Raw genomic sequence first — 57671 nt, 5'->3', positions numbered from 1 at the left:
ATCAGATCGAACGTATTGAGCTGGTCAATGAGGCTTTGGGGTGGGCTGTCCTGGGTTAAAAAGCGAGTCACGCTGTACCCGTGGGTGGTGAGGAGGCTGGTGTAGCCAACATCAGGCGCCTGCGTAAACCCCCGGGCAGCGGCGGCAGCAGACGGCTGATTATCCCCGGGGTGAAAGCTGATCCAAGCAATGTTGCCTTGAGCCCATGTGGTGACCGCTGCCATGGTCACCACCCCACAGAGCGCGCTGACAGTACGCATGGTTTTTGGATGACCGGAGGTTGTTCTAGGTTTGGTATACTGACAGGGCCGCTTGTAATCAAACCTCCACAATTTTGTCAACAACTTTTTTAATCATCGATCCGACACGCGCCTCGAAGCCGTTTGTCTGCAGGCTCCATGAGGCCTGCAGCCAACCGACCCAGCCCATCCAAGCAGCCGTACTGCCTCCTTCGGCCTCGAGGCGGAGCTCACGCCCTTGACGCAAGCAATCCGACACCGCCAATTTCCGCGACGCACACATGGCGTTGGACGCCAACGAGTTGAAACGCACGTCGGGATCCCGTTGTCCCTCGGGCCTCCGTGGCCGGCCGCAGTCCCATGGCGAACTTCAGCCGGGCAATGGAGCGGCGCCGGGCCCGGCCAGGTTCACCGGAACGGATCCCTTCCGCGTCAGGGTTGGTGGACACCAGGTGGTCTCGCTGCCTTCAAGCGGGTCGCCGGCGCCACCAATACATGCGTTCCAAGCCGACCCGATTCGGGTACGAACGGGGTACCCATTCTTCGAGCAGCTCGAAATGGGGCGAAAAGCGCTGTTCGACCTCCTCGGGTGTGGTCCCGAACGGTGGTTCAGGGCCCTGGTCGGGGATGAGGTAATGAATCGCCAAAAAATGTCCGCCCGGGCGGAGCCATCGGAGGACGGCCGCCAGGTAAGCGTCGCGGTCGCCGGGCAGGATGGCGCAGTAGAGCGTATGCTCAAAAAGCCAGTCGAAACGCTCCGGCGGTTCGGCACGCAGGAAATCCGCGCAGAACACCTCCCCGGGCAGACCCGCCGCGGCCAGACGTTCCCGGGCACGGGTCACCGCCGAGGGCGCAAAGTCCAGGCCGGTGACCGAGAAACCGGCGCGCGCCCAGGGCAACAGGTCATGGCCGGTCCCGCATCCGGGCACCAGAACGGTGCCACGCGGGAGGTCCGGGTGTGCGGCCAGAAAATCCACCAAGCCGGGCGCCGGCTCGCCCTTGTCCCAGCGGGTGTCTCCCGTTTGGTAACGCTGCTCCCAATACTCACGGTTTCGCGGGCTCATGCGATCTGGTCAGGCGGTAAGCAAGGCCATCGAGCATCAAGACAACGGATGGGCCGGGCCGGGGACGGCACCGGAACGGTCCCGGATTCGGCCGTCGGCCAGTTCCACCACCACGGGTGCATGCGCAGCCACGCGGTCGTCGTGCGTGGCCATGATCAGGGTCACCCCGCGCTCGGCCCGGATCTCCAGCAGCAACTGCAGGATTTCCTCGCCCGTGTGAGAATCGAGGTTCCCGGTGGGTTCGTCGGCCAGAACCAGGTCCGGTTCGTTGATCAGGGCCCGGGCGATGGCCACGCGTTGTTGTTCCCCACCGGACAGCTCGGTCGGTTTGTGGTCCATACGATCGGCCAATCCCACACGTGCCAGCAGGTCGCGGGCGCGCCGGACCGCCGTGGCCGCGTCCACCCGTGCCATCCGTGCCGGCAGACAGACATTCTCCAGGGCATCCAGTTCGGGGAGCAGGTGGTACGCCTGAAACACGAAACCCACATGCCGGTTCCGGAACTGCGACAGCGCCGCTTCCCCCAGCCCGGACAGCGGGCGGCCCTCGAAGCGAATCTCACCCTCGTCAGGCACGTCCAGTCCGCCCAAAAGATGCAGGAGCGTACTCTTGCCCGCGCCGGACGCGCCACGGACCGCCACAAAGGCACCCCGCGGAACGGTCAGATCCACGCCCCGCAGGACTTCCAGGCTCCGCTTGCCCATGCGGTAACGCTTGACCAGGCCGCGTGCCTCGAGAATGGGTGACCACGCAGGCTGCCCCGCCCGTGGGGAGGCAGACGCCGCCGTGAAAACCTGGGAAGCGGGATCGGGCTTATTCATGCCGCAGCGCCTCCACGGGGTTGAGCCGGCTGGCGTGGTGGGCGGGAAACGCCGCGGCCAACAGACAGATCAGGAGCGACCCTCCGCAGATGATCGCCACGTCCTGCGGCAGTACCAGGGCGGGCAGTTGATCGAAACCGTAGATGGAGGCGGGGAAAAGTTCGAACCCGGTGAGCCTGCGCAGGAAGGCCAGGAACTCGTTTCGATACGCGATGGCCGTGAGACCGAGCGTCATGCCGCCCATCACGCCGCCGAGACTGACGATGAGGCTCTGTCCCAAAAAGACCCACAAGACCTGCCGATTGGTGGCCCCCAGGGCCTTCAAAAGTCCGATTTCGCGCGTCTTCATGACCACGAAGGTGATCAACGTACAGGTGATGCCGAACGCGGCCACCACCACGATGAAAAACAGGATGTAAAGCATGACGTTCTTCTCCACCAGAACCGCCAGCATCAAAGGGCTGTCTTCCATCCATGTGGTCACCAACACCGCCGGTCCCAGCTCGCGTCGCAGGGCCCGGGCGGCGGCCTGGGGTTGCAACGGATCGCGCAGGGCCAGCAGCAGCCCGTGCACCGCATCTTCGCCGCCCAGATCGAACAGCTCCTGGGCATCCTCCAGACGGGTGATCACCACGTTGGCATTGAACTCGTAGTAACCGGCATCGAAGATCCCGCGCACGGTGAAATCCTCCGGCAGGATCGCTTCCGGCTGCTGCCTTTCATGGCTTTCCTTGAGCCGGCGGAGCTCCTGCCAGGAATAGACCGTGACCCGGTCGCCCACCCGAAGGCCCATGTTCTCGGCGAACACGGTACCCACCAACAGATCGCGCGGGCCCAGCTCGAACCGGCCTTCCACCATGTTGCGCGGCAGGGCGGTGACCTGTGCCTCCCGCTCCGGCAGACAACCGCGCACCACCGGCGCATACACCCGGGGTTGACCGTCCGGCGGCTGGGTCTCCACCAGGACCTGGCCCAACACGAACGGCGTCGCCCCGGCCACCGCGGAATTGGTCTCCACCCGCGCGAGCCAGGTCCGCCAATCCGTCATCACACCGTCGCGCAACAGTACGCGCGCGTGGGCATTGAAACCGAACACGCGGTCGCGCAGGTCCCGGTCGAACCCGCTCATCACGCTGATGACGATGATCAACACCGCCACGCCAAGCGTCACCCCCAGGACGGAGATCAACGTGATGACCGAGACGAACGACCGTTTGGGCCGCAGATAACGCAGCGCGAGCAACAGTTCAAACGGCAGTCGCGACATCCGCCGCAGGCTAGGCACCCTCACCCGGGCTGTCAATGAACGCACCGGCCAGACAGGCCCAGCGGCGTGTCCGTGACCGCTCTCTTCATCTCCCCTCCAACACGCCATCCGGGCACGCCACCGGCACAGCCCGGGTCGGAAACTCCGGCGCAGAAAAGCAAACGGACGCACCCCCCGAGGACCCACCCTGCACCGAGGTGCCTTCACGCCGCGAGGCTACGATTGCAACCGCCCCTCGCTTATGGTTACGTTAAAACTGTGGCGCATTTGCCCGGCCAGGGAGCGGTCCCCGCCTGCAGGGGCGCGGATAACCTTTGCAGGAGTGTCCTCGCACTTTTCTCACTCCTGATGCTGGCCATGTGCCCACTCGGATCGGCCCGTGCCGGCGTGTGGTTCAACGAAATCCACTACCACCCCGTCTCCGAGGACCTGCGCGAGGAATTCATCGAACTGTACAACGGCGGATCGAACGCAGTCTCGCTGGCGGGCTGGCGATTGACACGCGGCGTGGAGTTCACCTTCCCGGACGTGCCCCTGGCTGCCGGGGACTATCTGGTGGTCGCGGCGGATGTGGACCGGTTCCGCGAACTGCACCCGGATGTCACCAACGTGGTGGGGAACTGGTCGGGTCGCCTGAGCAACAGCCGGGACACCCTGGAGCTGGTGGATGCCGCCGGACAGGTGGTCAATCGCGTCACCTACGCCGACGAAGGCGACTGGGCCGTCCGGATGCGCAGTGCGCCGGACCGCGGCCAACGCGGCTGGATTTGGACCACACCGGCCGACGGCGGCGGTTCTTCCCTGGAGCTGGTCCAGTCCGGATTACCCAACATCCATGGCCAAAACTGGCTGCCCAGCCGGGTTCCCGGCGGTACGCCGGGCCGACCCAACTCGGTCGCTGCGTCGAATCTACCCCCGATGATCGTCGAAGTACGGCACTACCCCGTGGTGCCGCGGTCCACCGACCCGGTGTGGATCACGGCCCGGGTGGTGGACGAAAATCCGGGCCGGGTCGGTCTGGTTCTCCACTGGCGAGTGGACGGCGCACCGGAATTCCAGACCGTTCCCATGCAGGACGACGGCACCCACCAGGACGGCCTGGCAGCAGATGGGTTGTTCGGTGCCATGGTCCCGCCGCAACCCCATGACGCCATCGTGGAGTTTTACCTGGAAGCGCTGGACGAGACGGGACAAACCCGCCTCTGGCCGGCACCCGCGATGGAAACCAACGGCGTCGCGCTCGGCCCGGTGGCCAACGCCCTGTATCAGGTGGACGATGTCAGATACTCCGGGTCGTTCCCGCTCTACAAGCTCATCATGAAAGAGGCCGAGCGCGCGCAACTGGCCGCGATCGGTTCCGCCACCGACGGCACCCAGTACTCGGACGCCCAGATGAACGCCACGTTCATCAGCCATGACACCACCGGCTGGGAGGTTCGTTACCTGGTGGGCGTTCGGAACCGGGGTCACGGCAGCCGAAACCGCCAACCGAACAATTACCGGGTCAACCTTCGCTCGGACGAACCCTGGCACGGCGTCACGGCACTCAACCTCAACGGCCAATACAGTCACCTCCAAATCCTGGGGGCCACGCTCGCCCTCAAGGCCGGCCTGGCCGGGGCCTTCTCGCGGCCCGTCCAACTCCGCATCAACAACCGCAACCCCGGGAACAACGGACCCCAAACCTACGGCGGCTGTTACGCCGCCAATGAAGTCATCAATAGTGAATGGGCCGAACGCTGGTTCCCGGACGACCCGGCCGGCAATGTGTACCGGGCCCTGCGCGACATCGCACCATCCGTCTTTGCCTGGCGCGGCACCAACTACCGCTCCTACACCAACACCTGGTTCAAGTGGACCAACACCAGCGAAAACGACTGGTCCGACCTCCTCCAAATGCTGCGCGTGCTCGGGACCAACGACCTGTTCAGCCTGGAAACCGTCCGCTCCGTCATCCATCTCGATCAATGGATGACCTACTTCGCGGTCATGGCCCTCTTCGACAATCGCGAGACCTCCCTCTACAACGGCTACAACGACGACTACGTGATGTACGCCGGTGCGGTGGACCGCCGGTTCCGGCTCATGTACTACGACCTCGACAGCATCCTCGGCCAGGGCGGGCATTCGGGCAGCACCACCGGCGATTTCCTGCAATGGACACGTGACGCCGACCTGCCGGCACTCCAGCAGCTCTGGTCCCTGCCCGAAACCCGTGAGCTCTTTTATCAGACCCTCGACCGCCTCATGCGTACCACGTTCAGCGAGACCGAATTCGCACTGACCGTGGACCAGACCTTGCGGGATTTCGTCCCCGAATCCGCACGCACCGCGCTCAAACAGTGGATGACCGCGCGCCGGAACTTCCTTGCCACCGAGATCGCGCCCCACCTGCAAACCCATCCCACCCCGCCCCGCGCCCGTATCCGGGGCGAACCGCGCTCGCCCACTCCTCTGACAACCGCCCTCCTCACCGTGAGCGGCGACCGGGTCGTCACCTACCGTTACCGCCTGAACGGCGGTCCCTGGAGCGATCCGCGGCCCGTGACCGAACCCATCCTCCTCACCAACCTCGTCCATGGCTCCACCCAGCAAGTGGCCGTGCTGGGCGCAGACGCGGAAGGACTCTGGCAACCTGAATCGGCCCCCACCCTCTCCCGCCCATGGATCGTGAACACCAACTGGCCCGGTGTGCGCATCAACGAGGTGCTGGCCCGCAACGTGACAGCCGTTCCGCACGAGGGGACCTGGCCGGACCTCATCGAGCTCTACAACGAGACCGACAGGCCCGTGGATCTCTCGGGCATGCGACTTTCGGACAATCCGGCTCAACCTGCCAAGTTCACCTTCCCTGCCGGCACCGTCCTTCCCCCCCACGACTACCTGGTCCTCTGGGCCGGCAACCCCGACGGCACCTCCGGCCTGCACACGGGTTTCGCCCTCAACCAGGACGGCGAGGGTGTGTACTTGTTCGACGCCGTCCAGCGGGGAGGCAGGCTGTTGGACGCCGTCCAGTTCGGCCTTCAATTGCCGGATCTTTCCATCGGACGGATCGGACCGGCGGGCGCCTTCGAGCTGACCCGCCCCACACCCGGTCAGGACAATCAACCGCAGCCGCTCGGCGACCCGCGCGCGCTGCGCATCAACGAGTGGCTGGCGCGGGCGGAGCAAACCTTCTCCACCGACTTTGTCGAACTCTACAATCCCGGCTCCCTGCCGGTCGCTCTGGGCGGGCTCTATCTCACAGACAACCCCATCGGCCAGCCGCAACGCCATCGCATCGCCGATCTCTCCTTCATCGGACCCGGAGGCTTCCGCCTCTTCCGCGCCGATGGAGACCCGGAACAGGGCGCCGATCACTTGTCGTTCAAACTCGCCTCCGATCAGGGTCTCATCGCCCTTCTGGATCCCGACCGGCAACTGCTGGACATCGTCGTTTACGGCCCCCAGCAGACCGACGTGGCTCAAGGTCGCGTGCCCGACGGCGCCGACCTGGTCCGGAATCTGACGCTTCCCACGCCTGGCGCTTCCAACGGAACCCCCCCGCCCCCCTGCACCACCGAGGTTCAGTCCATCGTGTTGGTGGATTGGACCCAGACGTGGCGCTACCAGCAGACCATCAACCTCGACGGACAACCATGGTTCGAACCGGACTATGACCACGCCGCCTGGCCTTCCGGGCCCGGGCTCCTGGCCTTCGAAAGCAACAGTTCGCTGAGCGGCCTCATCCAAACCGCCCTGGATGATCCGCGTAGGCCGCCCGGCGGCACCGGCCTGCAACCCGGGCATGCATACTATTTCCGCACCACGTTTGAACCCCCTGCGCGGCCCGAAGACTTCACCTACCTGGCCGAGCTGCACGTGGACGACGGCGCCGTGGTCTACCTGAACGGACAGGAAGTCCTCCGGATCCGGATGCCCGCCGGCCCCGTCTCCCACAACACGCTCGCCACCGACGCTCCTCCGGGTGGCGACGCCACCGGCGTGGAAAGCTTCACCCTGCCCGGCGCCTGGTTCTTGAACGGCACCAACGTCCTCGCCGTCTCCGTCCATCAACAGGCCACCAACAGTTCGGACATCGTCTGGGGCTTGCGCCTGACCGCCACGCGCACCTTCACCAACTGCAGCCGCGGCGGCGTGGTCCTCAATGAAATCGTGGCCCGCGCCGCAACCGGAGCCGATGGACCCTCCGCCGATTGGATCGAGGTCTTCAACCCCGGTCCGGAACCCTTGGACCTCACCGGCATGACCCTTTCGGATGACCTCCTGCAACCACAGCGCTGGGTCTTTCCCGCCGGCACGTTCCTCCGCCCGGGTGAGCGCTTGGTGGTGGTGTGCAACCCCGACCTGCCACCGTCCACCACCAACACCGGTTTCGGGCTCGCCGCAGCAGGCGGGGCGGTCTATCTGTTCGACCGGCCCGATAACGGCGGTGCCGCGCTGGATGCGCTCTTCTACGGCGCACAGGCCGCCGGATTCAGCCTCGCGCGCATCCCGGATGGCACCGGTGATTGGGCCCTCGGCCTGCCCACCGCCGGCACGCCCAACGTGCCTGCCGCGCTCGGCTCCCCAACCCTCCTGCGCATCAACGAGTGGATGGCCGACCCCGCGGAAGGAGACGACTGGATCGAACTCTACAACCCGTCCGGTCAACCCGTCGAACTCAGCGGCCTGAGCCTCAGCGATGATCCGGCCGACCGGTTCAAGTCCCCCTTTCCCGCCCGCTCCTACATCGGCCCGGAAGATTACTGGCTCGTGCAGGCCGACGGCCGGGCCACCGCCACGGCCGATCACGTCCGATTCCGACTCGACGCCCGGGGCGGCTGGATCGGACTCTACCTCCCCACCGGTCAACAACTCGACGGTGTCTCCTACGGACCGCAAAACCGGGGAGTGTCCGAGGGCCGGCTTCCCGACGGCGCCGACACCGTCACAGCCTTCCCCTCCACGCCCAGCCCGGGCGCACCCAATTACATCCCGCTCCCCTCCATCGTCATCAACGAGGTCCTCACCCACACCGATCCGCCCTTGGAAGACGCCATCGAGCTGTACAACCCGTCCGCCGTGCCCGTGGACATCAGCGGCTGGTTCCTCAGCGACGATTCTCTGCAACCTTGGAAATACCGGATTCCCGCAGGCACGATCCTGCCCGCCGGCGGGTTCGCCGTCTTTTATGAGTATCAGTTCGGCAATCCGGAGGACCCCCACGCCCTGCAACCCTTCCGCCTCAACTCGGCCCACGGCGGGGAGGCCGTGTTGTCCGAAGTCGATCAAGCGGGCCAGTGGACCGGCCGCCGAATCCGCGTCCGCTTCGGCGCCGCAGCCAACGGGGTCTCCTTCGGCCGGTACCTGACCAGTTGGAGCGAAGAATTCGTGCCCATGGCCGCGCGATCCTTCGGCGTGGACGATCCACCCAACCTGGAGGCGTTCCGCACCGGCACCGGCGCGCCCAACCCGGGCCCGTTGATCGGCCCGATCATCTTCAGCGAGATCCATCCCGCACCGGCAGAACGGTTCGATCCGGACCGGCCCGACTCCGGCCAGTTCATCGAGCTCTTCAACATCAGCGACCGGCCCGTCCCGCTTTACGACCCGAACGCGCCCACCAACCACTGGCGACTCACAGGAGACATCGCATTCACGTTCCCACCCGAGTTCGTCCTGGGTGGCGGCAAGGCGGTTGTCCTGGTCGGTTTCGATCCCGTCAACCAACCCGAAGAGCAGGCATGGTTCCGCGCCACCTACCAGATGGATGAAACCGTGCCCGTACTCGGTCCGTGGTCGGGTCGGCTCGGTGTGCCGGGCGGGACCCTTGCCCTCTACAAACCCGATCCCCCGCAGTTGCCCCCGCAGCCCGACGCCGGTTTCGTGCCCTACGTGCTGGTCGAGCAGCTTCATTACACCGGCGCCGCCCCGTGGCCGCCCTTGACCGGACCGCCCGGACTCTCCCTCCATCGGGCCCGCATCCGCGGCTTCGCCAACGAACCTCTGCACTGGATCACCGACATCCCCACGCCGGGGACGCCGGCCACGGCCGATGCCGACGCAGACGGACTGCCCGACTGGTGGGAACGTCGCCGGGGTTTGGACCCCGCCTCGGCCGCAGGTGACCAGGGCGGGGAGGGCGACCCCGATGGCGATGGCCAGTCCAACCGAGCCGAGTACGTCGCCGGCACCGATCCCCTTGACGCGGCCGATCGCCTCCAGATCGCCCGGGTCCTACCCGCTCCCGGAGGCTGGGTTCTCGAGTTCCCGGCCGTCGCCGGCCGCAGCTACACACTCCTGTGCAGCGACCTCGCCCCCACCGGACCGTGGTACGTCTGGAAACAGTTGCCCACGGTCTTTCAGACCGGCACGGTTGTCATCCTGGACGACCGGCCCCGGTCCGTTCAGAGGTTTTATCGCCTGCAGGTCAGGCTCGAACCATGAAAACCACTCCTCACCCCCTGTTGCCGCGGAATCTCGTCGCTCTGCTCCCTCTGCTTCTGGGCCTCACCTCCCTGCGTGCCGAAACGCCCGTCGGCGGAATCATCACCAACTCCACGACCTGGACCTTCCCGGACGCCCCGTACATCGTCACGAACGACGTGACCGTGGCCCCGGGCGTGACCCTGACCATCGAACCGGGCGTGGAAGTCCGGTTCAACCAGGGCACACGCCTCACCATTCAGGGCCGCCTGTGGGCCGAAGGCACGCCGGATCGCAGAATCCGGTTCACCCGGAACACCGCCGCAGGCGCCACCGGGTGGAGCCGACTCGATTTCACCGCCAGCCCGTTCGAGTCCCGCATCGTCCATGCGGACATCGAGTACGCCACCGGCTCGGGCAATGTCCGCGGCAACCAAACCCGTCTCTACTTGGAGGACGTCATCTGGACAAACACCACCGTCCAGCTCCTCGACCTGACCCAGTGTTCCCTGGTGCTGCGCCATTCGTGGCTGCCCTCCATTCAAAACAACGAACTCGTCCACATCAGCGGCATGCCGGCCAACGGGCACATCATCCTCCAGGGAAACGTGTTCGGAACCACCACCGGCTACAACGACATCCTCGACATCACCGGAGGCAACCGCCCCGGGCCCATCCTGCAACTGCTCGACAATGTGTTCCTGGGTGCGGTGGACGACTGTTTCGACCTCGACGGCACCGACGCACACATCGAGGGCAACATCTTTCTCCACGTCCACCAGGACGCCGCCCGATCCAGCACCGCCAACGCCATCAGCACCGGCGCCGACGGCGGCAACACCTCCGAACTCATGATCGTCCGCAACATCTTTTACGATTGTGACCATGCCATCCTGCTCAAGGACGGCGGCAGCGCCGTGATCCAGAACAACACCTTCGTGCGCATCCGCACCAACGCTCCTGCGGCAGCCCCGGCCGCCGTGGTCAACTTTTACGAACCCCGCCCCGGCGTCACACCCGGCGCTGCCGCGCTACTTGAGGGCAACATCATCTGGGATGTCACCGAGAACCGCCTTTTCCTCAACTTCACGAACGCCTACACCGAATTGCTGGTACGCTCGAACCTCCTGCCCACGCTGGATTTTCCCGGGGGACCGGGTGTGGGCAACACCGTGGCCGATCCGCGCTTCGTCAACCTGGCCGGCCCCCTCACCTGGGACAACATCCGCAGCAACCTGGCACTCCTGCCGGATTCACCCGCCCGCGGCGCCGGACCCAACGGACTGGACCTCGGCGCCCTCGTCCCGCCCGGGGCCACCGTCTCGGGTGAACCGCCATCCACCACCACGCAGACCTGGGCCGTCCTGCGCGTGGCCGGCCCCGGTATTGTGGCCTACAAGTGGCGCCTCAACGACGGTCCCTGGAGCGACGTGGTGCCCCTCACCAACAGCCTTCGCTACGGTCCCACCCTGTTCGACGACGCCGTTCCCATCGTCCTCTCCAACCTTCCGCCCGGCACTTACGCGGTGGAGGTCCTCGGCCTCAACTCGGCCGGCGTGTGGCAGGACGAACAAGCCCCGACCATCTCCCGCACCTGGACCGTGCTGCCGCCTGCACAGGAGGTCGGCGGCACGCTGGCCGGATCCACCACCTGGTCCGGCACAGCCCTCGTCCACGTCACCAACAGCGTGACCGTGCCTGCCGGCGTCACACTCACCGTGGACCCCGGCACCGTGGTCCGCATCGCGGCCGGTGCAGGAATCCGCGCCCAGCCGGGAGGGCGCATCCTCATCCGCGGCACACCGGAAGCGCCGGTCCGGATCGAGCGGCTTTCCCCGGACGATTGGTCGGATCTCAGTGCCACCGGCACCAACGCCGAATTGGTCGTTCGGCATGCCGTCATCCAGGGCGGCCAGACCGCCGTCCGCAACGGAGCACACGGACGTTTCGACTTCGTCACCTTCCAGCACTTCCCCGGCGGCAGCGGCAACACGCCCATCCTGCTGAGCGAGCGGGCCGCATCCATCCACGTTCACGCCTGTCGCTTCACCAACTATTACGAAACGCTCTTCCGCTACGGCGTGATCGTGGTCGAGGATTCATTGTTCGAGTCGATCCGCGGAGACGGCATCGATTTCGATGGTGCCGCACCGGGCTCGGTCGTCCGGCGCTGCACCCTGCGACACGGCGCTGCCAGCAACGTGGACGGCATCGATCTGGGAAGTGACTCGGCCGGTGTCACCGTGGAAGATTGCTGGATCCACGACTTTCCGTTCGACAAGGGGGTCTCCATCGGCGAAGCCTCCACCAACATCGTCGTCCGCAACTGCGTCATCTACGACGTGGAGAGCGGCGTGGCGGTGAAGGACTCATCCGTGGCCGTGCTGGTGCAAAACACCGTCACCCGCGCCCGGCACGGGTTCAACCTGTACGAAAAAGTCGCCGGTCAGGGCGGTGGCCACGCCATCGCTTGGAACAACCTCCTCTGGAACAACCAGGAAGACGTCACCTTGGACGCCCTTTCCACACTCACCCTGCACCATTCGAACACCGGCGGCCCCGCACCGTGGCCCGGCGAAGGCAACATCAACGTGGACCCCCGCTTCCGCAACCCTGCCTTGAACGATTTCCGGCCCGACCCCGAATCGCCCGTCAACACCGCCGGAACCAACGGCACTCCACTCGGAGCCCTCGCCGCCGTGGGCTCGTTCCTGGTGGACAGCGACGCCGACGGCGTGCCCGACCCCCACGAATGGCTGTGGGGACTCGACATGCACGATCCGGCCGACGGCTCGTCCGACGCCGACGGCGACGGTCTCTCCGCCCGCGCCGAGTTCCTGGCCGGCTCGGACGCCCGTGACCCACGCAGCCGGTTGGAACTCACGATCCTGCACGACAGCCAGGGGCCATCTCTGATTGTCCCTGCCGTGGCCGATCGCCTCTACACCATCGAGACCCGCCCGCTCGCCACGGGGACCGAGCCATCCTCGTGGGCCCCTTACGCCCTGTTTACCGCCACCAACACGGGACCGGTCCGGGTCCCCATCTCCACCGAACCAGCCCCGGGACGGTGGTTCCGCCTCGGCGTGCAACCTGCCTGGTAACCGGCACGCGGCCGACGGGCCGGCATTCGACCGCGGCAGCGGCGTACGCCCGGGCCGCTCCCGTGCCTCCTGCCAGGCCGTCGTGGACCGCCCCGGCCTGTGCGTCTCTTCGCCGTCATCCGCCCCACACCCGGCATGGACGGGAACCCTTCTTCGGGGCACCATGGAAAGCCAGCGCATGCAGGGATGTGTAAACAACCGATGAAAAGCCAACCTGACGACAGCAGTAACACGGCCGCCCCGGCAGGTGCCGTGCCCGTCGCCTCCGCTTCGCACATTGCACCCCGCCGGTCGCCCTGGGTCCGCCTGAAATACCTCACCTACAGCACCCAGCTCTACCCTGCCATGATCGCCGAGGCATCGCCCGATGCGGTGCCCGGCAGCCTGGTCACGGTCTACGACCGCCACGGCCGCGTGTTCGGCACCGGGCTCTATCACCCGCGGGCGCGTGTCCCGCTCCGGATGCTCCGCCACGGCGAAGCCCCTTTCACCGAGGAGGACTTCTTCACCATCCTGGACCGTGCCGTGGAACTGCGACTGGACTGTCTGCACCTGCCGGAGATCTCGGACGCATTTCGCGTGGTTCACTCGGACGGCGACGGTCTCAGCGGACTGGTGGTGGACAAGTTCGCCGACGTCCTCAGCGTGGAGGTGCACAGTCTGGGCGTGTGGCAGCGTCTGCCCCGGTGGCTGCCCCACCTGCATGCCCGGCTCGGCACCCGGCGCGAAGTCGTCAGCGTCAGCGAGCTGGCTGCCCGCGTGGAGGACATCCCCCGACCAACGCCCGATCCGAACCTGCGGCCGGTCCGAATCCGGGAACACGGCGTCGTGTTCGAGGTGGACCTCCTCGAAGGACACAAAACCGGATTCTTCTGCGATCAACGGGAGAATCGTCTCCGCCTGGCCCGCCTGGTCCGGCCCGGCCAGACCGTCCTGGACCTTTGCTGCTACACCGGAGGATTCGCCCTGGCCGCCGCCGTCCTGGCACAGCCGGCGGAAGTCACCGGGGTGGATCTCGATGAAAAGGCCATTGCCCGCGCCCGCCGCAACGCCAATCTCAACCGCGTCCGCGTCCAATGGGTTCACTGCGACGCATTCAGCTACGCCCGGCAAATGCAGCGCAACGGCCGCCGGTGGGACGTGGTGGTGCTCGACCCGCCGAAGTTCGTCTCAAACCGCGGCGAAATGCAGGAGGGCTTGCGCCGGTACGAGGATCTGAACCGTCTGGCGGTGAGCCTGGTCAAGCCCGGCGGCTGGCTGGTCACCTGCTCCTGTTCGGGCCTCGTCACCGAGGAGACGTTCGAAAAGACCGTCGTCCGGGCGGTTCACAAGGAGAATCGCCGACTGCAGATCGTGGACCGGACCGGCGCGGGACCGGATCACCCCGTGCTCTCGAACTGTCCGGAGGGCAGGTACCTGAAGGTCTTGTGGGGCCGCGTCTGGTAGGCTGCATGGCCCTCCCCGACCCCGCACGGCACCTCACTCGTACCGGAGGGCTTGAATCGGATGCAGCCGCGCGGCTTTGAACGCTGGGAACAACCCGGCCAGAATCCCCACCGCGGCACTGAATGACACCGCCACGATGAGCGCCATGGGCGTGATGACCGGCTCGTTGGCAGTCGGCGTGATCCACGACAACACGTGCACGAATCCAAACGAGACCGCCACCCCCAGGGCCGCCCCCAGTAACGCCACGACCAGACTCTCGATCAGCACTTGCAAAAAGATGGCAAAACCGGTGGCACCCACCGCCTTGCAGATGCCGATCTCGCGGATCCGTTCGTTGATGCTGGCCAGCATGATGTTCATGATCCCGATGCCGCCCACCAGCAGGCTGATGGCCGCGATCAACCCGCCGCTCATCCGGGCGTTGCGAATCTGCTGATTGATGTCGTCCACGCGGCTCTCCTGCGTGCCGAACTCGAAATCCTCGATCCCCCGGTGGGTCAACATCAGCACGTTCCGAGCCTGTTGCAGGGCCGGGATGAGTTCCTCGAGATCGGCCACCTTGACGTCCAGCGCCGAGAGACGCGGATCGGGAATGCCGCCCGGGTCCGAGCTGGCCCGGAACCGGAGCCAGGCGGTCTTCAGCGGCATGTACACGGTCCGGTTCTTCCGTTCAAAGGCCCAGTTGCGACGGCCGAACCCCCGGGCACGCTGTGGCCCGGCCGGTTGCACCTGCCCGCGCTTCGCCTCCGCCAGCCGCCGCCGCCGATCCTGTTCGCTCTCGTAATGCTCGAACATCCCCACGATGGTGAACGGCTGGTCGTTGATGAAGATCACCTCGCCAATGGGAATGATCTCGCGCCCCACCTCTTCGGGCGAGCCGAACAGCTCATCCCGAATGGCCGTGCCGATCACGCACACCGGGTTGGCCAGTTCCTCGTCCAGATCGCTGAAGAACCGGCCGTAGGCCACCGTGTGCAGGTTCACCGCCAGCGCGTCCTCCGTGACACCGTAACAATCCCAGGCCCGGGCGGTCCTGCCTCCGCGGCTGATGATCGCGTTGTCCACCCGGATGGCCGGGGCCACGTACCGGATCAACGGCGCCGCTTCCTTCAGCGCGATCGCATCCATCAGCGTCCGACCCGGGGCCTGGTCGGCCAGATGCTCCTGGTGCGGCGGCACGTCCTCCTCCTCCACCTCGATCTTGTCCGCGCCGCCCATGGCAATCAGGGTCTCCTTCATCCCGTTTTCCATTCCCTTGATGATCGCCGCCATCCCCACCAGGCTCGCCACGCCCAGGATGATCCCCAGCATGGTCAGCAGGGACCGCATCTTGTGGGCCCAGACCTCTTTCAATCCCACCACAAAGGACGTCCAGATCGTCATGGCCGTCTGCCTCCGCCTCGCTGCCCGTGCCCGGGCGGGTGGTTCCACAGGCGCCTATTCATATCGCAGGGCCTCGATCGGATTGAGCCGGGCCGCTTTGACGGCCGGATAAATCCCGGCCACGATCCCCACCGCCACGCTGAACGCAAACGCCACGCCCAACGCCAGCGGCGTGATCACCGGTTCGTTGCCCGTCGGCGACAACTGCGCCACCAAATGCACCAGGCCCAGCGCCGCCACCATCCCCAACAGCCCGCCCAACACCGAGATCACCACCGATTCCACCAGGATCTGCACGAAAATGTCGCCGTCCGACGCGCCCACCGATTTCCGGATCCCGATCTCCCGGACCCGCTCCGAAATGCTGGCCAGCATGATGTTCATGATGCCGATACCCCCCACCAGCAGGCTGATCCCGGCAATCAAACCGCCGCTCAACCGGGCGTTCCGCACGAAGGTGTCAATCTGCTCGGCCCATTCCTCCTGGGTCCGGAATTGAAAATCCTCGATCCCCCGATGCGTCAACATCAGTACATTCCGAATCTGCTGAAGGGCCTCCGGCAGAAGATCCACCGACACCACCTTGACCTCCAGACCCGACAACACCGGGTCCGGACGCGTGTTCAACAGGCTTGGATCCCGAAACCATCGCGGACCGAACCCGGAAGTGACCACCATGGTGCGAAACCGCATCCAGACCGTGTTGAGCGGGATGAAAATGGTCGAGTTCTTCAGGCGAAAAGCAAATCCGCCGGGACGCCGGACCCGACCCCGGTCGCGCTGCGGGCCCACCTGCACCTGCGCCTGCCGGGCCTGTTGCTGGCGCTGCAGCTCGCGTTCGCGCCGTTCCTGTTCGCTCTCGTAGTGCTCGAACATCCCGATGATGACGAACGGCACCCCGTTGATGTAGAGCGTCTCACCGATGGGAATGATCTCCCGGCCGGTCTCCTCCGGTGAACCCCACAGTTCGTCCCGCGTGGCCGTGCCAATCACGCAGACGTTCCGGGCCAGCTCGTCGTCCAGCTCGTTGAACATCCGCCCGTGGGCGATGCGGTGTTCCATCATCTCCAGTGCGGCCGGCCGCACCCCCACACACATCCACGGACGGAACGTCTTGCCGTTGGCGGAGACCGTGGCCGGAATCCGCATCTCCGGCGACAACAGCCTCACCAGCGGCGCGCTGCGCTCGAGTGCCTCCACGTCATTCAGGGTGATCCCCACCGCCTGGTCGGCCAGGTGTTGTTGGTCCACCGGCAACTCGGCCGGCTCGATCCGGACCCGGGCCAATCCACCGATGGCAATCAGGGCCTCGCGCGCCCCCCGTTCCATGCCCGTGACCAGGGCGGACATGGCCACCAGGCTGGAGACCCCGAGCACGATCCCCAGCATGGTCAGGAGGGAACGAAACTTGTGCGCCCAGATCTCCCGCAGACCGGCATGCAACGTGGGGACCAACCGGCCCACCCACGACCGGTGCTCCAGCACGTGCGGGTCTGTCCGATCCACCGTCATGACTCGGTATGCAGTCCTGCCAGGCGCAGGTCCGGTTTGGGCGCGATCCTGCCGTCCCGGATCTCGATCCGGCGCGGGGTCACCGACGCAATTTCAGGATCGTGCGTCACCAGTACGATGGTGCGCCCCTCGGCGTTGAGGCTCCGGAACAACTGCAGGATGGTCTCGCCCGTGTGCGTGTCGAGGTTGCCGGTCGGCTCGTCCGCAAAGATGATCCGCGGATTGTTCACCAGCGCACGGGCGATCGCCGCCCGTTGCTGTTGGCCGCCCGACAACTGGCTCGGCCGGTGTTTGGCACGGTTGGCCATGCCCACCGCCTCCAGCGCAGCCATGGCGCGCCGGTGGCGTTCGCGCGCCGGCACGCCGCTGTAAATCATGGGCAGCTCCACATTCTGCAGCACGTTCAACTTGGGTAGCAGGTTGAAAAACTGGAAGACAAAACCGATCTTCTGGTTCCGAATCGCAGCCAGCTGGCGCGCGGAGGCGTTCTGAATCATGATCCCGTCCAGTTTCACCGTCCCGCTGGTCGGCGTGTCCAAGCAACCGAGAATGTGCATGAGCGTGGACTTGCCACTCCCGGACGGGCCAATGACGGAAATGAACTCCCCCTCCTCGATGTCCAGCGACACGTTGTCCAGGGCGCGAATCTCCTCACCACCCAGGTGATAGATCTTCGTCACGTTGCGGAGCTCGACCAACGCCATGGCTCGTCCTTTCTCTAGCCGCTCTGCCGCGCTGCCCCGCCGGCCGGCCGGCCCGCGCCTCCGCCGCCGCCGGCAGGCCGGGCACCACCCGCGGGTGGCCCGCCTCCGGGCGGCCGGCCTCCCCCGCCACGAACCCCGGGCGGCCCGCCCTGGCCCTGCGCACCCGGCCCGGCCAACAATCTCATCCGACGCTCCAATTCTTCCGCCGGCATCTCCAGCATCACCACCTCACCCGGGGAGAGCCCCTGCTGAATCTCCGCGTAAAAAAAATCCGACACCCCAACCTTGACCTCCCGCTTTTCGACCGAACCGTCGGGTAGCTTCACGAAGACGAACCGCTCGTAGCGTCCGGTCTCGGGATTCCGCTCCGTGAACACGGCCGGCAGCGGCACCGCGGTGACGTTTGAAGCGGAGGCCACCGGGATCCGGATGTTGGCGGGCATCCCGGGACGGATGCGCGGATCCACGTTCCGCAGCAGGATGCGCGTCGCAAATCCCTTGATGTTGTTGCGAATGGTGGCCTGCGGGGCGATCCGCTCCACGATGCCCGTCACCACCAGACCGGGCACGGCCTCCACCGTGACCTCCACCTTCTGCCCCACGTGCAGCCGCGGCACGTCCGCCTGGTTCACGTGCGCATTGATCACCAGCGAGCTGAGATCGGCGATGGTCAGCACCTCCGTCCCACCACTGACGCCACCGGAACCCGAAACGGCCTGACCCACCGAGACCGGCCGCGTCAGGACCGTGCAATCGAACGGCGCACGAACCTCGGTCTTGGTCAGGCGCTCCTGCACGACCGCCAGCTCGCTCTCGGCCCGTTCCAGCGAGTTTTTCGCCAGCTCGTACGCCGTGCGGGTGTCGTCGTACAGTTCCTGCGAAATCAACCGCTCCTTCAAAAGCTGCTCGGCCCGGCGCAGATCACGCTCGGCCTTCTCCAGCTCCACCCGCGCACGCTCCACCGCCGTGACCGCCGAAGCGCGCTGGCGTTGCAGCTCGCTGTCGTCCAGCTTGAACAACAGCTCGCCCTTCTTCACAAAGTCGCCAATGTCCACCGGCAGCAGCTCGATCCGCCCGTTGATCTCCGGGCGTACCGAGACCTGCTCGGCCGGCGTGATCTCCCCGGCGGCGTTGACGGCAAAGCTGATGTTGGTCTGGATGACCATCGCCGTCGTGGGCCGCCGGATTTGCCCGGCCGCCGATCCTACATTGCCCTGCTGCCGCCAGATGTAATACCCACCGGCGCCCAGACCAGCGATCAACAGAAGTGTCCAGATGTACTTCATCCCTTCATCTCCGTGCGTCAAAACCTATGCCCTTCCCGCCAGCCTCGCAAAGGGAAAGGGCTCTGCAGCCTCATGCTCCGACGCGGGTCCGCCGCGATCCTTTGGACGGATCCGGCCGTTCGTTTGTTCAAGCTCTTCAATCGCAACGGCCCGAACCGGCCCGCCACTGCCGGTGTTCCTTCATGAGGCAGCGGTTCATCACCACTTTCAACCCGGCGGCCCGGGCCTTTTCGGCGGCTTCGTTGTGTACGATCCCTTCCTGCATCCAGATGGCCCGGTCGCCCCGGGCAATGGCGGCGTCCACGATCGCCGGCACCGCGTCCGGCCGGCGGAAGATGTCCACGATGTCCACCGGCCCCGGCACGTCACGCAGATCGGCAAATGCCGGCCGCCCCAGCACCTCCCGTACGTTCGGATTCACCGGAATGACCTCGTAACCCTGCTGGAGGAGATACTCGGCCACCCGGTGGCTGTCGCGATCCGGCTTGTCCGACAACCCCACCACCGCGATCCGACGGCTGGCAGCCAACAGTTCGCGGATCTCCTCCGGGGGAAGCTGAAACCGCGGAAGTTCACAACCCTGGTCCATGGCACGGATCAGAAGAGGGTTCCGGTCACGGCCGGCCGCCGAAACTGACGTAATCGTCCAGATCGAGCAGATCGAACCAGGTGACGATGTCGGTGCGATGCGGCGCGAGTTTGCGATGGAGCTCGTTGAAAAACGCCCGGCTGTCGGGATTGTCGGGCACTCGTTGTTCCTGCCAGGCCGACCAGGCCAGGATCTCCGGCAGGGAGTGCGGCCGCGCATGGGCCTGGACCCAGGCCAGGATCTCGCCATCGCTCCTGCCGGCCGCCAGCTCCGCTTTCAACGCCTCGGCGTCGAGACCCGTGAAGCTGAGAAACTGCTGGTCCAGCGGGCAGTTGTAGTTGTACTCGCCATTGGTCCCTGCCAACAGGGCGCGTCCCTTGTCCAGCATGCGCGCCAGGATGACATAGCCGCCCAATCGCACGCGAGGACTGCGCGGCGGATGTACCCGCAAATCAGGAGCCTGCCAGTTCATGTCCGAGATGGTTTGCGGCGCGGCGCCCCCTCCCGCCCGCGCCTCTTGGTTTTGGACGTTGCCGGTTCGTTCGACCGCCGGCTCGTCGAGGGGAGACGGCCGCCCGCGGTCGCACCTCACGTTTAGCCCATCCCGGGCCGGCGGTCCAGCAGCCCGCCACTCAGGGTCGCATCAACCGGAAGAACGCGTTCGTCACCCGGGGATCGAACCGGAACAGCACGCGGTTGGTCCTTTCGGAATCCGGCACAGGATGCCAGGGCGTCCCCAACAACGGAGCGTTGGTCTTGGCCTCCAGGCGCCAGCCGAGGTGATCCTCCGGCCACGACAACAGCAGCGCCCCGCCCGACCACCCGAAATCCAGGCTGACCGGCTCCGCCGATGGTGCAGACTCCACCGTCAGCGTCCCTGTCACCTCGTCCAGCTTCCACTCCAGCCCATCAGGCAAGGTCGGAAGCCGAACCTCGTCCCATTGGGCCGTCACCGCCCCGGCCTCCCACAGGAGGAACCGGTCCCCGACCGTCAGATTGCCCGAACGGTTGGTCACGATCAGGATCCCACCTCTCCGGAGGGTCCCCGTCACTCGCAACTGGTCGTTGGTGCCCGCGGCCTTGTCCAGTTCCATCCACAACAAGCTGCCGGGCTGGAGGGTCAGGTCGTTGCTGATGGTCAGCCGCCCCACGCCGCCTCCCGGACCCAGCGCACCGCCCGCCAGCACCGTGACCGGCCCATGTACCGTCCCCAGCCCGCCCAGTGCAGCGCCCGAGGCCACCGTGACCGGTCCGGGTCCGATGGACCCGTGCACCAGCAGCGTCCCGTTGCTCAGGGCGGTGGGACCCGTGTAAGACTGGATGCCCGCCAGGATCAGCGTCCCGTTCCCTCCGCGCAGGATCAGCGAGCAGACACCCTCGTTCGCGGCGTCGCTCAGACTCCCGGTCACGGTGAGCGTCTTCCCCGCAGCCACGTCAATGTAGGCCCCGCTGTGAAACATCAGCCCCGTCGCCGTGACCAGCGAGTCCTCCGTCACGACCAGCCGGCCCCACCCCGGATTGGCCCGTGCCGCCCGGCCAAAGTTCCAAGAACCCCAGCCCGGACTTGGTCCGCCGGCCAGGGTACCCCCATTGAGCGTGACCGCGCCCACATTGACGTCGTGGCCCGGCGCGTCAATCGTCAGCACACCGCCGGCGTTCACCACGATCGGCCGCACCCGTGTGCCGTCCCAACCGAACAGCCCGTTGACACCCGCCCGTAGCGTGCCCCCGGAGTTGACCACGATGCGACTGACCGTGCCGAACGCCCCGCCGTTCGGACTGTTCCCGGGATCCGCGTACAAGACACCCTCGTTCACCGTGACCTGGCCGGTCAGGGTGTTGATCCCGGTCAGGCGCAAGGTGCCGCTGCCGGCCTTCAAGAGCGCCCCGGGACCGGAGATCACGCCGCTGATGGTCTGGTCGGACGAACTCTCGAACACCAAGACGCCGGAATTCTGGATCGGATGCGCCTGGTCCCCGTTGTTGAGTCGACCCGCGCCGCTCACGCGCAGGATCCCGGTTCGGACGATGATCTCGCCCACGTGGGCGTTGTTCGGATGCCTCAGGATCAACGTGCCTGAGTTTTCCTTGATCAGCATGCCGGAGCTCGGGTTGGGGTAGAGCGGCACCGTGACCCGGCTGTTGCCGGCCTGGGGACTGGAGATCGGCACGTCCACGGCCAGGGTGGTGCCCGGGGCCACGTTGAAAATCCCGCCGCTGGGTCCGATGCGGATTCCCCGCGTGGGATCGTCCAACACCAGGTCCACCACATTGTACAGCACGCCGCGATTCAACGTCAGTTGATCCGCTGTGAACACGGGCGGTTGCGCGCCCAGACGCGACTCGCTGTCGATGCGCAACCCGCCGAACCGGCCATCCCCCACGATCACCCGCCCGGCGAATTCGCTGTTGTTGCCCCCCAGCGTCACCGTCTGATCCACCAGCAGAAGGGTGCCGGCCCCTTTCAAATCGGCGTTCAATTGGATCGGCCCGTTGGCAGCCCGCACCATGGCTGCTGGCGACTCAACCGTGATCGCACCCGTCAGCGTCCAGGTGCCCGACCCGGCGTTCAGCAGCTCGCAATCGCCCGCCAGCACCAGATCCCGAATCTGAACGGTGCTGCTGGCCGTGCCCTTCCAGGTCAGACTGCCGCCGTCCAACCGCAGTCGTTGCCCGGCAAACGACCGCGAGATGGCATCAGCCGGCGTACGGAGCCGAAACCGGTGGGTGGAGTAGGTTCGGGTGAACGAAGGTGCCTGCCCGTCGCTCCAGCGCCCCGGAGAATCGAACGATGACATCCCCGCCGGATCATCCGCCGTCAGATAAACCATGGAGGGCTCGAACCCCGGCCCCAACGCATGATGCGCCAGCACCTGGTCCCGGTTCAGAGCCACCCGGCTGATGCGCACCTCCACGTACTCGCACTGGGCCAGCGCGTCGGCGGCATAGGCGGACCGGCCCAGCCACAGATACACCGGTTGCAACGCGCTCAAGGGATAATTCACCGTCAACGAGCCCACCTCGTCGCCGTTGCGGTACCATGTCCAGCGACCCGAGCCCGGTCCGGTGCTGGCGTAAGTGACCGTGTAATGAAACAGCGTGCCCGGCTCCGTGGGCAGATCGCTGTCGCGGGTGACCCGGACGCCCCCGACCACTGACTCGAACCGTTGCACGTTCAGGTCCGTCCCCCGGGCAAACGACAACATCACGTAATGGGCCGTGCCGTTGTGGAAATCGAAGACCCGCGACCAGTTCTGTGCGGAAAGCGGCCGTGCCCAGATCTCGAGCGTCAGGTTGCTCAACCCGGCCAACGCCCCGGCCGGCAGTTGCAAGTAGGCTCCGCCGCTGGTGGGCGACCCACCCGGCAGGCGCAGCCCCGAGCCGGTGAACACCGCCCCGTTCCCCATGACCGTGACCTCGCCGCCGCCCGGCACCTGATTGGTGATTCGAGTGCCGCCCGGGGCTGGACCGGTCCGGCCGTCGAACCGCCACCACTGCACCACCTGGCCCAACTGCGGGGCCGTGACGACGCGGGCGTTCCGATCGGCCACCGCCTGTGCGGAGGAACTGATCAGGTACGCATTGTCCCCGTTGTCCACGGCGGCCCCCAAACAGCTTCCCTCCCCCTGCAACCGCACCCCGTCCAACCACGTGTTCGGATTCGAATAGTACGGCTGCGCGCCGCCCCCGCAGTAGTTGTGGAGCATGACCGTCTTGGGGCTCTCCCGGCCGCCACGATGATCGCATCCGTAGTTGTGACCGCCGGTTTCGTGCGCCACCACCACCGCCCAAAAGTAGGCCGGTGCATAGGCCGCGTAGCGGCCCGGCTGCTGCGCCACGGCAGCGGAGGTTTCGCCCGCCGACGGCGCGCAAATGAATGCCACCAGGTCCGCACCACGCGCGTTCGCCACCGCCGTCACGTCGTCCAGGTTCCCGTCCCCCGGATTCGAAAGCCACCCAACGTACCCGCCGAGGGTCGAGCGCCCGGCCTGACCGATCGTTTTGTGATAGCCGGTGATCCGCAACCGCGCACCCGTGCCGCTCCGGTCGTTGATCGCGTTGGAGGCGGCAACCGCGTTGGCAATCAGCACCCGTGCATTCTCATCCCCACCCACGCTGTCCGCATAACTCTGATCGTAGGCCACCAGCAGGTCCGCCTCGGCCGCACCCCGACCGCACACCATCCCGCCAGCCCACGCCAGCAGCGCCAGCGTCATCACCCGGCCGGACCAGCCACGTCTGCAAAGCCCTTTCATGGGTTCGTACGGATCGGCTCGCCGCACGGCAGCGGTAGATAGGTCTCCGGATCGAAACTCGTCACCCACACCTGGCCCGGTTCACGAGGATGCCCCTGGAGACAGATGCCCGTGTCCGGACTCAACACCGTGAAAGCCTCGCGGCCCCGATAAAACGCCACCGTCACCAACGACCCCGGTTGCCCGGCCACATGCCCGATGACCGCACCGCCTTCACCAGCCGGGTCCCACTCCAACCGATCCACCTCGACCGGCACTTCAGTGCCGTCCAAGCCCGGCAACGTGAGACTCCGCAAAGGTTCACCCCGGGCAAGCGCCCGCTGCGCCAGAACGGCCGTGGTGGGCTCCAGGTACACCAGCTGCCGGCGCAGGATCCTCCCGTTCTCCTCCAGCAGCCGCTCGTACTCGGCCGGATGGCGCGCCAGACGCGCCAGCACGTTCGTGTCGCGTCCATCCACCCCCGCCCAGGCAAACCGGCCGCGCCCCAACGCGGCCGGAAAGGGTCGAGCGCCCGGATTCGTGGAGGCCGGGGAAGGACCGCCGGCAGATCCGGGCGGGGCCGCCTGAGGATCCGGCTGCCCCGCCGCCAGCGTCAGGAGCCGCTCGTTGCCGGGAGGGACGCTCCCCGGATTCGGGCCCGAAGTTCCGTCCAACCACAAAACGCCCCCTGCCAGAACGGCCACCAACGCCAGGAAACCCGTCGTCCACCTCCTTGTCCTCACGCCGCCACCCTTACCTCATCAGGGGGACGCCGGCAAGGCGGCTTCGACCCGGTGTGGTCTGGACAAACGGACCGGTTTCCGGGAGGGCAGGGGCGGGCCGGCACGACACCTTGTGAAGTCCGCAGCCCATGGCGGCTGACCGATTCCCTCCGGGTCTCCGCCCCACCGCCCGTGACACCACGCCCGGCACCGGCCGGATCCGGTCGGTCGAACAGTCAAAAAGGAGGCTTGCCAGCGCCACGGTCCCGGGGTAAGGTGCGCGGCCCTTGAGTTGCGGAAAGGCCTTGAAGTCCTGGGAGTGCCAGGTCGCACGCAACGACCTTGAGAGTTTGCAAATATGGTAAGGATCCGGTTAAAGCGCGTGGGGGCGAAAAACAAGCCCTTTTACCGCATCGTGGTGGCTGACAGCCGCAGCCGGCGCGATGGCAAGTGCCTCGACGAGATCGGCACGTACAACCCCTTGCAGAAAGGGGAGAACGTGACCCTGGATCTCCAGAAGGTGGACCTTTGGCTGAGCCGCGGGGCACAGCCGACCGAGACGGTGGCCAGTTTCATCCGTCGTTTGCGCCGGACGGCCGCCGCGGGCACACAGGCCGCCGCCCAAGCCTGAAAACGGCCCATGGAAGCGTTCTTGGACTATGTGATCAAGGGACTGGTCTCCCGACCCGAAGCGGTCTCGATCCGGTCCATCCGCCGCGGCCACACCGTCGTGTACGAGGTGCGGGTCGACCCGGCGGACATGGGCAAGGTGATCGGCAAGAGCGGCGTGACGATCAGCGCCATCCGGTCGCTGGTCCAGGCCGGCGGAGGCAAACGCGGCCTGCATTGCGCGGTGGAGGTGAGCGAGGCGGGAAGCGAAGGACGTTAGCCGGGCAACCGGCACCCGGGCCGGGAAACGCATGCGGATCGATGTGTTGACGCTCTTCCCGGGGATGTTCACCGGCCCGATGGACGAAAGCATTTTGAAACGGGCCCGGGCGGCGGGGAAGTTGGACCTGCGGATCTACAATCTGCGGGACTTCACCCACGACCGGCATCGCACCGTGGACGATCGCCCCTTCGGCGGGGGACCGGGCATGGTGCTGAAGCCCGAACCGATCTTTGAAGCTGTGGAGACCTTGAAGGCCGAGGGTGATCCGCCGTGGGTCATCCTGCTGTCACCGGCGGGACGGCTCTTCAACCAGGCCATCGCCCGCGAGCTGGCCCGGCGCCCCCGGCTGCTGCTGATCTGCGGCAGTTACGAAGGCGTGGACGAGCGGGTTCGCGAAGCCCTGGCGGACGATGAACTGTCCATTGGCGACTACGTCCTGACCAACGGGGCCCTTCCGGCCATGGTGATCATTGACGCGGTGACGCGGCTGTTGCCCGGCGTGCTGGGCGACGACGAGAGCGCCGCGGACGAATCGTTCAGCCGCGGGTTGCTGGAGTACCCCCAGTACACGCGGCCGGCCGAGTTCCGCGGGATGAAGGTGCCGGAAGTGCTGCTTTCGGGCAATCACGCCGCCATCGCCCAGTGGCGGGCCGAACAGGCCCGGCGCCGCACCGCTGAACGGCGTCCGGACCTGTGGGCGCGCTGGTTGCAGGACCATCCCGGGGAAGCGGCAGGCTCGAAAACGGCGCCATCCGCGCCCAGGCCGGCCACAACCGGGCAGGCGGCGGACTCGGAATGACAGACGGCCCCGGCCACCCGGCACCCCGCCCGTCTCCCAGCCCAGATTTGCGGACGGACGAAGGAGAACGACCATGAACCAGGCATTGTTGGACAAGATCGAGTCGGAACAGTTCCGGAAGGACAAACCGGACTTTGCGGTGGGTGACACCGTCCGGGTCCACACCCGGGTGGTCGAAGGCGACAAGGAACGCATCCAGGTCTTCACCGGCGTGGTGATCGCCCGCCGCGGCCGCGGACTCAACGAGACCTTCACCGTGCGCCGGATCAGTTACGGCGAGGGCGTGGAACGCGTCTTTCCACTTCATTCGCCACGCATCGAGAAGATCGAGGTCGAACGACGCGGCAAGGTGCGCCGCGCCAAGTTGACCTACCTGCGCAAACGGATCGGCCGCAGCGCACTGCTGGTGCCCGAGAAGGAATCCCCGGCCACACAGCCGCGCAAGTCCACGGCAAAGTCCAAGGCGAAGACGCAGGCCGGGGCGGCTGCCGAGGAAAAGCCGGCCGCATCCTGAAACTGGAACGGCACCCAGACCTCACGGCCTCGCGCGGAGGCCGTCGCAAAAATCTCGCACACCGGCAGGGTCCACTTCCACCGCCCTGCCGGCCCTTTTTGTTTACTTGGCCGGGTTGGCCCCGCGATGCCGCAGTGCCACGGCGTACAGGCCGGCGCTTGCCGTGATGTAAAGGGTCTTCCGATCCGGACCGCCAAAACATACATTGGCCGTCCAGCGCTCCGGGACCTCGATCGTCCCCAAATGCCGCCCGTTGCGGTCGAACACCAACACCCCACGGCCCGTCAGGTAAAGATTGCCAGCCTCGTCGAGCGTCATGCCATCCGAACCGGAGCTGCAGAACAGGCGTTTGTTCGCCAGGGACCCGTCGGGCCGGATGTCGTAGGCGTAAGTCTTGCCGGCCCGGATGTCCGCAACATAAAGGGTGCGTCCGTCCGCGCTGCCGATGATGCCGTTGGGCTGTTCGAGGTCGTCGGCCACCCGGGTGAGGGAACGCCCGTCGGCGCTCAACCGGTAAACGTGCTGCCCCGGCTGCGGCGGTTCCTTGTGTTTCCACCAAGGGCGTTGGTAGTAGGGATCGGTAAAGTAGAGATCGCCATGGGGCGCCACCCACACGTCGTTGGGACCGTTGAGAGGTCGGCCTTCATACTGCCAGGCCAGGACCTCCACCTGCCGGGTGGCCGGGTCAATCCTCCACAGTGCATTGGTCTCGTCCGCACAGGCGATGAGCCGCCATTGCCGGTCGAAGCACATGCCGTTGGCACGGCCGGCCGGTTGAAGGAACGTAGTCAACCGGCCCGCTTTCACATCCCATTTGAGGATCCGGTCATTGGGTTGGTCGGTGAAATAGACATTGCCCTCGGCGTCGGCCGTCGGCCCCTCGGTAAACCGGAAGCCGTCCGCCAGCTTGCGAACCTTGGCCCCCGGTGCCAGCACGCTCTCGAGGTCCGACGCCGTTTGGGCCCGTGAGGGTGCCACCCACACGATCAGGAGGAGAAAGACAGCGGTTCTCATGGTCTCAACCACCCAGGGAGGCAGGATCGTTCACGTCACCCTTGTTAAACTCCACGTAGGCCTCGGTCAAGTCGGCCGCGTACAGCACCGCGCCCGCCCTTCCCAGGTTGAGCCGGATGTGCAACTCGAACTCCGGCGGAGCCACGGCACGGCACAGTTCCTGAAAAGGTACCTCCGTGGGGCGTCCCCGGCGGACGCACCACAGAACCTCACGTGAACCCGGTGCGGCATAGCCGATGTCCACCTTTTCCTCCACCACACGCGCCGCACTGTAACCCAGGGCGTCCATGATGCGGCCCCAGTTGGGGTCGCCGCCGTGCCAGCTGGTCTTCACCAGGGCGCTGTTGGCCACCGCGCGGGCGGCGGCGTCGGCCTCGCGCACGTTCCGCGCGCCGAAGACCCGCACGGTCACCACGCGATGAACCCCTTCACCGTCCTGCACGATCATCCGGGCCAGCCTGGCGCAGGCCTCCTGCAGAACCCTCTCAAAAGCATGAAACGCACGACTGCGGGCCGACCATGGCGCGTTTCCGGCCGCTCCGTTGGCCAACAACAGGACGGTGTCGTTGGTGCTCATGTCCCCGTCCACCGTGATGCGGTTGAAGCTGCACGCAACGGCCTCGGTCAGCGCCTCCTGCAATGGCCGCCGATCCACCGCCGCGTCCGTGGTCAAAAAGGCCAGCATGGTGGCGTGCCGGGGCAACGAGGCCGGCCGCCGCCCGGTGGGGCTCATCCCCGGGTGAATCATGCCCGCGCCCTTGGCGATCCCACCCAGCCGGTAAACGCGGCCGTTGTACTCCCACTCGAAAGCCACCTCTTTGGGTCGGGTGTCGCTGGTCATGATGGCCCGGGCCGCCTGCGAAGCAAATTCCCCACCCCGGCCCAGCGCCTGCGCGGCCGCCCGGATGCCGTTGCGCACGTTCTCCATGGGCAGCAGCACGCCGATACGGCCGGTGCTGGCCACCAGCACCTCGCGCGGGTCCAGCCCCAGCGCCCGCGCCGTTTCCGCCGCCATGACGCGCGCGTCTGCCAGCCCCTGCCGGCCCGTGCACGCGTTGGCGTTGCCGGAATTGGCCACCACCGCCTGCGCCACCCCGCGCCGGACCACCTCCCGGCACACCTTCACCGGAGCCGCCACCACTTGGTTGGTCGTGAACATGCCCGCCACGGCCGCAGGACGATCGGAAACGATCAGTGCCAGGTCCGGCTTGGGGCCGCGGTCGGACCCCTTCCCCGTGCCCAGACGTTTGATGTCGCAGAACACACCGGCCGCCCGAAAGCCGAGCGGGGCCGTCACCGAACCTTCGATCTCTCGCATGAGCCTCTCCAACCTCGCGTTTCGACCGGCGGCAGACGACGGGACGCATTTATCACCGGGCGTCCCCCGCGTCATTCGCCCCGCCGGCTTGTCAGAGACCCGCGCAGTTAACGCCAGCGGACCGCGCCGGGGCAAGTCAGCTCTCGGCAGGAACGATCCGCACGGCTTGTGACGCCTCAGGCCGGGCCCGCGGCCCCGGCCGGCTCCATCCGGCACGTCCCGAGCTCGGCCAGCAACCGCTTCTCGGCAGCCGCCCAATCCCCGCCGCACCGGTGTCGCATCGCCGCCAGCCCCACCACGGGCGGATGGGCCCGGCCAGCCCGCATCCGATCCTCGACGTGGGCCAAGGTCTCGAACAACAGACGATTCGCCTCCCCGTAATCCAGCCCCGTCAACTGGGCAATGTACCGCGTGGCACGGTCCACCAGCTTGCCATTCGACGGCACCACCCATGTCATCACATTGCCCATGACCCGGCCCAGCCGGGCCATTACAGCCGTGGACACCGCGTTGAGCATCATTTTGGTGACCACACGAACCGGACCACCCAGCCAGAAACCTTCCCCGACCGTCTCCACGCCGGCCAGGAACGTCGCCGACGGAGCGCCCGCTCCGACACGACGCCACCGGTCCCAGACCTCTGCCGGGGCCATCAACACCAGCCCCGTCGCCGCGCCGCTGGCGCGTGCCTCCTCCAATCGTTGCCGGAGAGAACCCTGGGGCGCCTCCCACAGTGGAAGGTCTTCATCCCCCACCAGCGCCACCGCGGCGTCCCCCGGGCCCGGCGGCCGATCCGCCAGCCCATCCTCGCCAATCCGAAACCGCATCAGCTCCTGCTGCGTGATGCGGCCCAGCGCCTCGCAAACGGCCGGCCAGCGCTCCGGCGGCACGAGCTGCCGGACCTCATCGGCCGACCAGCTGATGCAGCACGGTTCGCGCCTGAAGATCCGGCGCCATGCCGAGGCCGAGTCCGGACACGGGACGAACAGGAAGGCCCACGAATCGGCCGCCTCCACGTCTCCGTGTTTACGAAACGGAGGCAGGCTGAACGTGGGCGTGCGCTCCGCCGTGTCCGTCAAAAGGTCGGCCGCCAGGGAAAACGCATGGTAATTGACCTTCCCTGCGTTTCGGTAAACCTCGCTCTCCAACCGCACCCACTCAGCCAGGGCGGCCAGTGTCGGCCCGGCCAAGAGTTGCTCATGCATCCTCCGCAGCGCCTCCAAGAACCGGCCCGGGATCCGATCCGGAGATCCGCCGGCGTTCTCTCCCCCGACCGCGGGCACGCGCACGCGGCCGCACGTGCGGATCACCCCTTCCAAGACCGTCACCAACACCGCCAGTTCAATGCTGGTGGCCTGCATCCGCGTGGAACCGGTCACGGCCATCGGACCGGTCGTCAGGTTCCACTTCCGGATGCCGGGTTCGTCCAACACCGCGCGGCTGCGGGCCACGTGAGCCCGGAGCACCTCATCAGGATTGTTGTATACGAAAAACGTGTGCGCCCCGGCCCGCAACGCCTCCCACGCCGTGCCAATGACAAATGGTGTCTCCCCACCCTCCGTCACCGCAAAAACCACGTCACCGGCCCGGACACCGCGGTCGCGAAGTTGCCTCGCCCCCATCGCCTCGTGATCCTCGAATCCCTCCACGGAACGCACGAAGGCGTAATCACCGCCGGCCATCACCGGCACCACGCGCTCCTCCCAATCCGCAGCCGTGGCGGCGTCCGTCCACCCTTCCCACGCCGCCTGTTGCCAGAAACCCCGCCACAAAGCCGCCAGAAGGATGCCCAGCCGGCCTGTGGCTCCACAGCCCGTAAAGAAAACCCGCCCTCCGCGATCCAACGCCGCCTGGACCTCGCGCGCCACCTCCGGCATCCGGCCGGATGCCACCTCCGCCGCGTACCGCCGCAACACGTCCTCGTCCACGCGAAACAACATCCGCAACGCCGCGGCCGCATCGGCCCGGGCCACCTCGCCCAATTGCGCCGTCAGCGGATGGGGCTGTTCGGTCGTCAACATGCCCAGGCGAAAGCGATCCGCCTCCGCCAGGAAAGCAGCAGACCGTTCCGCAGCAGAACCTCGATCGCCAGAAGCCATTCGCCCGTTGGATCCCTCCGGGTCGGCTGCCGATCAGCCGCCCGGGTCAGCCAAAGTGGTCCGCCTCGCACGGGCCGGCAAGAACAACTCACTCCATGAGAGGTCCGGCCTCCGACCCGCACCGGACACGACACGTCGCCCTCGGCACCCTCCGGCAAACCGGGGCCGTGCGCCACAGACACCATGCGCGCGCGGGCAGACACGTGCCGGTGAAGCTGCCCGGCGCCGGACGCCGTTGAATGGAAGCGGCCCGATTCCAGTCTGTATGGACATGGAACACGACTCGCAGCGGCGCAACGATTCGGACTCCACCCGGCGTTCCGGCTCGTCGTCCAGCGATTCGCGCCCCGCATTCCCCGAGCCCAGGGTGGCACACCCCGCCGCATCCGACCCGGGAACCTGGCCCGCCGGCGTGCAGTGGGTGTCCATCGGACCGCACCTCATTCGAGCCGCCCGCCGCAACCATGGTCCTCTGATCCCTCGACCCCGTTGCCTCCCTGCCGTGGCCCTGGCACTCGTGTGGATCTCCACCGTCCCTGCTGCCCCACCCTCAACCACGCGCGTCGAGGAGCTGGCCACGTGGTTGCCCGCCCACCCCACGGGCGTGGGCCGGCCCATCAGCGATCGTCCCGCGTGGACCACCTTGGCGGAAAAGCCCCAGTGGCGCGATCTCATCCGGGAAGCCGAGTCCCTCGCCCAATCGGGTCTGCCCGAACAACCGGACGAGTTGTACCTGGACTTCTCACGCACCGGAAACCGCGACCGCTGGCAGCGCGTGGCCTTCGCCCGCCGCGGCAGGGTCGCCACCTTCACCCTGGCCGAAGCACTGGAAAACCGTGGCCGGTTCCTTCCTCCCTTGGAAGAGACGTTGAACGCCCTCTGTGCGGAACGCACCTGGGTATACCCGGCCCATGACAGGTCGCTCCGCAATTTCCGCGGGGAAATCGTGGAAATGGATCTGGGCTCCACGGCCCTGAGCTGGGACATGGCCACCGCCCTCTGGCTGTTGGGCGACAAACTTTCACCCGAGACCCGGGCGCGGGTCCGCGACAACCTCGAACGCCGCACCCTGCGGCCCTTCCGGGCCATGATCGAGGGCCGCCAACCGGAAGCCTTCTGGCTTCGGGCGACCCATAACTGGAACGCCGTCTGCCTGGCCGGCACCGTGGGTACCGCACTGGCCGTCGTCGAATCCCCGCGCGACCGCGCGTGGTTCGTCGCCGCCGCCGAGGACCATATCCGCTTCTTCCTTCGCGGGTTCACCCCTGACGGCTACTGCAGTGAGGGTCTCGGCTACTGGAACTACGGGTTCGGCCACTTCACCTGGCTGGGAGAGATGTTGCGCCTGGCCACCGGTGGTCGTCTGGACCTGCTGGCCCTACCCGAGGCACGCATGCCCGCGCTCTTCCCCTGGCGGGCCGAAATCCTGAACGGTGTCTATCCCAGCATCTCCGATTGTTCGCCCGGCACACGACCGGACGCGCGTGTGGTGCAGGTCCTGGCCCAACGGCTCCACCTGCCGCTGCCGGGCGGCGTGCAGGCCGGTGAACCCGGACCGGGACACGCCCTGGCCATCACCGTGTTGTCCGCCTTCCTCCCACGGCCACTCCCCGCCCTTTCCACCCAACCGGACGCGTTTCAGCCGGACCCGCTGCGGACCTGGTTCGAAAACGCCGGCGTCCTGATTTGCCGACCTCCGGAGGGACAACCACCGTTTGCCGCCTGCCTCAAGGGCGGTCACAACGCCGAACACCACAACCACAACGACGTCGGAAGCTTCAGCGTCGTCGTCGGATCCACCATGGTCCTCTGCGACCCCGGCGCAGAGGTCTACACCGCCCGCACCTTCAGTTCCCGCCGCTACGAAAGTCGCGTGCTCAATTCCTACGGCCACAGCGTGCCCGTCGTGGACGGACAGCTCCAACAAACGGGCGCCTCCGCCCGCGCGCAGTTGGTGGAAGTCTCCCTCGGACCGGAAGAGGACCGGCTGGTCTTCGACCTGACACGCGCCTACAAAGTCGAGGGGCTGACCCGGCTCCTGCGCACCTTTGTCTTCCGCCGGGGGCCACACCCCGCCCTGACGGTTACCGACTCCTGGCAGGCCACCCGGCCGGTGACGTTCGAATCCGCGCTGATCACATGGTCGCCCTGGTCACGGACCACCCACCAACTGCGCGTGGGCGACGAGCACGCAGCCGTGCGCGTCACACTGAACACCCACGGCGCCGAGTACACCGTCTCCGACGAAATCCTCCAGGAAGACGTCCGCACGCGCGAAAAACCCCGTCGCCTCGCGGTTCGACTGCATCAACCCACCGGGGCCGGCCGGCTGCAGACGACGATCGAACCCCTTCCACGCTGAGCCGGGGGCAACCTGTTCGCATGCCCCGCCCCGCCGACAAGACGGCCGGCGCCGCACTTCGATCCCGCCCCCTTCAAACGCCGCGCTCGTCCACCACCCGATTGCCCTCGCCCAACACAATGACCCTGGGCTTCCAATCCCGCGCACGGTCCTCGTCCACCCAGGTGTAGCTCATGATGGTCAGCCGGTCGCCCGGTTTGCCCAAATGCGCCGTGGCCCCGTTGAGAATGATGGCACGAGACCCCCGCGGCGCCGGGATCGCGTAGGTCTCGAACCGCTCCCCGTTGGCCAGGTTGCCACACAAGATCTTCTCATACGGCAGCAGTCCAACCCGGTCCATCAGGTCCTGGTCAATCCCCAGACTCCCCTCGTAGTCCACGTTCCCGGCGGTCACCGCCGCCCGATGAATCTTGGATTTCAACAACAAGACTTGCATAGGCCTCGGCGACCGGCCCCGGCAAACCCGCTGGATCATTGCGCCGGATCGCCCTCCCGCAAGCCCAATATAAAAACCACACGCCGCGATTCAATGCCGCGCACGCCCCACCCCGGGCTCGGTCGGACCGGCCGATTCATGGGCGTCCCTTCTCCACGGCACGAGATTTCTGGAACTTTTCGAGCTTGGGACGGATCACAAACTGGCAGTAGGCCTGCTCCGGGTTCTTGCGGAAGTAATCCTGATGATAAGCCTCGGCCGGATAAAACCTTTCCAACGGGACAATCTCCGTCACAATCGGTCGCGAAAACCTCCGCGCAGCTTCGGCCCGGGACTTTTCAGCCGCCCGCCGCTGTGCCTCGTTCACATACAAAATGATGGACCGATACTGTGGGCCGACATCGTTCCCCTGCCGGTTCGGCGTCGTGGGATCGTGCGCCTCCCAAAACGCCTCCAACAGGTCCTCGTACCGGATCCGATTCGGATCGTACTCAATGCGAATCACCTCGGCATGGCCGGTCGTGCCAGTGCAAACCTGCTTGTACGTCGGGTTCGGCACATGCCCCCCGGCATACCCGCTGGTCACCGACACCACCCCCGGCAGCGTCTCGAACAACGCCTCCATGCACCAGAAACAACCCCCGCCCAACACGGCAATTTCCCGCCCGGGCGCAGGATCCGCCCCGGACGCCGCTGAATGATTGGATGGATCCATCGCCATCGATTTCACGCTGCCCAGTGCGAGGACACCCGCCGCCAGCCAGCGCAGGAACGTCCCCGCCCGGGATCGGGCTGCATACCGAATCATTTCCCCTCACTCTAGCTCGAAAACCCGGCCGCCGCCAACCCCGCCCCCGCGGATGCCCAAAACGCGGGCCGGTCCCCTCCCCCCTCTGAATGACCGGCACCTGACGCCCCAGGCACCCCGCCGGTCCGACAGCCACGCCCGGGCAACCGCGCCCGGAACGTGCCCCACCTGCCCACGAAAACCGCCACCAAACCGGTTTGGGCCCGCCACAGACTCCCCCTCCCGCCTTGCCACCGCGAAGTCGGACTGGTCTAATGCCCGCCGTGCTTTCGCAGCAGACCATCAAACGTTCCGTCAGCTTTTCGGGCGTGGGTCTTCACAGCGGCAATCGTGTCACCATGACCCTGGTACCCGCGCCCGCGGGGCATGGCATCCGTTTCCGGCGCGTGGATCTGGAGGCGCGTCCCGAAATCGAGGCGCGCATTGAAAACGTGGTGGACACGCAACGTTCCACCACACTGGGCAAGGGCTCGGTGCGCATCCATACCGTGGAACACGTGCTGGCCGCACTGAGCGGCTGCGGCGTGGACAACGTGGTGGTGGAACTGGACGCCAACGAGCCGCCCATTGCCGACGGCAGCGCACGGGAATACTGCAGGCTCATTCATTCCGCCGGTCTGCAGGTCCAGGACGCACCCCGCCAACCCTACGCCGTCACCGAACCCCTGGCGCTGCAGATGGGTGACACCCTCATGCATCTGATCCCGGCCCCCGAATTCCGCATCACCTGCACCAGCGCAGACAAGGCCGGCCGTTACACCCAGTTCTTTTCCCTGGTGATCACCCCCGACTCCTGGGAACGCGAACTGGCCCACGCCCGCACCTTCTGTTTCTTCGAAGAGATCGAGTACCTGATCAAAAACGGTCTCATCAAGGGCGGCAGCCTGGAAAACGCCGTGGTCATCCGGGACGACGCCGTGCTCACCACCGAGCCGTTGCGTTACCCGGACGAGTTCGTCCGCCACAAAATGCTCGACATCGTGGGCGACCTGGCCCTGTTCGGACGGCCCATCCTCGGTCATCTCGTGGCCGTGCGCCCCAGTCACACCGCCAACTGCGAGCTGGTCCGCCAATTGGACGCGCGCTGTCGCCGGGCCAACATGCCCGCGTTCGCACCCCCGCCGGCCCCTGCCGCCCAAGCCGCCTCGCAGCCCCCGCCACCGCACGATCCGGTCCTGGACGCGTGCGTGCTCGACGTCTCCGAGATCATGAAGCTCATCCCCCACCGGTACCCCTTCCTCTTGGTGGACCGTATCGCACGGCTGGAGCCCGAACGCATCATTGGCATCAAAAACGTCACCATCAACGAGCCGTTCTTCCAGGGGCATTTCCCCGGCCACCCCATCTTCCCGGGCGTCCTGCAGTTGGAAGCCATCGCCCAGGTGGCCGGCGTCCTCATGCGCAAGCGCTTCGCCGACAAACCACAGATCGCCTACTTCATGTCGGCCGAGGAGGTCAAATGGCGCAAACCGGTCCTGCCGGGTGACACACTCGTCATCGAAGTGGACCTGCTCAAGGCACGGGGCAAGGTCGGCAAGGCCCGCGGAACCTGCAAGGTCCGCGGCGAGGTGGTGAGCGAAGCGGTGGTCACCTTCATGCTGATGGACGCCTGAAACGCGACCCGAGGCAACCGTTTTCCATCATGTCGATCCACCCCACCGCCGTCATCCACCCGAACGCCCGCATCGGACGCGACTGCGTCATCGGCCCCTACTGCGTGATCGGCGAACACGTCGAACTGGGTGACCGCTGCCGCTTGCATTCCCACGTGGTCATTGACGGTCACACCCGGCTCGGCTGCGACAACGAAATCTACCCCTTCGCCTCCATCGGACTGCGCACCCAGGACCTGAAATGGCAGGGCGGCATCACCCGGGTCCTCATCGGCGACCGCAACACCTTCCGCGAGGGCGTCACCGTCCACAGCGCCACCCACGACGGCGGCGCCACCATCATCGGCTCCGACAATCACATCCTCGCCTACTGCCACATCGCCCACGACTGCGTGCTCGGCAATCGTATCGTCATGTCCAGCTACGCCGGCCTGGCCGGACACGTCCAGGTGGAGGATCAGGCCGTCCTGGCCGGGTACGCCGCCGTGCACCAGTTCTGTCGCATCGGTCGCCTGGCCATGGTGGGGGGATGCTCCAAGGTGGTCCAGGACGTGCCGCCCTTCATGCTGGCCGACGGCAGCCCCGCTCAAACCGTCACCATCAACAAGGTCGGCCTCGAACGTGCCGGAATTTCAGAGGAGATCCAGTCCGCCCTGCGCCAGGCACACAAGCTCCTGTTCCGCAGCGGCCTGAGCCTCCCCAACGCGCTGGCCCGCATCGAATCGGAACTGCCCCCTTTCCCGGAACTGAAACACCTGGTGGCCTTCATCCGGACCAGCACCCGAGGAATCAGCCGGTGAACCTCGTCCGCCGCCGCGCCCGAAGCCAAGCCCGAAACCGGCCCTCCGCGGGCCGGCCCACCCAAATTGTGACCTTCCAGCCGTGAACACGCTGCAGCGCTACCTTCTCGGCCAGGTCGTCGCGGCCTTTTGCATGGCCGTGCTGGTGTTCGTGTTCGTGCTCCTGCTGGGCAACGTGCTCCGGGAAGTCCTCACCCTGCTGGTCCGACACGAGGTCCGTCCCGCGCTCGTTTTGGAGGCGCTGGGATTCCTGCTGCCCTACGTGGCACCGTTTGCCCTGCCCATGGGCATCCTGACCGCCACCCTCCTGGTTTTCGGCCGCTTCAGCGCCGATCAGGAACTCACCGCCGCCCGGGCCGGCGGCTTCAGCCTCACCGGCCTGGCCGCCCCCATCCTGGCCTTCGGCCTTCTCCTCAGTCTCCTCTCCGTGGCCATCAACGCCGAGTGGGCCCCGCGCAGCCGCGTGGCGTACAAGGCCGTCCTGGCACAGGTCGGACTGCAAATGGCCGGCAACCTGATCCCCGAACAACAGTACATCCATGATTTCCCCGGCCTGGTGCTCTACGTCGGCAAACACACCCGGGACAGACTGGAAGAAATCCTGCTCTGGAAACTCGACGCCCAGGACCGCGCCGAATTCCGCCTCCGGGCCGAGACCGGCCGTCTGCTGATCGAAGACGGCGGGGACCGCCTCCGCCTGGAACTCCACGACGTGGTCGCCGCCCGCCGGGGTTCGGAAGGCTGGCTCCCCGCCGGTTACGCACGAACCCTGGTCTATGAACTGACCCCGCCCAACCGCGAGGGACCGCGTCGGCCCAAACTCAGCGAAATGACCTGGCGCCAGTTGCGTCAGGAACTCGACCTGCGCAGACAACAGGGCGTGGACATCACCCCCGTGCGCGTCCAGCTCCACCAACGCGTGGCCTTCGGGTTCGCCTGCTTCTCCTTCTGTCTGGTGGGCATCCCCCTGGGGGCGCGACTGCACCGGCGCGAAACCAACGTCAGTGTCGGCATCGCCCTGGCCTTGGTGGCACTCTACTTCAGCTTCCTCCTGCTGGCCGGCGCATGGGACACCCGGCCCGAATGGCATCCCCATCTGGTGGTTTGGTTGCCAAACCTTCTCTTTCAGGCCGCCGGGGCCTGGCTCCTTTGGCGCGCCGATCACGGCCCCTGACCCCCGGCCCCCAAAAAACCGGCTATAGTACCCGCCCCGACCTGCCGATAACCCACACGAGAACGGATTTGGCGCGGTCGTCCGGAACCGCGACACGCGCCCCGACGCCGGAAACAGCGACCCAGGCCGAAACACAGTCCGCACGTGACTTCGGCCCGGTCCCCGTATGCACGGCGCGGGGTGCCCGCGCGTTCCCGGCGTCCCTCCGGCAAGACAGTGCGGTCATGGCCACAGCGACGACACTCAGCCAGGGCGAGATCGCCCAGTTGATGCAGACGATTGAGATGTTCGAGGTGATCGCTCAATCGCAGCCCCTCGACTATCAATCGCTCGAAATCCTCAAGGAAGCCTACGCCAAACTCGGCCAGGAAGAAGAAGTCGTCCGAACCTCCAAACGCATCGCCGAGGCGTACGTCCAACTGGGCCAGTTCTCCTCCGCCATCCTCGAGTACGAGAGCATCCTCCAGAGACACCCCGAGGACGAAGAAGTCCGCGCCGCCCTCCGCGAGATCGAGGCCCGCGCCGCCAGCCTGGCCGCACCCGGCGGCACTTCCACCGACACCACGTTCGCCACCGACCAGGCCGTCGCCCCCCCGGCCGCCCCCACACCGGCCGTCACCCACACCGTCCCGGTCGAAGACGGCCGCTCCGCCATGCGCAAGATCTTCGTGGACGGCCGCGTCATTGCGCCGTCCGACTTCGACGCCTGCTGGCCCGTGCCCGACCTCGCCCAGACCCCGCCCGAACCCGTGCCACCCTTCATCCACGTCCTCCACGAAAAGGGACTGGTGCCCGTCGAGCGCTCCCTCAAACTCCTGGTGGACCGCGCCCGCATGGCCTTCCTCCCCCTCGACCGCTACGACGTCGACATCGACCTCACCCGGCGTTTCCCCGCCGCCCTGTGCCGGCGCTGGTGCATCCTGCCGTTCGACACCCTGGGCCGCTGCCTCCTGGCGGCCACCGCCAACCCCTTCAATCAGCAGGCCGTGCGCGAGCTGAGCGCCCTCTGGCCCCAACGCATCCAGTGGTACCTGGCCACCCCCGCCGACCTGCTGAAATACCTGCGCACCGCCTTCCGTTGATCTGCCATGCCGCCGATCAAGACATTCGGAGAACGCATCGCCGACGCGCTGGTCGAGGACGGCCTGCTCACCTCCGAGCAGGTCGCCGAATTGATGGAAATCCAGCGCAAGGAGGGCACGCGGCTCGTCAAGCTCATCCAGGACAAGGGCTGCGTCGGCGAAACGGACCTCATCGTTTCGATGGGCCGCGTCCTCAACGTCCCGCCCGTCAACCTCGCCCGACTCACCATCCCACTCGAGGTGGCCGAACTCCTCCCGCGCGACCTGGCCCAAAATCACAAGGTCATCCCCATCGCCCGACTCGAGGACAAACTCTTCGTGGCGATGGCCGACCCGCTCAACGTCCTGGCACTGGACGACATCAAACGCACCACCAGACTCGATGTCCAACCCCTGATCGCCCCCGAACGCGCCATCCTGGACAAACTCAGCAGCCTGGACGCCGCCAAAAGCGGCAGCATCGAGCAGTTCATCCAGGACACCCAAAAGGCCGAGGCCGAGGCCGAAGCCGACGAAGTCGAGGTCGCCCGCGACGCCGTCGAAGAGGTCAACCTCGACCAACTGGCCGCCTCCAGCGAGGAAGCCCCGGTCATCAAACTGGCCAACCTCATCCTCGTGCAGGGAATCAAGGAACGCGCCAGCGACATCCACCTCGAACCGTTCGAAAAAACCGTCCGCCTGCGCTACCGCATCGACGGCGTGCTGCACGACGTCACCCCGCCGCCCAAGAGCATGTACCTGCCGCTGGTCTCCCGCTTCAAAATCATGTCCAACCTGGACATCGCCGAGCGGCGCCTCCCCCAGGACGGCCGCATGCGCGTCCGCGTCGGCGGCCGCGACTACGACCTGCGCGTCTCCATCCTGCCCACCGTCCACGGCGAAAAAATCGTCCTCCGCGTGCTCGACAAGTCGAACCTCTCCGGCAGCCTCGACCAATTGGGACTCGATCCCGATACCTACCAGCGGGTCAAGGCCGCCGTGGACGCCCCCCACGGCCTCCTGCTGGTCACCGGCCCCACCGGCTCCGGCAAAACCACCACCCTCTACTCCGCCCTCAACGAACTCAACAACCCCATGTACAACATCATCACCGTCGAGGACCCCGTCGAATTCCAAATCCCCGGCATCAACCAGGTCCCCGTCCGAAAGGAAATCGGACTCACCTTCGCCAACGCCCTCCGCTCCATCCTCCGCCAGGACCCCGACATCATCATGATCGGCGAAATCCGCGATACCGAAACCGCCGAGATCGCCATCGAGGCCGCCCTCACCGGGCATCAGGTCCTCTCCACCATGCACTGCAACGACGCCGCCGGCGCCATCACCCGCCTCGATGAAATGGGCATCGCCCCCTTCCTCATCTCCTCCTCCGTCATCCTCTCCTGTGCCCAGCGGCTCATGCGCAAAATCTGTTCACACTGCAAGGAGCCCGTCTCCTACCCGGCCAAAATGTTCCAAGACCTCCAGATCGATCCCGCCCTCTTCGAGGGCGTCACCCTCTACCGTGGCCGCGGCTGCGAACGCTGCCGCAATTCCGGTTACGCCGGTCGCATGGCCATCATCGAGGCCATGACCGTCACCGACGAAATCCGCAGGCTCATCATCGCCCGCGCCAATTCGCACGAAATCACACAGGTCGCCATCCGCCAGGGCATGAAAACGCTCCGTATGGTCGCCCTGGACCGCGCTCGCGAGGGCCTTTCGACTCTCGAACAGGTCCTGGTGCTCACCATGTCACACTGACCGCACCCGCTCCGAACAACCGGGGATCGGCCCTACCCGGCCGTCCCGTGATGCGCCACCCAGGTCAGGCGCAACCCTTCCAGGGTCAGATCCGGACACAGCGCCCGAATCCGACGGATGCGTCCGGCCATCAGCTCCGCATAACCGCCGGTGACCACCACCGGCAGCCGCCGAACCCTCAACTCCTTCCGGATCCGTTCCAGGATCGCCTCCACCAAACCCGGATACCCGTAATACGCACCCGCCAGCATGGCCTCCTCCGTACTCCGCCCCACCACACGCGTGCACCGGCGCAACCGAATCCGCGGCAACAGCGCCGTCCGTTCGTGCAAATACTCCGTCATGGCAGCCAGGCCCGGCGCAATCACGCCCCCCACGTAACATCCCCGCCCGTCCACCACATCGAACGTCACCGCCGTCCCGAAATCCACCACAACCACCGGCGCCCCAAACCTGTGGCGGGCCGCCACCGCATTCGCCAGCCGATCAGCCCCGATCGTCTCCGGACGCGGATAATCCAGCTCCAGCCCGCGCAGCGTCGCCGCGTTCAATTCCAGCGGCCGCAACCCCCAGCACCGCCGCACGACCGCCCGCACCCGCGGCGTCACCCGCGGCACCACGCTGGCCAACACCGCACCGTCAATCCGGCGCCGCCCGACCCAGCGTCCCAGTTCACGCCCGGCCCGGCCGGTCCACCAGTCCCGCGTCCGCACCTCCGTCTGCCGCACCACGCGATCCCCGCCCGCCAGGCCGATGTGCGTGTGCGTGTTCCCAATGTCGATCAACAACACCATCCCCGACTTCTCATCCCCGCCCGGGGCGCCCCCACACTACCCGGCTCACCCAGAATCTCAAGCAGCACCCGCACCAACGCCGCCAAGGGAATGCAACCGGCCCGACCCGCCCCCCGCATCAGCCCCCCCGAATTGAGCGCAAACCGGATCTCCCCGGTCGTAACCTTGCAGCAGCACGAGGACGGCACCGCCGTTCGATCCGTGGACCGGCCGGCAGAAGCAGGGCCACCGACCGTTCCCGGCTGAAGCTCCGGCATGCCGGACGCCGGTGGTCTCGACCCGCCGCGCCCACACCGGCCCGCACCGGCGGCAGGAAAGCCTCCTCTCGCTGTCGCCCACTTTTGAATGGACAAACAGACTGCCGCTTCGGTCTAGTGATGCACCGTTCGAAAACACCGCGCCAAGAATCGCTGAACCGCATGGGTACCAACAAGCCAACCGGCAGCAAAACCGGCACGAGCCAGCCGTCGCCCGCCCCGGCCGCGGCACCCGCCGCGACCCGGCCGGCCATGCCGCCGCTGTTCCGTCGGGTGGACTGGCTCACCTTCGCCCTCACCGCTCTCACGGTCTTCATCGCTTACCTCTGGACCCTGGCGCCCGACCTGACCTTGGAGGACTGCGGCGAACTGGCCGTGGCCAGTTACTACGCCGGCATCCCCCACCCGCCCGGCTATCCCGTCTGGACGCTCTACACCTGGCTCTGGACCCACCTGCCCTGGTCCAACATTGCCTGGCGTGTGGCCCTGGCCAGCGCCTTTGCCGGAGCCCTGGCTTGCGGATTCCTGGGGCTGCTGGTCTCCCGCGGCAGCAGCATGCTCATGGAAGGCCTGGAAGAGCTTCGGGCCATGACCGGCCGATGGGAAAGCGCCATCTGCATGGTCTCGGGCTTCGTCGCCGGCGGCCTCCTCGGGTTCAACGGCTTCATGTGGAGCCAGTCCGTCATCGTGGAGGTCTACTCCCTCAGTGTGCTCTCGCTGGTGCTGGTCATGCTCTTCCTCCTGCGGTGGATTTACGCCCCCGAGCAATGGCGGTACCTCTACTGGGCCTTCTTCATGTTCGGGATCTGCTTCACCAACCACCAGTCCCTCCTGGTGGCCGCCATGGGCATCGAAGTCGCCATCATCGCCGCCCGACCGGCCCTGGGACGCGACTTCGTCCTGGCCAACAGCATCGTCTACCTCCTCGGCCTGCTGGCCTACGCCATGGGCAAGCTCCCCACCTTCCAAAGCCCGCCCGGCCAGCTCAACATGATGTTCGTCATCTTCAACATGGTCGGACTGGGCTCGCTGGCCACACTGGGCTGGCTCTACGCCAAGACCTCCAAACTGGGGACCTATTGGAGGCCGGTGCTGATCTGCGGACTGCTCTTCTTCCTGGGCGTTTCGTTCTACCTCTACATGCCCATCGCCGGCATGGCCAACCCGCCCATGCAGTGGGGTTACCCCCGCACCGAGGAAGGCTTCTGGCACGCCCTGACACGCGGACAGTACGAAAAGGCCAACCCCACCAACTTCCTCACCGACCCGCTGCGCTTCCTCATGCAACTGGGGATGCTGATCGAGGGCGTGGCCGACGAGTTCAGCTGGGTCTTCATGTTCATCGCCATCGTCCCCTTCCTCTTCCTGCGGCGCATGCAACAGCGCGAACGCGCCTGGATCATCGGCGTCACCGCCATCTACCTCTGCCTGGGTGTCCTCCTGATGATCCTCCTCAACCCTCCGCCCGATCGCGCCGCCCGCGAGCTCATCCGCGTCTTCTTCACCGCCTCGCACGTCTGCGTGGCCCTGCTGGTCGGATACGGCCTGACCCTCATCGCCGCCTACATGGCCACCCACTTCGCCGCCTTCCGCACCCGCGGTCTCTGGGGCGGTGCCATCGCCTTCGCCCTGGCCGTCATGTCCCTGAGCTTCCGCATCGAGGAACTGTTCGGAGGCGAACCGGGCACGGGACCCATCCGGCTCTTCTTCACCGGCATCGCCCGGGCCTTTGAACCGGATCAATACGGCCTGCCCATCTACGCCGGCCTCATGCTGGTGGGCATGACCGTGGCCTTCATCGGCGCTTGCGCCTGGTACCGGCAACGCGCCCCCCTGGCCATCACCCTGGCCATGTTCGCCCTCATGCCCGCCTATTCGTTCATGAACAACTGGTTCGAAAACGAGCAGCGCGGCCACCTCTTCGGTTACTGGTTCGGTCACGACATGTTCTGCCCGCCCTTCGTCGGACCGGACGGCAAACTCACCTACGACCGTCAACTGCGCGCCCAGTACCTCAAGGACCCCGAAAAAAGCAAATTCGTCTACCCGGAAATGGCGCGAAACGCCGTCCTCTACGGAGGGACCGACCCCGGCCGTTTCTGCCCCACCTACACCATCTTTTGCGAAAGTTTCATCCCCCCGCGATGCAAACCGCGCGACCCCGACTTCGACCGCCGCGATGTCTACATCATCACCCAGAACGCCCTGGCGGACGGCACCTACCTCATGTACATCCGCGCTCACTACAACAAAAGCGAACAGGTCAAGTACGACACACCATTCTTTCAAGAACTGTTCCGCACCGAGGAAGAGTCCCGCCTGAACTACCGGACCAATCTGCTGGCCCGACTGGCCTGCATGCTTCTGGACCGGCCCCTCACCGCCCTGGGCGACGCCATCGAAAAACGTCGGCGCACCGGGACCTCCTACTTCAAAACTGAAGACTTCCTGCCCGGTTTCGTGGAAAAACTTCGCGCCCAGGCCGATCCGGTCTCGGCCTTTCTCTACACGAACCTGAGCGAACGGACCCGCCGGAGCCTGGCCCAAAACCCGGATCTCAAAGCCCTGGCACGGGATCTCAATGCCATCATCGAACGCGATTACAACGCCATGCGCGAACTCGGAAAGCTCCGCGCCCAAAAAGCCGCTCTGGAAGATCGCCTGCTGGGCCTGACACACTCCGAACACCAGAAACGCCGGCTCGAATCCCTGCGCCAGCGAATCGCCGCCCTCGAAAGCCTGGAGCCCCTCTATACCCCACAGCGCTTTGCCCATGTCCAGCTCTCCGACCACGTGCGCAAATTCATCCAACAAAACCCCCGCCTGCACACCCGCATCCGTCTGAACCGGCTCCTCCTCGAGGAGGCCTACCCGGGTCTGCTGGCCCGCAGCAAGGGCGGTCTCTATCCCGATCTCGAGATCTACATCGCCACGCCCGATGATTCCCAACGCTGTTTCAACCAGTACATCGAGGATGCCGCGCGCCGCCTCCGGCTCAACCAACTCAAACCCGGAGAGAACGTCTCCCTCGTCGGAAGCGGGCCCGATCAAAAGGTCCAGGTCTCCGGCCAGGTCTCGGTCATGGCCATCAACGGGCTCATCGCCAAGGTCATGTTCGATAAAAACCCGGACCACGAGTTCTATGTGGAGGAAAGCTTCCCCCTCGACTGGATGTACCCGCATCTCGTGCCCTTCGGCATCATCATGAAGGTCAACCGCGAGCCGCTGCCCGAGCTGAGCGAGGAAATCCTCGCACGCGATCACCATTTCTGGTCGCACTACTCAGAACGGCTGATCGGCAACTGGATCACCTACGACACACCCGTCAAAGAAATCGTCGAATGGGCCGAAAGGGTCTACCTGCGCCGCAACTTCGCCGGGTTCAAGGGCGATCCCAAATTCGCCCGCGACGATCAGGCCCAGAAATCCTTCTCCAAACTGCGCAGCTCCATCGCCGGCGTCTACGCCTGGCGGGTCGCCGAGGCCAACGCCAAACTGGCCCAGCTCCAGGCCAACCCGCTGCCCGATCGCGCCGCACAACAGGCCCAGATCGCACACTGGACCGCCGTCCGCGATCGCATGGTTCGTGAGGCCGATTTCGCCTTTCGGCAGGCGTTCGCCTTCTGCCCCTACAGCCCGGAAGCCGTCTTCCGCTACTGCCAGCTCCTCATCTCCCTCCAACGCTACGAGGACGCCTACCTCATCGCCGAGACCTGCCGGAAACTCGACCCCTACAACGAGCAGGTAACCGACCTGGCCCGACGGCTCCGCACAGTCCGGGATGCCGGGCACACCGCCCAACTCCCCGGTGTGCCCAACCTCGCCGCCATGGAGCGTACGCTCGCCACCAACCCGGCCGACTACCAAAACGCTCTCGACCTGGCCGCCACCTACCTCTCCCTCGGACAGAGCAATCGGGCCTTCGAAATCTTCGACAACATCGTCCGCAATCCCCAGGCCCCGGCCGGCGCCATCCTCGCTGTCGCCCAGGCCTATGTCTCCCTCGGTGAGTACCCCCGACTCGAAACCGCCCTCGAACGGCTCGTCCAAATCAACCCCGCCCATCCCGAGGCCTGGTACGACCTGGCCGCCATGAAAGCCATCCTCCAGAAAACCGCCGAGGCCATCCCCGCACTCCGCCGCGCCTTCGAACTCAGCGACGCCCGCCTGCGAACCAACCCCGGCGCTTCCAACCTGCGCGCACTGGCCCGACAAGATCCCCGGTTCAGGCCGCTCAACCAGAACCCCGCCTTCCAAAAGCTCCTGGAGGCCACACCGCCCTGAGACCCTCTCAAAGTCCCCCACCAGCAGCCGGTCCCCTGATCAGCCGGCCGGATTCCCCAAGCCCACCGCCACGCCCGGTAGACACCGGCCACACCCCATCGGTCCGGGCCTGCCCGACCCGGGATTGCCGCAGCATTCCACTCTTCGCTAAAGTGCACAGGCCATGAGTGACATTCCGAAAGCCTACGACCCACGGGCGGTGGAACCCAAATGGTACGCCACCTGGGAACAAAGCGGGTTTTTTACGGCCGACCCGGCCTCCCCCAAACCCGCCTATTCCATCGTCATCCCGCCGCCCAATGTCACCGGCGTGCTGCACATGGGCCACGTGCTCAACAACACCATCCAGGACATCCTGGCCCGCAAGGCACGCATGGAAGGGTGCGAGGTCCTCTGGCTGCCCGGCACCGACCACGCCGGCATCGCCACCCAGGCCGTCGTGGAAAAAACCCTCCGGAAACAGGGAATCATGAAACACCGCGAGGAGCTCGGGCGCGAAAAATTCCTCGAACACGTCTGGGCCTGGAAGGAAAAACACGGCAACATCATCATCCAACAACTCAAACGCCTCGGTTGCTCCTGCGATTGGTCCCGGCTCCGCTTCACCATGGACCCGGACTACTCCCGCTGCGTCCAGAAGGTGTTTGTCGCCCTCTTCCGCGACGGCCTCATCTACCGCGGCCTGCGCATGGTCAACTGGGACCCCGCCGCACGCACCGCCCTCTCCGACGAGGAGGTCGAATGGGTCGAGGAAAAAAGCCACCTCTGGCACATCCGGTACCCCCTCCTCGATGACCGGGACCAACCTCTGCCAGACCGCCACCTCGTCGTGGCCACCACGCGGCCCGAAACCATGCTCGGCGACGAGGCCGTCGCCGTGCACCCGCACGACGAACGCTACCGCGCCCTGGTGGGCCGGCGCGTCCTCCTGCCCCTGCGCAACAAGTCCATCCCCATCGTCGCCGACGAAGCCGTGGACCCCGAGTTCGGCACCGGCTGCGTCAAGGTCACCCCGGCCCACGACCCGGCCGACTACGAAATCGCCCTCCGCCACAACCTGCCCTTCACCGTGGTCATCGGTCCGGACGGCCGCATGACCGCCGAGGCAGGCGACGGATTTGCAGGCCTCGACCGCACCGAGGCACGCAAGGCCGTCGTCACTCACCTCGAAAAACTCGGGTTCCTCGTCAAAACCGAGGACTACACCCACCGCGTCGGCTACAGCCAGCGCAGTCACGTCCCCATCGAACCCCGGCTCAGCGAACAGTGGTTCCTTCGCTATCCGGAGGTCGAACGCGCCCGCCAGGTCGTCGAACAGGGGCAAATCCGTTTCCACCCCGAACGCTGGGTCAAAACCTACACCCACTGGCTCACCCACCTGAAAGACTGGTGCATCAGCCGCCAGCTCTGGTGGGGCCACCGCATCCCCGTCTGGAGCCGCACCTTCCCCGACGAAGGCGCCCTCCGAAACGCCGAAGCCCACCTGCCGGCAGACGACCCCGAAACCGCCTGGCGCCGGAACGATCTCACCCTCGTCGTCGCCACCTCCAACCCCTCCCTCCAAGAACAACTCTCCTCCGCCGGTTGGTCACAAGATCCGGACGTGCTCGACACCTGGTTCAGCTCCTGGCTCTGGCCCTTCGCCACCATGGGATGGACCGGCCAACCCGACCTGGACCGCCAAAACCCCACCCTCCGGCGATTCTATCCCACGACCGACCTGGTCACCGGCCCGGACATCATCTTCTTCTGGGTCGCCCGCATGATCATGGCCGGCCTCCGCTTCATGAACGACGTGCCCTTCCGCAACGTCTATTTCACCGGCATCATCCGCGACAAGCTCGGCCGCAAAATGAGCAAGAGCCTCGGCAACTCACCCGACCCGCTCGAGCTCATGGACCGTTACGGCGCAGACGCCCTCCGCTTCGGCACCATGCGCAGCGCCCCGCTCGGTCAGGACGTCCTCTTCGACGAAAAAGACGTCGAACTGGGCCGCAACTTCTGCAACAAACTCTGGAACGCCTGCCGCTTCCGCCAGCTCCAGGGTACCCCGTCCGCATCCACCCCACAGCCCGATCCTGCCCTCCTCACCGCGGACGACCGCTGGATCCTGATCAAACTCGACACCGCCATCCGCGAAATCCACGACGCGTTCGCCCAGTACCGCTTCAGCGAAGTCACCCAAACCCTCTACCGCTTCTTCTGGAGCGAATACTGCGACTGGTACGTCGAGGCCGCCAAAGCCGTGCTGCAGGGCGGTGACCCCCGCCAGAAAGAAAACACCCTCGCAGTCATCGACTTCGTCCTCGAACACACCCTCCGCCTCTTCCACCCCTTCCTGCCCCACATCACCGAGGAACTCTGGCACGGCATGGGCTTCGCCACACGCTGCGAACCGGAGCGCGGCGGTCGCACCATCCTCTTCGCCCCCTGGCCCCGGCCACTGCCCGACGAACTCCGACAACGCTTCCGCCTCGACGACGCCATCCACGAATTCGTCAACGCCCGGTACGCCCTCGTCACCGAGGGCCGTAACCTCCGCCGCCTGGCCGGTGTCCCCGCCAATCGCAAGGTCCGGTTCATCCTCAAACCCGCGCGCGAACTCGACTCCCACGACCTCCGCGTGCTCCAGCTCCTGCTCCAGGCCGAGACCGTCGAACTCGACCCCGCAGCCGAGCCCCGACGCGGCACCCCCACCTGCCGGACGGCCCTCGGCGACCTTTACCTGCCGTTGGAAGGCTTGGTGGACGTCGCCGCCGAAACCGCGCGCCTCACCCGCGAGCTCGAAAAAATCCTGAACGAAATCAGCCGCTTGGAACAACGCCTCAACGACCCGCAGTTCCAAGCCAAGGCCCCGCCGCACGTCCTGCAGGAACACCAACGACGCCTGGCCGAATGGCGGGACAAGGCCGAACACACCCGCTCCGCATTGGAAGTCCTCCAGAGCTGATCCCCCAACCACCGCCCATTCGTGCCGCGACAAGCCTTCCACGCCGGTGCCCCACCGAACCGGCCTGAGAACTCTCCGCCCCCGCCCCGGGCAGCTCACTCGCCCACGTAATGCGCCACCACCACCCGCCGGTGCGGCTCCCGGCGATGCTCCCAAACGTAAATCCCCTGCCACGTACCCAGCACCATCCGACCCCCACAAACCGGTATGCTCAGGTTCACGGCCGTCAGCGCCGTGCGCACGTGCGCCGGCATGTCGTCCGGCCCCTCCAACGTGTGCCGGAACAACGGATCCCCATCCGGCACCAACCGCGCAAAAAATCGTTCGAGATCCCGGCGCACCTCCGGATCGGCGTTCTCCTGGATCAACAGCGAGGCCGACGTGTGCTGGATGTGCAGCGTCACGACGCCGTCACGCACGCCGGCCTCACGCAACCACGACGCCACCTCGCGCGTAATCTCGTAAAAACCGCGCCCGCGGGTCGCTACCGCAAATTCCCGCATGACCTGCCGCAACTGACTCATGAAATTCGCCTCCGAACCTGTGAACCTTCCAACCAATCCGTGTCCCCGTCGGGCTGCTTCAAATGCCCGCCCCCCGAGTCAACGCCCTCCACGAAAAATGGAGCCCGCCGCGGTCGTCCCCTCCGCTCGGGCCCGAACAAGGAAAGAAAACCACCGCGCGCCGCAGGTCTCCGGCACACCACAACCAACCGCCCCGTCGGCCGTCACGCCGCCGCTCCGCCGCGGCGAGGCCGCACCAGAATCGCCTTCAGCTCAGACCCCTCCACCTCCACGCTGGAGGTTTCCACCGTGGGATCATCCTTGAGCGCCTGATGAACCACCCAGCGTTCGAAGGCGTTCATGGGTTCCAGCTCCACAATGTCCCCCCAGCGACGCACCTTTTCCGCCGCCTCACGCGCCTTCCGCACCAGGGCCTCCCGCGCCTGGGCACGATACCCGCCGACGTCCACCGTGACCTTTGGCGCCTGCGGATCCTGCTGATGAAGCAGGCGGTTGGTCAAATACTGCAGGTCCGACAGCACCTGCCCCTGCCGCCCGATCAGCCGGCCGGCGTCCGGTGTCTGCACCTCCAGGAAGGTCCCCTCCGGCAGGCGATGTTCGACGACCGTGGCCTCGAACCCCAACAGGTTCAGCAGGCGTTCCAATGTCGCTTTGGCGTCGGCTGGCATATCGTTCTCACGCGCCGCGCATCCCGGCTCCGCGGACGGCCCGCATCCCTCCCGTTCACACCCGGCCCTCAGACCCGTGCCGCAGCGGATCGCTTTACCGGCGTTTCTTGGGCGGAATCGTCTTGGGCGCTTGAGGCGCCGGCACAGGCTCCGACTCCATGGCCCGCGTCAGTTTGATCTGCAAGATGCTTAGCAGGTTCTGCACCGTCCAGTAAAGCGTCAACCCGGCGGAAAAATGATAGAGGAACACCAGGAACATCAGCGGCATCCACCGCATCAGCCGCTGCTGCACAGGGTCCATCCCCGGCGAGGGCGGCGTCAGATGCGACTGCCACAACATCGTGGCACCCATGATCAGCGGCAACAGATTCACCGGAAACCCGCCCAGATAAAACAGCGTGTCCGGCCTCGACAAATCCGCCACCCAGAGAAAGCGCGCGCCCCGCAACTCAATGGCACTCCGAATCATGTAAAAAAACCCGATGAACACCGGCATCTGCAACAGCATCGGCAGGCATCCGCTCATCGGATTGATTCGGTGCTCCTTCCAAAATTCCATCATCTTCTTGTTCAGCTTGGCCGGATCGTCCTTGTACTTCTCCTGGAGCGCCTTCATCTGCGGTTGCAACGCCGCCATGCGTTTCATCGAACGCATGCTGGCCTGTGTCAGCGGCCAGAACAGGACCTTGATGATCACCGTGATGGCAATGATGGCCCAGCCGTAGGACAACCCCACCACGTCGTGCAGCCAGTTCATGGACAGCAGCAGGGCCTTCGAAAAAAACCCGAAGAACCCCCCGTAGCCCATCACCAGGTCCACCTCGTTTTCAAAACGACTGGCCACACGCGCCAGCGTCCGATACTCCTTCGGCCCCGCATACAGGTGCCATTCCTCCTCCCACGTGCCGCCGGGTGCCAGAGAGCGTCCCGGATACACCAGGGCCGTCAGACAACCCTGCGGCAGCGCACGCGCACGCGCCGGCGCGTCCACGGCTTCAAACGGAGGCAGCTCCACCCGGCGCGCCACCACCTGCCACGCCGGCTGCCGCGGCATCGCCACCAGGGCAAAAAACCGGTTCTGCGCCGCCGCCCAAACCACGTTGCTCTCCCCCGCGCGGTACTCGGCCCGCGGTCGCGGCCGCGCCAGCCCCAGACACGACAGAAATCCCCGGTTTTCGAACCACGAAACCAGCGTCTCGTGCGTGTCCTCTCCGTCGAACCACATCAACCCCACCTGGTGTCCGTCGTCATCAATCCCCATCGGCGCGGCCGTACCCACCACCCATTCCTGCACCGGAACCGTCACAGGGGCATCCCCCTCGTTGACGAACCGGACCCGCACCCGCACCAGGTAGTTGCCGCCCGGCTCGAACTCCTTGATGATCCGCACCCCGTTGCTCAGGACCTTCTCCGCACGAATCGTCGAACCGGCCTGTTCGAGCCGAAACCGGCCGTCCTCCACCCACCGCGGATCGCCCAGCAACGCCAGCACCGGCACCGGCGCCCCTCCATTCAGTTCCGCCACCTCGTTCGTGTGCCCGTTTACCCGAACCCGACGGCCCGCCGTCTCCGGGTACTTCAGCAGCTCCACCCTCTGCAACCCGCCCCCGCGCGAGGTGAACGTGTATCGGGCGTCCCCCACCGTGACCACCAAGCTCTCCTCCTGGCCCTCCGCCGGAGGCAGCAGCAACGACAGCACATGCCCCGCCTCCTTCACCACCGGCGGCGCCCCCGTCACCGCCATCAGCGACTCGGCGGGGACGTTCGTGGAAACGGTCTCAACCAGCGTGGCAGGCGGAGCACCCGTCTCGGCCGGTCCCTCCGCTGGTCGCGGAAGCGGCGGATACAACCGCGCCACGATGGCCGGCCAGGTCGCCAGCAGCCCCAGACAAATCACCAGAATGATCAGCGACTTTCGATCCATGAAACCTTATGTCCTCGCCCCATCCTCACACGCCCGGGTTCATCCCAGCCTGCCCGCCCCCGCCGCAGACGACGAATGGCCGCCGCACCCGCAGGGATCCGCCGGGGCGCCACCGTGCCCGGCCCACCGTGAGCCTTCACCGCACTGCCGCGAGCGGGAGGGACCGTCCGCCCAGTCTGCCGGCACCGGATCCCACCCGCTCCCTCCCCACGGATGGCACCGGGCCAGCCGCCGCAGCGCAAGCCAGCCCCCCCGCCGGACGCCAAACCGTTGAACCGCCTCGGCCGCATAAACCGAGCACGTCGGCCGGTACCGGCACCCCCACCCCGGACCGCAAATCACCGACAACAATGGGGACACCCACCACTGATACCCCCGCAAAATTCCCAGCACGATTCGCCGCCCGAACTGCATCACCGTTCACCACCCCCGTCCCAGGCCGGAGACCCGCTCGACCCCGTGCCGACACTCCCGTCGTCCCGTCCTCCACCCGCCGAACGCAACAACCCGGCCCGCCCCAGGATCTGCAGAAAATCGGCCTCGACCTCCTGATACCGCTTGCCCACGATCGAAGGCCGCGCCACCAAAACCAGGTCCACCGGCGACTTCAGATCCCACTGATGCAACCGGAACACCTCGCGCAACAACCGCCGCGCCCGGTTCCGCACCGTGGAATCGCCCACCTTCCGCCCCACCACCACCCCTACACGCGAGCATGACCGCCCGGGCGCCTCCAACCAGTTGGCAATCAAACAGCCCAACGCCATCCGACGGCCCTCGGCACGCAGCCGCGCAAAGTCCCGACCCAGCTTCAACCGCTGGTCCTTGCGAAGCCGGTACCGACGCCTTTCCGCCCTCATCCGGCATCACACCGGCGTCAGGCGTTTGCGTCCTTTCCGACGGCGACGGCGCAGAATGTCGCGCCCGCCCTTGGTGGCCATGCGGGCCCGAAACCCGTACTGCCGCTTCCGGCAAATCTTCGATGGCTGATACGTTCGCTTCATAACCGCGTCTCCTCAAACCCAGCCGGCCGGGTGGCCCCGCAACAGGCGCGGCCGCGTGAAACCCAGGCCCCGGACCGGAGTCCAACAGGCTATCCGCGGCGCCCGGCCTGTCAAGCAACCCCGCCCGGTGCCACACCGCTCCCACGCGCCCCACTCCCCGTCACTCGACTCGCCCCACCCCCAGACACCCACCCGACGCCGCGTCGCAAAAAATCCTCACGCGCGGATGCAACCAGAGAAACGACACGGGAAACCAGCTCGTCACCACCCGTTCCCGCCAGAAACGCCACAACACCGCCTCCTTGGAAGGCCCGCAAACCAGCAACACAATTTCACGTGACGCCAGAATGTCACCCATCCCCAGGCTCAAACCCCATCTCACCCTCTTCCACGCAGATCCCAGCATGGGATGCCTGCGCATTCCCGCGCTCAATATCACGACGTGCGGCCCCGGTTGAACAGCCGGACCCGGCTCCATCATGGCCAGGTGACCATCCGCCCCAACCCCCAACAGACAAAGATCCATCGGCCCGTGCAACGCCAGCCAGCGCGCCATCCGCCGGCATTCGGCCTCCGGCGTATCCGTCATGCCGTTCCATCCCGCGTACCGCCTCCTCGACACACCCAGCGGACCCAGTAAACGATCCCACAAATAGCGCTCGTTCGATCCCTCCTCCCCCGGGGCCAACCCGCCCCATTCGTCCAGCTCCACCCAACGCACCCGCCGGAACAAACCAGGTCTGCCCCGACCGATCCGAACCAGTTCCTCGTACAGCCCCAGAGGTGATGCACCCGTGGTCAGCCCGATCACTGCGTCCGGCCGGGCACGAACCACCGCCACCACCCGCCGGGCCGCCAACCGCGACATCCGGGCCGCATCGCTGCAGACCCGAACCTCGGGCTCGTTCGACACCATCCGGGCCCGCGCCCGCCTCAACCAGGACCCCAAACCGGCGCACTTCCCGTCGCCCGACCGATCGTTTCCGGTTCTCATACCTTCATCGTGCCGAACGCTCCCTCTCCACGTCCACACCGGTCCCTGCCCCATCCAACGAGGCCGCGTCGCCACCCCACCAAAGCCGCGCCCTACCTCCCGCCCCGTACCGGGGTGCACCCAAGGGGCCGGCACCCGGCCCACCGGATCCGACCCCGGCACTACGAGGCACCGCCGCCGGGCTGGGACCATGCCCGTTCATCCATGGCCTGCGCCGATGACACCCCCGCCATCACCGGCGCCGGCCGTCTCACAAACCACCAGCAGATCGCAAACATCAACGTACACGACACCCCCAGCACATGCAGGATCTGAACCGGACTGGCGTGAAACACCAGCAACCCGGCCACGTACACGAACGCCAGCCCCACCAGCCACGGCACCACCCGGTAATCGCTCCGGGCCAGCAGATGATTCACCAGCACGTTGGCCAGCGCCAGCGGCACCATCGCCGCAGCATACCACGGCAGGATCGCCATCGTCGGCCGCACGTACTCAGGCGTGTAAACGAATCGAATCAGCCACGGCCCCACCACACACAGTCCCACGCCCGACACACCCACCAACACCGCGGTGCTGACCAACGTCATCGCCAGGAGATTGCCGTCCTCACCCCGCACCGTGCTCCGGACCACCTTTGGAAACATCACCGCCGCCAAGGGCCCCACCAACCAGATCAAGCCCCGCGCAAACGTGCCCGCACTGGCGTACCAGGCGGTCTCCCCCGGGAACCACCATTTCACGAAAACCGTGTCCGCACTGAAAAGAAACAGCGTCACGCCAAACCCGAGAAACAACGGCAAGGTCTGGCGCAACAGCGCCCGCGCGGCCAGCGGCTCAGCCGGCCCCGTCCAGATCCCCCGGCTCTGCCACAACCCCACCAGCACGGACGCCACCACACCGACCAGGGCCGCCGTCATGATGCTCGTGGCCTCCGGTCGCCAAAACCACACCAACAACAAGGCCGTCCCCACACGGACCACCGCGTTCGCCAGCATCGAAATGCCCAACCACAGAAAATTCTGCGCCCCCTGCAACATCCCCCACACCACCGGCATCCACAGACACCCCAGCATCAGCAGCAACGTCACCCAGATCGCCGCCGGGTCCGAAATCGTCAGTTTCCGGCTCAGGAAAGGTTCCAGCACCACCACCACCGTGGCTCCCACCGCCCAGGCCAGCGTCAACCAACCCCACAAACCCCGAATCTTCCCCGCCAACAACCGAAAGCGGGCCAGCGCCAGATCGGCCGCCGTCTGCTGGGCCACCACCATCTGCAAAGGAATCGCCGGGATCAACACTGTCAGCGTCAACAACGTCACAGCCGTGGCGTACTCCGACGGGGGAATCAGCTTGGCCAGAAAATGAACCCCCAACATCACCACCCCGGTGACCAGGTTCACCACCATCAGCCAGCTGCTCTGCCGGAAAAAGGTCGCCCGGTCCGAAGCCACCGAATCCAACCCCGCGCCGTGTCCTCGCCCCTCGCTCATGTGCATCATCCCCTCACCACGTTCAGGGCAATCCCTCGAGCAAAGCCGCCAACTGCCGGCAGGCCGTCTCCACCTGGGCCACGCTCACCCATTCATCCCGTGTGTGCGCCTGGGCCACGTCCCCCGGACCATGGACCACCGCCGGCATGCCTCCCGCGGCCAGAACGGCCGCGTCGCAGAAAAAGTGCGCCCCCTCGGCCCGTGCCTGCCCCACCACGTCGAAAAACCGCCGCACCCACGGATGCGAAGCGTCCGTCTCCAGCGGCGGGCAATCAGCCCTTTGCATGCATTCCACCCGCACCCGCAACCCGTGACGCCGCAGGCAGGACCGGACCTCCCGCAACACGGCATCCGCTTTCTCTCCCGGCACCAGGCGCCGATCCACCTCCGCCCAGGCCTCGTCCGGAACAATGTTGGGCTGCCGTCCCCCGCCGATCCGGCCCACCGAAAGCGTCGGCCGCCCCACCAACGGATGCACCCGCTGCGCCAAAGCCCGCGCGTACTGCCCTTCCAACACCGTCACCGCCCGCGCCAGCGCAGTCACCGCGCTGCGGCCCAGCCAGGGCGTCGAAGCATGCGCCGCCCGACCCTCCAACACCAAGCGCAGCCACAACACCCCTTTGTGCGCCGTCACCACCCGCAGTCCCGTCGGTTCGCCCACCACCGCCAGGTCCACCCTCCACCCCTGCCGGGCCAGCCGGCGCGAACCCGCCTGGCCGTACTCCTCGTCCACCAACGCCGCCAGGATCACCTCCGTGCCGGCCGGCCGCCGCCCCCGCCGCGCGGCCTCCGTCAACACCCACAACATCGCCGCCAGCGACCCCTTGGTATCGCATGCACCCCGGCCATGGAGCCGATCTCCCTTCCGCCGCGGCCGCAACTGGCGCTCATCCGACACCGTGACCGTGTCCATGTGCGGCGCCCAAACCAACCGGTGCCTCACCCGCCCGCGCGGCGTCAGGCGCACCAAAACATTCTCGCGGTCTCCCAGCACCCGTTGCCGTTCCGTCTCCAGTCCCGCTGCACGCGCCCGCTGTTCCACATACTCGGCCACCCGTTGTTCGCCTGCGTGCCGATCACCCGGCGGTACAAACGCCGGGTTCACACTCGGCAGCTCCACCAGCTCCGCCAGCCATTGGATCACGCGCGACATGGCCCCCCACTGTAGGCAGGGACCTCCCAACGGCCAAGCCCGCTCGCCACGCTACGAGAGCCCGAGCTCCCCCTCCCGCAGGCAGCGTCATCACACGCCGCCCTTCCACGCGCTTCAGAGACGCCGCCCCACACCCGGAGCCCCTCGCGCAAAACTGCAAGCCAAAGAGCCGCCCCCCGGCCCGGAAC

General features: G+C 66.3%; 42 protein-coding genes (1 of these 42 running past the window's edge). 15 read left to right on the top strand and 27 right to left on the bottom strand.

What is annotated here, in order from left to right:
• The 4 genes from ACPDIX_RS14095 to ACPDIX_RS14080 form a co-directional block, all read right to left on the bottom strand.
• Nucleotides 1-224: the beginning of a PEP-CTERM sorting domain-containing protein gene (locus tag ACPDIX_RS14095; RefSeq protein ID WP_423432441.1), read on the bottom strand. It extends 664 nt beyond the left edge of the window; only the first 224 of its 888 coding nucleotides appear in the window; it begins with the start codon at nucleotides 222-224; its stop codon lies off the left edge, out of view.
• A gap of 482 nt (nucleotides 225-706) precedes the next feature.
• Nucleotides 707-1303, bottom strand: coding sequence for a methyltransferase domain-containing protein (locus ACPDIX_RS14090; RefSeq protein ID WP_423432440.1), 597 nt, complete (start codon nucleotides 1301-1303; stop codon nucleotides 707-709).
• Nucleotides 1304-1339: 36 nt separating this feature from the next.
• Entirely contained in the window at nucleotides 1340-2008 is a 669-nt protein-coding gene (locus ACPDIX_RS14085) for an ABC transporter ATP-binding protein (RefSeq protein WP_423432454.1), read from the bottom strand.
• 109 nt (nucleotides 2009-2117) lie between these two features.
• Entirely contained in the window at nucleotides 2118-3392 is a 1275-nt protein-coding gene (locus ACPDIX_RS14080) for an ABC transporter permease (protein ID WP_423432439.1), read from the bottom strand.
• A gap of 357 nt (nucleotides 3393-3749) precedes the next feature.
• On the opposite strand from ACPDIX_RS14080, the gene ACPDIX_RS14075 reads away from it, so the two are divergent.
• From ACPDIX_RS14075 to ACPDIX_RS14065, 3 genes are all read left to right on the top strand, one after another.
• Nucleotides 3750-9821, top strand: coding sequence for a lamin tail domain-containing protein (locus tag ACPDIX_RS14075; protein ID WP_423432438.1), 6072 nt, complete (start codon nucleotides 3750-3752; stop codon nucleotides 9819-9821).
• Nucleotides 9818-12904, top strand: a complete 3087-nt coding sequence (locus tag ACPDIX_RS14070; protein ID WP_423432437.1) for a right-handed parallel beta-helix repeat-containing protein — start codon at nucleotides 9818-9820, stop codon at nucleotides 12902-12904. Before ACPDIX_RS14075 ends, ACPDIX_RS14070 begins: the two co-directional genes overlap by 4 nt.
• 201 nt (nucleotides 12905-13105) lie before the next feature.
• Nucleotides 13106-14350 (top strand): class I SAM-dependent rRNA methyltransferase, encoded by a 1245-nt coding sequence (locus ACPDIX_RS14065; protein ID WP_423432436.1) that lies wholly within the window; start codon nucleotides 13106-13108, stop codon nucleotides 14348-14350.
• A gap of 33 nt (nucleotides 14351-14383) precedes the next feature.
• Here the strand turns inward: ACPDIX_RS14065 and ACPDIX_RS14060 are convergent, their stop codons facing one another.
• The 8 genes from ACPDIX_RS14060 to ACPDIX_RS14025 form a co-directional block, all read right to left on the bottom strand.
• Nucleotides 14384-15736: an ABC transporter permease gene (locus ACPDIX_RS14060; protein ID WP_423432435.1), complete on the bottom strand. Its 1353-nt coding sequence runs from the start codon at nucleotides 15734-15736 to the stop codon at nucleotides 14384-14386.
• A gap of 54 nt (nucleotides 15737-15790) precedes the next feature.
• A complete protein-coding gene (locus ACPDIX_RS14055) occupies nucleotides 15791-17248 on the bottom strand; it encodes an ABC transporter permease (protein ID WP_423432434.1) in 1458 nt (485 codons plus the stop codon).
• A complete protein-coding gene (locus tag ACPDIX_RS14050; protein WP_423432433.1) occupies nucleotides 17245-17952 on the bottom strand; it encodes an ABC transporter ATP-binding protein in 708 nt (235 codons plus the stop codon). Before ACPDIX_RS14050 ends, ACPDIX_RS14055 begins: the two co-directional genes overlap by 4 nt.
• Before the next feature lie 14 nt (nucleotides 17953-17966).
• Nucleotides 17967-19238 carry an efflux RND transporter periplasmic adaptor subunit gene (locus ACPDIX_RS14045; protein ID WP_423432432.1) on the bottom strand — a complete coding sequence of 424 codons (1272 nt, stop codon included), beginning with the start codon at nucleotides 19236-19238 and terminating at the stop codon, nucleotides 17967-17969.
• A gap of 136 nt (nucleotides 19239-19374) precedes the next feature.
• Complete coding sequence (locus ACPDIX_RS14040) at nucleotides 19375-19827, bottom strand: CoA-binding protein (protein ID WP_423432431.1); 453 nt, start codon at nucleotides 19825-19827, stop codon at nucleotides 19375-19377.
• Nucleotides 19828-19852: 25 nt separating this feature from the next.
• On the bottom strand, nucleotides 19853-20299 hold the full coding sequence (locus tag ACPDIX_RS14035) for a DUF5069 domain-containing protein (protein ID WP_423432430.1): 447 nt from the start codon (nucleotides 20297-20299) through the stop codon (nucleotides 19853-19855).
• Nucleotides 20300-20459: 160 nt separating this feature from the next.
• Entirely contained in the window at nucleotides 20460-24083 is a 3624-nt protein-coding gene (locus ACPDIX_RS14030; RefSeq protein ID WP_423432429.1) for a LamG-like jellyroll fold domain-containing protein, read from the bottom strand.
• Nucleotides 24080-24805, bottom strand: coding sequence for a hypothetical protein (locus ACPDIX_RS14025; RefSeq protein ID WP_423432428.1), 726 nt, complete (start codon nucleotides 24803-24805; stop codon nucleotides 24080-24082). The genes ACPDIX_RS14030 and ACPDIX_RS14025 overlap by 4 nt, the downstream gene beginning before the upstream one ends.
• Nucleotides 24806-25142: 337 nt before the next feature.
• On the opposite strand from ACPDIX_RS14025, the gene rpsP reads away from it, so the two are divergent.
• From rpsP to rplS, 4 genes are all read left to right on the top strand, one after another.
• Complete coding sequence (rpsP, locus tag ACPDIX_RS14020) at nucleotides 25143-25415, top strand: 30S ribosomal protein S16 (protein ID WP_423432427.1); 273 nt, start codon at nucleotides 25143-25145, stop codon at nucleotides 25413-25415.
• A gap of 9 nt (nucleotides 25416-25424) precedes the next feature.
• Complete coding sequence (locus ACPDIX_RS14015; RefSeq protein WP_423432426.1) at nucleotides 25425-25673, top strand: KH domain-containing protein; 249 nt, start codon at nucleotides 25425-25427, stop codon at nucleotides 25671-25673.
• A 31-nt stretch (nucleotides 25674-25704) separates the two neighbouring features.
• The gene (gene trmD, locus ACPDIX_RS14010; protein ID WP_423432425.1) at nucleotides 25705-26475 is read left to right on the top strand and encodes a tRNA (guanosine(37)-N1)-methyltransferase TrmD; all 771 of its coding nucleotides are present in this window, start codon (nucleotides 25705-25707) and stop codon (nucleotides 26473-26475) included.
• A gap of 73 nt (nucleotides 26476-26548) precedes the next feature.
• Complete coding sequence (gene rplS / locus ACPDIX_RS14005) at nucleotides 26549-26989, top strand: 50S ribosomal protein L19 (protein ID WP_423432424.1); 441 nt, start codon at nucleotides 26549-26551, stop codon at nucleotides 26987-26989.
• Nucleotides 26990-27091: 102 nt separating this feature from the next.
• Here the strand turns inward: rplS and ACPDIX_RS14000 are convergent, their stop codons facing one another.
• The 3 genes from ACPDIX_RS14000 to ACPDIX_RS13990 all read right to left on the bottom strand — a co-directional run bounded on the left by ACPDIX_RS14000 (nucleotide 27092) and on the right by ACPDIX_RS13990 (nucleotide 31342).
• A complete protein-coding gene (locus ACPDIX_RS14000) occupies nucleotides 27092-28003 on the bottom strand; it encodes an SMP-30/gluconolactonase/LRE family protein (protein WP_423432423.1) in 912 nt (303 codons plus the stop codon).
• Nucleotides 28004-28007: 4 nt separating this feature from the next.
• Entirely contained in the window at nucleotides 28008-29321 is a 1314-nt protein-coding gene (gene argJ, locus ACPDIX_RS13995) for a bifunctional glutamate N-acetyltransferase/amino-acid acetyltransferase ArgJ (RefSeq protein ID WP_423432422.1), read from the bottom strand.
• Nucleotides 29322-29497: 176 nt separating this feature from the next.
• Entirely contained in the window at nucleotides 29498-31342 is a 1845-nt protein-coding gene (locus tag ACPDIX_RS13990; RefSeq protein ID WP_423432421.1) for a hypothetical protein, read from the bottom strand.
• 580 nt (nucleotides 31343-31922) lie between these two features.
• On the opposite strand from ACPDIX_RS13990, the gene ACPDIX_RS13985 reads away from it, so the two are divergent.
• The gene (locus ACPDIX_RS13985) at nucleotides 31923-33782 is read left to right on the top strand and encodes a heparinase (protein WP_423432420.1); all 1860 of its coding nucleotides are present in this window, start codon (nucleotides 31923-31925) and stop codon (nucleotides 33780-33782) included.
• Between the two features lie 73 nt (nucleotides 33783-33855).
• Here ACPDIX_RS13985 and panD read toward each other — a convergent pair whose 3' ends face one another.
• Both panD and msrA read right to left on the bottom strand, forming a co-directional pair.
• Nucleotides 33856-34218, bottom strand: a complete 363-nt coding sequence (gene panD, locus ACPDIX_RS13980) for an aspartate 1-decarboxylase (protein ID WP_423432419.1) — start codon at nucleotides 34216-34218, stop codon at nucleotides 33856-33858.
• 136 nt (nucleotides 34219-34354) lie between these two features.
• Nucleotides 34355-34933 (bottom strand): peptide-methionine (S)-S-oxide reductase MsrA, encoded by a 579-nt coding sequence (gene msrA, locus ACPDIX_RS13975; protein ID WP_423432453.1) that lies wholly within the window; start codon nucleotides 34931-34933, stop codon nucleotides 34355-34357.
• Between the two features lie 347 nt (nucleotides 34934-35280).
• On the opposite strand from msrA, the gene ACPDIX_RS13970 reads away from it, so the two are divergent.
• The 5 genes from ACPDIX_RS13970 to ACPDIX_RS13950 all read left to right on the top strand — a co-directional run bounded on the left by ACPDIX_RS13970 (nucleotide 35281) and on the right by ACPDIX_RS13950 (nucleotide 41438).
• Nucleotides 35281-36639, top strand: a complete 1359-nt coding sequence (locus ACPDIX_RS13970; protein ID WP_423432418.1) for a bifunctional UDP-3-O-[3-hydroxymyristoyl] N-acetylglucosamine deacetylase/3-hydroxyacyl-ACP dehydratase — start codon at nucleotides 35281-35283, stop codon at nucleotides 36637-36639.
• Between the two features lie 29 nt (nucleotides 36640-36668).
• The gene (gene lpxA / locus ACPDIX_RS13965; RefSeq protein WP_423432417.1) at nucleotides 36669-37439 is read left to right on the top strand and encodes an acyl-ACP--UDP-N-acetylglucosamine O-acyltransferase; all 771 of its coding nucleotides are present in this window, start codon (nucleotides 36669-36671) and stop codon (nucleotides 37437-37439) included.
• Between the two features lie 82 nt (nucleotides 37440-37521).
• Nucleotides 37522-38613 (top strand): LptF/LptG family permease, encoded by a 1092-nt coding sequence (locus tag ACPDIX_RS13960; RefSeq protein WP_423432416.1) that lies wholly within the window; start codon nucleotides 37522-37524, stop codon nucleotides 38611-38613.
• 224 nt (nucleotides 38614-38837) lie between these two features.
• Nucleotides 38838-39695, top strand: a complete 858-nt coding sequence (locus ACPDIX_RS13955; protein WP_423432415.1) for a hypothetical protein — start codon at nucleotides 38838-38840, stop codon at nucleotides 39693-39695.
• A 6-nt stretch (nucleotides 39696-39701) separates the two neighbouring features.
• Entirely contained in the window at nucleotides 39702-41438 is a 1737-nt protein-coding gene (locus tag ACPDIX_RS13950; protein ID WP_423432414.1) for a GspE/PulE family protein, read from the top strand.
• Nucleotides 41439-41470: 32 nt separating this feature from the next.
• On the opposite strand, the gene ACPDIX_RS13945 is transcribed toward ACPDIX_RS13950, so the two are convergent.
• Nucleotides 41471-42232, bottom strand: a complete 762-nt coding sequence (locus tag ACPDIX_RS13945; RefSeq protein ID WP_423432413.1) for a type III pantothenate kinase — start codon at nucleotides 42230-42232, stop codon at nucleotides 41471-41473.
• A 419-nt stretch (nucleotides 42233-42651) separates the two neighbouring features.
• Here ACPDIX_RS13945 and ACPDIX_RS13940 point away from each other — a divergent pair, with 419 nt between their 5' ends.
• Together ACPDIX_RS13940 and ACPDIX_RS13935 are read left to right on the top strand one after the other, a co-directional pair.
• Nucleotides 42652-46773: a protein O-mannosyl-transferase family gene (locus ACPDIX_RS13940; RefSeq protein ID WP_423432412.1), complete on the top strand. Its 4122-nt coding sequence runs from the start codon at nucleotides 42652-42654 to the stop codon at nucleotides 46771-46773.
• Between the two features lie 163 nt (nucleotides 46774-46936).
• Complete coding sequence (locus tag ACPDIX_RS13935; protein WP_423432411.1) at nucleotides 46937-49723, top strand: valine--tRNA ligase; 2787 nt, start codon at nucleotides 46937-46939, stop codon at nucleotides 49721-49723.
• Nucleotides 49724-49818: 95 nt separating this feature from the next.
• Here ACPDIX_RS13935 and ACPDIX_RS13930 read toward each other — a convergent pair whose 3' ends face one another.
• From ACPDIX_RS13930 to ACPDIX_RS13890, 9 genes are all read right to left on the bottom strand, one after another.
• Complete coding sequence (locus ACPDIX_RS13930) at nucleotides 49819-50247, bottom strand: secondary thiamine-phosphate synthase enzyme YjbQ (RefSeq protein WP_423432410.1); 429 nt, start codon at nucleotides 50245-50247, stop codon at nucleotides 49819-49821.
• A 203-nt stretch (nucleotides 50248-50450) separates the two neighbouring features.
• The gene (locus ACPDIX_RS13925; protein ID WP_423432409.1) at nucleotides 50451-50915 is read right to left on the bottom strand and encodes a protein jag; all 465 of its coding nucleotides are present in this window, start codon (nucleotides 50913-50915) and stop codon (nucleotides 50451-50453) included.
• Between the two features lie 94 nt (nucleotides 50916-51009).
• Complete coding sequence (gene yidC / locus ACPDIX_RS13920; RefSeq protein ID WP_423432408.1) at nucleotides 51010-52839, bottom strand: membrane protein insertase YidC; 1830 nt, start codon at nucleotides 52837-52839, stop codon at nucleotides 51010-51012.
• 39 nt (nucleotides 52840-52878) lie between these two features.
• Nucleotides 52879-53253, bottom strand: coding sequence for a membrane protein insertion efficiency factor YidD (yidD, locus tag ACPDIX_RS13915; protein WP_423432407.1), 375 nt, complete (start codon nucleotides 53251-53253; stop codon nucleotides 52879-52881).
• Nucleotides 53253-53699 carry a ribonuclease P protein component gene (gene rnpA / locus ACPDIX_RS13910; RefSeq protein WP_423432406.1) on the bottom strand — a complete coding sequence of 149 codons (447 nt, stop codon included), beginning with the start codon at nucleotides 53697-53699 and terminating at the stop codon, nucleotides 53253-53255. The genes yidD and rnpA overlap by 1 nt, the downstream gene beginning before the upstream one ends.
• A gap of 6 nt (nucleotides 53700-53705) precedes the next feature.
• Entirely contained in the window at nucleotides 53706-53843 is a 138-nt protein-coding gene (gene rpmH, locus ACPDIX_RS13905; RefSeq protein ID WP_423432405.1) for a 50S ribosomal protein L34, read from the bottom strand.
• 160 nt (nucleotides 53844-54003) lie between these two features.
• Nucleotides 54004-54837, bottom strand: coding sequence for a 6-phosphogluconolactonase (locus ACPDIX_RS13900; protein ID WP_423432404.1), 834 nt, complete (start codon nucleotides 54835-54837; stop codon nucleotides 54004-54006).
• A gap of 161 nt (nucleotides 54838-54998) precedes the next feature.
• Nucleotides 54999-56330: a lipopolysaccharide biosynthesis protein gene (locus tag ACPDIX_RS13895; protein ID WP_423432403.1), complete on the bottom strand. Its 1332-nt coding sequence runs from the start codon at nucleotides 56328-56330 to the stop codon at nucleotides 54999-55001.
• A 22-nt stretch (nucleotides 56331-56352) separates the two neighbouring features.
• Nucleotides 56353-57483, bottom strand: coding sequence for a M20 family metallopeptidase (locus ACPDIX_RS13890; protein WP_423432402.1), 1131 nt, complete (start codon nucleotides 57481-57483; stop codon nucleotides 56353-56355).
• Nucleotides 57484-57671: the final 188 nt, after the last annotated feature.

It is taken from the genome of Limisphaera sp. 4302-co (assembly GCF_049537155.1).
In the GTDB taxonomy this organism is placed as follows: domain Bacteria; phylum Verrucomicrobiota; class Verrucomicrobiia; order Limisphaerales; family Limisphaeraceae; genus Limisphaera.
The sequence above is the reverse complement of the archived record's forward strand: the minus strand, read 5'-3'. Positions and strand labels throughout refer to the sequence as shown.

Excerpts from the sequence above, each read along its gene's own strand:
- ACPDIX_RS14075 (WP_423432438.1), top strand. The coding sequence starts at position 3,750 with ATGTGCCCACTCGGATCGGCCCGTGCCGGCGTGTGGTTCAACGAAATC.
- lpxA (WP_423432417.1), top strand. The coding sequence starts at position 36,669 with ATGTCGATCCACCCCACCGCCGTCATCCACCCGAACGCCCGCATCGGA.
- yidC (WP_423432408.1), bottom strand. The coding sequence starts at position 52,839 with ATGGATCGAAAGTCGCTGATCATTCTGGTGATTTGTCTGGGGCTGCTG.
- ACPDIX_RS14080 (WP_423432439.1), bottom strand. The coding sequence starts at position 3,392 with ATGTCGCGACTGCCGTTTGAACTGTTGCTCGCGCTGCGTTATCTGCGG.
- rpsP (WP_423432427.1), top strand. The coding sequence starts at position 25,143 with ATGGTAAGGATCCGGTTAAAGCGCGTGGGGGCGAAAAACAAGCCCTTT.
- panD (WP_423432419.1), bottom strand. The coding sequence starts at position 34,218 with ATGCAAGTCTTGTTGTTGAAATCCAAGATTCATCGGGCGGCGGTGACC.
- rplS (WP_423432424.1), top strand. The coding sequence starts at position 26,549 with ATGAACCAGGCATTGTTGGACAAGATCGAGTCGGAACAGTTCCGGAAG.
- ACPDIX_RS14090 (WP_423432440.1), bottom strand. The coding sequence starts at position 1,303 with ATGAGCCCGCGAAACCGTGAGTATTGGGAGCAGCGTTACCAAACGGGA.
- ACPDIX_RS14050 (WP_423432433.1), bottom strand. The coding sequence starts at position 17,952 with ATGGCGTTGGTCGAGCTCCGCAACGTGACGAAGATCTATCACCTGGGT.
- ACPDIX_RS14055 (WP_423432434.1), bottom strand. The coding sequence starts at position 17,248 with ATGACGGTGGATCGGACAGACCCGCACGTGCTGGAGCACCGGTCGTGG.
- ACPDIX_RS13925 (WP_423432409.1), bottom strand. The coding sequence starts at position 50,915 with ATGCCAGCCGACGCCAAAGCGACATTGGAACGCCTGCTGAACCTGTTG.
- ACPDIX_RS13890 (WP_423432402.1), bottom strand. The coding sequence starts at position 57,483 with ATGTCGCGCGTGATCCAATGGCTGGCGGAGCTGGTGGAGCTGCCGAGT.
- ACPDIX_RS14015 (WP_423432426.1), top strand. The coding sequence starts at position 25,425 with ATGGAAGCGTTCTTGGACTATGTGATCAAGGGACTGGTCTCCCGACCC.
- ACPDIX_RS13895 (WP_423432403.1), bottom strand. The coding sequence starts at position 56,330 with ATGAGCGAGGGGCGAGGACACGGCGCGGGGTTGGATTCGGTGGCTTCG.
- ACPDIX_RS13945 (WP_423432413.1), bottom strand. The coding sequence starts at position 42,232 with ATGGTGTTGTTGATCGACATTGGGAACACGCACACGCACATCGGCCTG.
- ACPDIX_RS13900 (WP_423432404.1), bottom strand. The coding sequence starts at position 54,837 with ATGAGAACCGGAAACGATCGGTCGGGCGACGGGAAGTGCGCCGGTTTG.
- ACPDIX_RS14000 (WP_423432423.1), bottom strand. The coding sequence starts at position 28,003 with ATGAGAACCGCTGTCTTTCTCCTCCTGATCGTGTGGGTGGCACCCTCA.
- msrA (WP_423432453.1), bottom strand. The coding sequence starts at position 34,933 with ATGGATCCATCCAATCATTCAGCGGCGTCCGGGGCGGATCCTGCGCCC.
- ACPDIX_RS14040 (WP_423432431.1), bottom strand. The coding sequence starts at position 19,827 with ATGGACCAGGGTTGTGAACTTCCGCGGTTTCAGCTTCCCCCGGAGGAG.
- ACPDIX_RS14060 (WP_423432435.1), bottom strand. The coding sequence starts at position 15,736 with ATGACGATCTGGACGTCCTTTGTGGTGGGATTGAAAGAGGTCTGGGCC.
- rnpA (WP_423432406.1), bottom strand. The coding sequence starts at position 53,699 with ATGAGGGCGGAAAGGCGTCGGTACCGGCTTCGCAAGGACCAGCGGTTG.
- trmD (WP_423432425.1), top strand. The coding sequence starts at position 25,705 with ATGCGGATCGATGTGTTGACGCTCTTCCCGGGGATGTTCACCGGCCCG.
- yidD (WP_423432407.1), bottom strand. The coding sequence starts at position 53,253 with ATGCAGTTCGGGCGGCGAATCGTGCTGGGAATTTTGCGGGGGTATCAG.
- ACPDIX_RS14045 (WP_423432432.1), bottom strand. The coding sequence starts at position 19,238 with ATGAAGTACATCTGGACACTTCTGTTGATCGCTGGTCTGGGCGCCGGT.
- argJ (WP_423432422.1), bottom strand. The coding sequence starts at position 29,321 with ATGCGAGAGATCGAAGGTTCGGTGACGGCCCCGCTCGGCTTTCGGGCG.
- ACPDIX_RS14030 (WP_423432429.1), bottom strand. The coding sequence starts at position 24,083 with ATGAAAGGGCTTTGCAGACGTGGCTGGTCCGGCCGGGTGATGACGCTG.
- ACPDIX_RS13940 (WP_423432412.1), top strand. The coding sequence starts at position 42,652 with ATGGGTACCAACAAGCCAACCGGCAGCAAAACCGGCACGAGCCAGCCG.
- ACPDIX_RS13990 (WP_423432421.1), bottom strand. The coding sequence starts at position 31,342 with ATGTTGACGACCGAACAGCCCCATCCGCTGACGGCGCAATTGGGCGAG.
- ACPDIX_RS13930 (WP_423432410.1), bottom strand. The coding sequence starts at position 50,247 with ATGAGTCAGTTGCGGCAGGTCATGCGGGAATTTGCGGTAGCGACCCGC.
- ACPDIX_RS13935 (WP_423432411.1), top strand. The coding sequence starts at position 46,937 with ATGAGTGACATTCCGAAAGCCTACGACCCACGGGCGGTGGAACCCAAA.
- ACPDIX_RS13970 (WP_423432418.1), top strand. The coding sequence starts at position 35,281 with ATGCCCGCCGTGCTTTCGCAGCAGACCATCAAACGTTCCGTCAGCTTT.
- ACPDIX_RS14065 (WP_423432436.1), top strand. The coding sequence starts at position 13,106 with ATGAAAAGCCAACCTGACGACAGCAGTAACACGGCCGCCCCGGCAGGT.
- rpmH (WP_423432405.1), bottom strand. The coding sequence starts at position 53,843 with ATGAAGCGAACGTATCAGCCATCGAAGATTTGCCGGAAGCGGCAGTAC.
- ACPDIX_RS14085 (WP_423432454.1), bottom strand. The coding sequence starts at position 2,008 with ATGGGCAAGCGGAGCCTGGAAGTCCTGCGGGGCGTGGATCTGACCGTT.
- ACPDIX_RS14070 (WP_423432437.1), top strand. The coding sequence starts at position 9,818 with ATGAAAACCACTCCTCACCCCCTGTTGCCGCGGAATCTCGTCGCTCTG.
- ACPDIX_RS13955 (WP_423432415.1), top strand. The coding sequence starts at position 38,838 with ATGGCCACAGCGACGACACTCAGCCAGGGCGAGATCGCCCAGTTGATG.
- ACPDIX_RS13950 (WP_423432414.1), top strand. The coding sequence starts at position 39,702 with ATGCCGCCGATCAAGACATTCGGAGAACGCATCGCCGACGCGCTGGTC.
- ACPDIX_RS14035 (WP_423432430.1), bottom strand. The coding sequence starts at position 20,299 with ATGAACTGGCAGGCTCCTGATTTGCGGGTACATCCGCCGCGCAGTCCT.